General features: G+C 35.1%; 52 protein-coding genes and 1 other RNA gene (2 of these 53 cut by a window edge). 29 read left to right on the top strand and 24 right to left on the bottom strand.

What is annotated here, in order from left to right; genetic code table 11:
* On the bottom strand, positions 1-133 hold the start of the coding sequence (locus tag H033_RS0113695; RefSeq protein WP_026838825.1) for a T9SS type A sorting domain-containing protein. The gene continues 1625 nt to the left of window position 1, outside the view; 133 of the gene's 1758 nt are visible here — the first part of the coding sequence; it begins with the start codon at positions 131-133; its stop codon lies off the left edge, out of view.
* A 180-nt stretch (positions 134-313) separates the two neighbouring features.
* On the opposite strand from H033_RS0113695, the gene H033_RS0113690 reads away from it, so the two are divergent.
* Entirely contained in the window at positions 314-520 is a 207-nt protein-coding gene (locus H033_RS0113690; protein WP_026838824.1) for a hypothetical protein, read from the top strand.
* A 2-nt stretch (positions 521-522) separates the two neighbouring features.
* Positions 523-1074 carry a Smr/MutS family protein gene (locus tag H033_RS0113685; protein WP_026838823.1) on the top strand — a complete coding sequence of 184 codons (552 nt, stop codon included), beginning with the start codon at positions 523-525 and terminating at the stop codon, positions 1072-1074.
* A 3-nt stretch (positions 1075-1077) separates the two neighbouring features.
* Here the strand turns inward: H033_RS0113685 and H033_RS0113680 are convergent, their stop codons facing one another.
* Complete coding sequence (locus H033_RS0113680) at positions 1078-2019, bottom strand: hypothetical protein (RefSeq protein WP_026838822.1); 942 nt, start codon at positions 2017-2019, stop codon at positions 1078-1080.
* Positions 2020-2106: 87 nt separating this feature from the next.
* Between H033_RS0113680 and H033_RS0113675 the strand changes: the two genes are divergently transcribed.
* On the top strand, positions 2107-3255 hold the full coding sequence (locus tag H033_RS0113675; protein WP_026838821.1) for a cysteine desulfurase family protein: 1149 nt from the start codon (positions 2107-2109) through the stop codon (positions 3253-3255).
* Positions 3256-3315: 60 nt separating this feature from the next.
* Here H033_RS0113675 and H033_RS0113670 read toward each other — a convergent pair whose 3' ends face one another.
* On the bottom strand, positions 3316-5010 hold the full coding sequence (locus H033_RS0113670) for a M23 family metallopeptidase (RefSeq protein ID WP_081661854.1): 1695 nt from the start codon (positions 5008-5010) through the stop codon (positions 3316-3318).
* A gap of 175 nt (positions 5011-5185) precedes the next feature.
* On the opposite strand from H033_RS0113670, the gene H033_RS0113665 reads away from it, so the two are divergent.
* The 4 genes from H033_RS0113665 (at position 5186) to rny (ending at position 7557) form a co-directional block, all read left to right on the top strand.
* The gene (locus H033_RS0113665) at positions 5186-5476 is read left to right on the top strand and encodes a hypothetical protein (RefSeq protein ID WP_026838819.1); all 291 of its coding nucleotides are present in this window, start codon (positions 5186-5188) and stop codon (positions 5474-5476) included.
* A gap of 9 nt (positions 5477-5485) precedes the next feature.
* The gene (locus H033_RS0113660) at positions 5486-5779 is read left to right on the top strand and encodes a cell division protein ZapA (RefSeq protein ID WP_026838818.1); all 294 of its coding nucleotides are present in this window, start codon (positions 5486-5488) and stop codon (positions 5777-5779) included.
* A 55-nt stretch (positions 5780-5834) separates the two neighbouring features.
* Positions 5835-5941: non-coding RNA, 6S RNA (gene ssrS, locus H033_RS21395), on the top strand.
* A gap of 50 nt (positions 5942-5991) precedes the next feature.
* The gene (rny, locus tag H033_RS0113655) at positions 5992-7557 is read left to right on the top strand and encodes a ribonuclease Y (protein WP_026838817.1); all 1566 of its coding nucleotides are present in this window, start codon (positions 5992-5994) and stop codon (positions 7555-7557) included.
* 199 nt (positions 7558-7756) lie between these two features.
* Here the strand turns inward: rny and H033_RS0113650 are convergent, their stop codons facing one another.
* Entirely contained in the window at positions 7757-8707 is a 951-nt protein-coding gene (locus H033_RS0113650) for an aldo/keto reductase (RefSeq protein WP_026838816.1), read from the bottom strand.
* 72 nt (positions 8708-8779) lie between these two features.
* Complete coding sequence (gene xerD / locus H033_RS0113645; protein WP_026838815.1) at positions 8780-9682, bottom strand: site-specific tyrosine recombinase XerD; 903 nt, start codon at positions 9680-9682, stop codon at positions 8780-8782.
* A gap of 113 nt (positions 9683-9795) precedes the next feature.
* On the opposite strand from xerD, the gene H033_RS0113640 reads away from it, so the two are divergent.
* The 4 genes from H033_RS0113640 (at position 9796) to H033_RS0113625 (ending at position 12397) form a co-directional block, all read left to right on the top strand.
* Positions 9796-10407 (top strand): porin family protein, encoded by a 612-nt coding sequence (locus H033_RS0113640; RefSeq protein WP_026838814.1) that lies wholly within the window; start codon positions 9796-9798, stop codon positions 10405-10407.
* A gap of 86 nt (positions 10408-10493) precedes the next feature.
* A complete protein-coding gene (locus H033_RS0113635) occupies positions 10494-11090 on the top strand; it encodes an outer membrane beta-barrel protein (RefSeq protein WP_026838813.1) in 597 nt (198 codons plus the stop codon).
* Between the two features lie 159 nt (positions 11091-11249).
* A complete protein-coding gene (gene aroQ, locus H033_RS0113630; protein ID WP_026838812.1) occupies positions 11250-11669 on the top strand; it encodes a type II 3-dehydroquinate dehydratase in 420 nt (139 codons plus the stop codon).
* A gap of 5 nt (positions 11670-11674) precedes the next feature.
* Positions 11675-12397 (top strand): diphthine--ammonia ligase, encoded by a 723-nt coding sequence (locus tag H033_RS0113625; RefSeq protein WP_026838811.1) that lies wholly within the window; start codon positions 11675-11677, stop codon positions 12395-12397.
* Positions 12398-12657: 260 nt separating this feature from the next.
* Here the strand turns inward: H033_RS0113625 and lpdA are convergent, their stop codons facing one another.
* The 5 genes from lpdA to H033_RS0113600 form a co-directional block, all read right to left on the bottom strand.
* Positions 12658-14049, bottom strand: coding sequence for a dihydrolipoyl dehydrogenase (gene lpdA / locus H033_RS0113620; RefSeq protein ID WP_026838810.1), 1392 nt, complete (start codon positions 14047-14049; stop codon positions 12658-12660).
* A 161-nt stretch (positions 14050-14210) separates the two neighbouring features.
* A complete protein-coding gene (locus tag H033_RS0113615; RefSeq protein ID WP_026838809.1) occupies positions 14211-14783 on the bottom strand; it encodes a hypothetical protein in 573 nt (190 codons plus the stop codon).
* 16 nt (positions 14784-14799) lie between these two features.
* Positions 14800-15198 carry a peptide-methionine (R)-S-oxide reductase MsrB gene (gene msrB / locus H033_RS0113610; RefSeq protein WP_026838808.1) on the bottom strand — a complete coding sequence of 133 codons (399 nt, stop codon included), beginning with the start codon at positions 15196-15198 and terminating at the stop codon, positions 14800-14802.
* Between the two features lie 10 nt (positions 15199-15208).
* Positions 15209-15709, bottom strand: a complete 501-nt coding sequence (msrB, locus tag H033_RS0113605; protein WP_026838807.1) for a peptide-methionine (R)-S-oxide reductase MsrB — start codon at positions 15707-15709, stop codon at positions 15209-15211.
* Between the two features lie 25 nt (positions 15710-15734).
* Positions 15735-16595 carry an alpha/beta hydrolase gene (locus H033_RS0113600; protein WP_026838806.1) on the bottom strand — a complete coding sequence of 287 codons (861 nt, stop codon included), beginning with the start codon at positions 16593-16595 and terminating at the stop codon, positions 15735-15737.
* 186 nt (positions 16596-16781) lie between these two features.
* On the opposite strand from H033_RS0113600, the gene H033_RS0113595 reads away from it, so the two are divergent.
* Together H033_RS0113595 and H033_RS0113590 are read left to right on the top strand one after the other, a co-directional pair.
* A complete protein-coding gene (locus H033_RS0113595) occupies positions 16782-17603 on the top strand; it encodes a M48 family metallopeptidase (protein WP_026838805.1) in 822 nt (273 codons plus the stop codon).
* Positions 17604-17667: 64 nt separating this feature from the next.
* Positions 17668-18984, top strand: a complete 1317-nt coding sequence (locus H033_RS0113590; protein ID WP_026838804.1) for an MFS transporter — start codon at positions 17668-17670, stop codon at positions 18982-18984.
* A gap of 416 nt (positions 18985-19400) precedes the next feature.
* Here H033_RS0113590 and H033_RS0113585 read toward each other — a convergent pair whose 3' ends face one another.
* Positions 19401-19793 (bottom strand): DoxX family protein, encoded by a 393-nt coding sequence (locus H033_RS0113585; protein ID WP_026838803.1) that lies wholly within the window; start codon positions 19791-19793, stop codon positions 19401-19403.
* Between the two features lie 276 nt (positions 19794-20069).
* On the opposite strand from H033_RS0113585, the gene H033_RS0113580 reads away from it, so the two are divergent.
* Entirely contained in the window at positions 20070-20894 is an 825-nt protein-coding gene (locus tag H033_RS0113580; protein WP_026838802.1) for a redoxin domain-containing protein, read from the top strand.
* A gap of 158 nt (positions 20895-21052) precedes the next feature.
* Here H033_RS0113580 and H033_RS0113575 read toward each other — a convergent pair whose 3' ends face one another.
* Genes H033_RS0113575 through H033_RS0113560 form a run of 4 tightly spaced genes read right to left on the bottom strand, consistent with a single transcriptional unit; the run spans position 21053 to position 24015 of the window.
* A complete protein-coding gene (locus tag H033_RS0113575; RefSeq protein WP_026838801.1) occupies positions 21053-21784 on the bottom strand; it encodes a head GIN domain-containing protein in 732 nt (243 codons plus the stop codon).
* 24 nt (positions 21785-21808) lie between these two features.
* The gene (locus H033_RS0113570; protein ID WP_026838800.1) at positions 21809-22915 is read right to left on the bottom strand and encodes a hypothetical protein; all 1107 of its coding nucleotides are present in this window, start codon (positions 22913-22915) and stop codon (positions 21809-21811) included.
* Positions 22896-23462, bottom strand: coding sequence for a hypothetical protein (locus H033_RS0113565; RefSeq protein ID WP_026838799.1), 567 nt, complete (start codon positions 23460-23462; stop codon positions 22896-22898). Before H033_RS0113565 ends, H033_RS0113570 begins: the two co-directional genes overlap by 20 nt.
* The gene (locus H033_RS0113560; RefSeq protein ID WP_026838798.1) at positions 23452-24015 is read right to left on the bottom strand and encodes an RNA polymerase sigma factor; all 564 of its coding nucleotides are present in this window, start codon (positions 24013-24015) and stop codon (positions 23452-23454) included. Before H033_RS0113560 ends, H033_RS0113565 begins: the two co-directional genes overlap by 11 nt.
* A gap of 217 nt (positions 24016-24232) precedes the next feature.
* Between H033_RS0113560 and lon the strand changes: the two genes are divergently transcribed.
* From lon to rpsA, 4 genes are all read left to right on the top strand, one after another.
* The gene (lon, locus tag H033_RS0113555) at positions 24233-26683 is read left to right on the top strand and encodes an endopeptidase La (RefSeq protein ID WP_026838797.1); all 2451 of its coding nucleotides are present in this window, start codon (positions 24233-24235) and stop codon (positions 26681-26683) included.
* Positions 26684-26795: 112 nt separating this feature from the next.
* Positions 26796-27497: a (d)CMP kinase gene (gene cmk / locus H033_RS0113550; protein WP_026838796.1), complete on the top strand. Its 702-nt coding sequence runs from the start codon at positions 26796-26798 to the stop codon at positions 27495-27497.
* Positions 27498-27513: 16 nt separating this feature from the next.
* The gene (locus H033_RS0113545) at positions 27514-28680 is read left to right on the top strand and encodes an MFS transporter (protein WP_026838795.1); all 1167 of its coding nucleotides are present in this window, start codon (positions 27514-27516) and stop codon (positions 28678-28680) included.
* Positions 28681-28851: 171 nt separating this feature from the next.
* Positions 28852-30678, top strand: a complete 1827-nt coding sequence (gene rpsA, locus H033_RS0113535) for a 30S ribosomal protein S1 (RefSeq protein ID WP_026838793.1) — start codon at positions 28852-28854, stop codon at positions 30676-30678.
* 456 nt (positions 30679-31134) lie between these two features.
* Here the strand turns inward: rpsA and amrB are convergent, their stop codons facing one another.
* The 3 genes from amrB to H033_RS0113515 all read right to left on the bottom strand — a co-directional run bounded on the left by amrB (position 31135) and on the right by H033_RS0113515 (position 34045).
* A complete protein-coding gene (gene amrB / locus H033_RS0113525; RefSeq protein ID WP_026838792.1) occupies positions 31135-32229 on the bottom strand; it encodes an AmmeMemoRadiSam system protein B in 1095 nt (364 codons plus the stop codon).
* 5 nt (positions 32230-32234) lie between these two features.
* Complete coding sequence (locus H033_RS0113520; RefSeq protein WP_026838791.1) at positions 32235-32711, bottom strand: hypothetical protein; 477 nt, start codon at positions 32709-32711, stop codon at positions 32235-32237.
* 158 nt (positions 32712-32869) lie between these two features.
* Complete coding sequence (locus H033_RS0113515) at positions 32870-34045, bottom strand: MFS transporter (RefSeq protein WP_026838790.1); 1176 nt, start codon at positions 34043-34045, stop codon at positions 32870-32872.
* A gap of 336 nt (positions 34046-34381) precedes the next feature.
* Between H033_RS0113515 and H033_RS0113510 the strand changes: the two genes are divergently transcribed.
* The 7 genes from H033_RS0113510 to H033_RS0113475 all read left to right on the top strand — a co-directional run bounded on the left by H033_RS0113510 (position 34382) and on the right by H033_RS0113475 (position 39948).
* On the top strand, positions 34382-35167 hold the full coding sequence (locus H033_RS0113510) for a ferritin-like domain-containing protein (RefSeq protein WP_026838789.1): 786 nt from the start codon (positions 34382-34384) through the stop codon (positions 35165-35167).
* A 29-nt stretch (positions 35168-35196) separates the two neighbouring features.
* Positions 35197-36018 carry a ferritin-like domain-containing protein gene (locus H033_RS0113505; protein WP_026838788.1) on the top strand — a complete coding sequence of 274 codons (822 nt, stop codon included), beginning with the start codon at positions 35197-35199 and terminating at the stop codon, positions 36016-36018.
* Between the two features lie 178 nt (positions 36019-36196).
* Entirely contained in the window at positions 36197-36781 is a 585-nt protein-coding gene (gene pyrR / locus H033_RS0113495; RefSeq protein WP_026838787.1) for a bifunctional pyr operon transcriptional regulator/uracil phosphoribosyltransferase PyrR, read from the top strand.
* Positions 36778-37707, top strand: a complete 930-nt coding sequence (locus tag H033_RS0113490; protein ID WP_026838786.1) for an aspartate carbamoyltransferase catalytic subunit — start codon at positions 36778-36780, stop codon at positions 37705-37707. The genes pyrR and H033_RS0113490 overlap by 4 nt, the downstream gene beginning before the upstream one ends.
* A gap of 26 nt (positions 37708-37733) precedes the next feature.
* Positions 37734-38066, top strand: coding sequence for a hypothetical protein (locus tag H033_RS0113485; protein ID WP_026838785.1), 333 nt, complete (start codon positions 37734-37736; stop codon positions 38064-38066).
* A 296-nt stretch (positions 38067-38362) separates the two neighbouring features.
* On the top strand, positions 38363-39268 hold the full coding sequence (locus tag H033_RS0113480; protein ID WP_026838784.1) for a ribonuclease Z: 906 nt from the start codon (positions 38363-38365) through the stop codon (positions 39266-39268).
* A 173-nt stretch (positions 39269-39441) separates the two neighbouring features.
* Complete coding sequence (locus tag H033_RS0113475; RefSeq protein ID WP_026838783.1) at positions 39442-39948, top strand: CAP domain-containing protein; 507 nt, start codon at positions 39442-39444, stop codon at positions 39946-39948.
* A gap of 470 nt (positions 39949-40418) precedes the next feature.
* Here H033_RS0113475 and H033_RS0113470 read toward each other — a convergent pair whose 3' ends face one another.
* From H033_RS0113470 to H033_RS0113455, 4 genes are all read right to left on the bottom strand, one after another.
* The gene (locus H033_RS0113470) at positions 40419-42305 is read right to left on the bottom strand and encodes an OmpA family protein (protein ID WP_026838782.1); all 1887 of its coding nucleotides are present in this window, start codon (positions 42303-42305) and stop codon (positions 40419-40421) included.
* Between the two features lie 16 nt (positions 42306-42321).
* A complete protein-coding gene (locus H033_RS0113465) occupies positions 42322-43236 on the bottom strand; it encodes a type IX secretion system membrane protein PorP/SprF (protein ID WP_026838781.1) in 915 nt (304 codons plus the stop codon).
* A gap of 10 nt (positions 43237-43246) precedes the next feature.
* Positions 43247-50503, bottom strand: a complete 7257-nt coding sequence (locus H033_RS20270; protein ID WP_034886222.1) for an Ig-like domain-containing protein — start codon at positions 50501-50503, stop codon at positions 43247-43249.
* A gap of 491 nt (positions 50504-50994) precedes the next feature.
* Positions 50995-51495: a hypothetical protein gene (locus H033_RS0113455; RefSeq protein WP_026838780.1), complete on the bottom strand. Its 501-nt coding sequence runs from the start codon at positions 51493-51495 to the stop codon at positions 50995-50997.
* 322 nt (positions 51496-51817) lie between these two features.
* Between H033_RS0113455 and pdxH the strand changes: the two genes are divergently transcribed.
* From pdxH to H033_RS0113435, 4 genes are read left to right on the top strand one after another with little or no spacing between them, the layout of a single operon-like run.
* A complete protein-coding gene (gene pdxH / locus H033_RS0113450) occupies positions 51818-52462 on the top strand; it encodes a pyridoxamine 5'-phosphate oxidase (protein ID WP_026838779.1) in 645 nt (214 codons plus the stop codon).
* Between the two features lie 2 nt (positions 52463-52464).
* Complete coding sequence (locus H033_RS0113445; protein ID WP_026838778.1) at positions 52465-52950, top strand: SixA phosphatase family protein; 486 nt, start codon at positions 52465-52467, stop codon at positions 52948-52950.
* Between the two features lie 5 nt (positions 52951-52955).
* Positions 52956-55058, top strand: a complete 2103-nt coding sequence (gene ppk1, locus H033_RS0113440; protein ID WP_026838777.1) for a polyphosphate kinase 1 — start codon at positions 52956-52958, stop codon at positions 55056-55058.
* Complete coding sequence (locus tag H033_RS0113435) at positions 55055-55945, top strand: Ppx/GppA phosphatase family protein (protein WP_026838776.1); 891 nt, start codon at positions 55055-55057, stop codon at positions 55943-55945. Before ppk1 ends, H033_RS0113435 begins: the two co-directional genes overlap by 4 nt.
* A 122-nt stretch (positions 55946-56067) precedes the next feature.
* On the opposite strand, the gene H033_RS0113430 is transcribed toward H033_RS0113435, so the two are convergent.
* Both H033_RS0113430 and H033_RS0113425 read right to left on the bottom strand, forming a co-directional pair.
* A complete protein-coding gene (locus H033_RS0113430; protein ID WP_026838775.1) occupies positions 56068-56649 on the bottom strand; it encodes a tRNA-(ms[2]io[6]A)-hydroxylase in 582 nt (193 codons plus the stop codon).
* Positions 56650-56651: 2 nt separating this feature from the next.
* Positions 56652-57671: the 3' portion of a DNA polymerase III subunit gamma/tau gene (locus tag H033_RS0113425; RefSeq protein ID WP_026838774.1), read on the bottom strand. It continues 840 nt past the right edge of the window; only the last 1020 of its 1860 coding nucleotides appear in the window; the start codon falls outside the window, past its right edge; the stop codon is at positions 56652-56654.

Genomic DNA, 57671 nt, shown 5'->3' with positions numbered 1-57671 from the left:
TTCCTTGTTCTACATACACCAGCGCACCTTCAGAATACAAGTAGGTATCTAAATCTTGATTTGGTTTTATGTTTAATTGACAATGTGCGTAGAATGGTACAATAAATAGTACTAAAATGTATATTTGCCTCATCGCCTTAAGATTTTAATTAAAAATAGCGCTTTAATCCCTCATTGAGGGTTTGATTACCCGAGGCCTGCCTCGATTATTTAAAAGAATTTTCGGATTCCATACCTTGTGTGCTTGCCCCGAAGTTCTTATTTTAAGTGAATATAGTTATTTAAGTCTTTAAGTGTTAATTATCAGTATATTATGAATAAAAAATACGGTCAACTCATCAATACAATCCTTATCGTAATTGGGGGCGCAATAATAATTTATACTATTTCTGAAGAGGATAGAAACCAATATTTACAGGTCTTAGGTTTGGTCATCATTATGTTTGGATTGTACCGAGCTACAAATTTTTGGATTGAAACAAAGGATGATGAGGATGAAAACAATGAAGAAAAATCTTAATTATGAAGTTTGAAGTTAATGATAGAGTAGAGGTATTGGATGATGCTTTAAAAGGAAAAGTTATTAATATAGATGGGGAAACTATTTATGTTGAAACGTCTGAAGGCTTTTTAATGGAATTTTATGCTTCAGAATTAGTTAAGATTGAAGAGGAGCAGAGTAGAATGATAGCTTCAGAGAATATCTCTATTTCAGATATAATTAAGGAAAAGCAACCTACAAAACGGGCCAAAACTCTAAAAGTAAAACCTAAAGAGCGCAACGCTCCACCTATGGAAGTGGATCTGCATATCGAGAAATTGGTGAATTCCTATAGAGGAATGAGCAATTTCGATATCTTAAACAATCAGCTGGAAACAGCCAAACGACAGATTAATTTTGCTATTAGTAAGCGTATCCCAAAGATCGTATTTATACACGGAGTGGGAGAGGGAGTTCTAAAAGCTGAACTAGATTATCTATTAGGGCGATATGATAACCTTAAATTTTACGACGCGAATTTCCAGAAGTATGGCTTAGGCGCTACCGAAGTTTATATTTATCAGAATTCTTAAATTCTAATTGTCCTCTGTAGCCGGAGTTGGTGGTATAGTTATTTCAATATTCGTTGATATAAACTCCCCAAAATTGTAAGCCTCAAATGCAATTTCTTCTGCACTGCCATCCTGATTTTGAAGTTTCAATCTTTCTATAGTAATAATAGATCTATATTTCACCGATATTTCATTCGGTAATGTATTTATATCTCCAGTAAATTTATCTGAAATAAAAGGATTCAAATAATGTGCAAGATCCGCATCATTTGCATTTGCGGGATTATTTGGAAAGAGATCTCCTGCAGTAACTTCTTCTCTGGTTAATATTTCATCTCCATCGTCGTCATTATCTAAGTAATTTGGAATGCCATCGTCATCGGTATCTCTTAATCCATTAACTAAAGGGTCGTCGTTAGCAGTAGTTGTTTCTCTAGATGTAGCTACATTATCACCATCATCATCGATGTCTAAAACATTCATTATTCCATCTCCATCGGTATCTTCGGTTAATTCATCTACGTCATCAATTCCATCTCCATCACTATCCTCCTTATCAATATATTCCTCTTCAGTAGTAATTACAACTGTTCCACCTACACTTATAAATTCTTGAACTACTTTGGGATTGCTTGGGGGTAACGTATTACAAAAATAATCGTTGGTTACAGTTCCATCGTAAAGGCGATAATTTATTTTATTGTTATTATCAAGACTAAAGCTAATAGGATCTGTAGTTGTAGAAATAATATTTTTTAAGTTACTAACATCCGCATTATTAATAACTAGTGATATAGATTCAAAAACATCCTCTGTGTTTATTTTGAAGAAGACTTTCGGCTTGCCATCCTTAGCGCAACTTTTAATAGTGGTATCGCCAAAATCAAAGTTGTTTATTATAATATCACCGTCATCACAAGAAGTAAATCCAATGAATAAAAAGGCTATATAAAAGTACTTGCGCATAGTTTTCGTTTTCAACAAAAATAAAGCATTAGGATTTTATAGCAGAGCATCCCTAAAATAATTTTATTTCTTTTATTTTTGCACTCGATGAGAAAAGTATATTTAGATAGTGCCGCAACCACGCAAATGCGTGATGAAGTTATAGATAGAATGACGACCACAATGAAAGATTTTTACGGAAATCCTTCTTCTATACATAGTTACGGTAGGTCATCTAAATCTTTAATTGAGAACGCTAGAAAGACGATAGCTAATATATTAAATGTAACTGCTGCTGAAATAATCTTTACATCAGGGGGAACCGAAGCCGATAATCTGGCTTTAAATTCTGCCGTGCGAGATCTTGGTGTGAAAAGAATTATCACTTCTAAAATAGAACATCACGCAGTTTTGTATACTGTAGACCAGCTTAAGGAGAGCTATGAGATAGAGGTAGATTATGTAAACATAGATCCTACCGGTAATGTAGACCTTGTTCATTTAGAAGAATTACTAGCCAATACTGAAGTAAAAACTTTGGTGAGTTTAATGCATGTAAATAACGAAATAGGGAATTTACTGGATGTTCAAAAAGTAGGAACATTATGCAAAGACCATAAAGCCCTGTTCCACTGTGATGCTGTGCAATCTATAGGGCATTATAATATGGATCTCAAGGAAATCCCCATCGACTTTACAGCCGTGAGCGCTCATAAATTTCACGGTCCAAAAGGTGTTGGATTTGCATTTATTCGTAAAAACAGCGGACTTAAACCTTTAATATTTGGAGGAGAACAGGAACGTGGGCAGCGTGCCGGGACAGAGAGTGTGCATAATATTGTTGGCTTGGAAGAAGCTTTTAAACTGGCTTATGCGAATCTAGAAGAAGAGCAAGCCTATGTGAGTTCTTTAAAAACTTATTTTATAGAGCAATTAGAAGAAAATATTCCTGGAGTTAAATTCAATGGGAACTGCAAGGATTTTTCTAAAAGCACTTATACTTTAGTGAATATTTGCCTACCAATTCCACCTGAAAAAGCCTTGATGTTATTGTTTCAATTAGATCTTAAAGGAATTGCTTGCTCTAAAGGTTCTGCTTGCCAGAGTGGAAGCGACAAAGGTTCTCATGTATTAAGTGCTTTTCTTTCCGAAGAAGATATGAGAAAACCTTCTCTAAGGTTTTCATTCTCAAGATTCAACACTAAAGATGAATTGGATTATGTGATCTCTGTACTCAAAGAATTTATGGAAGGTTAAACCCTCATCGAGGGTTTATTATAACCAGCCTATTTCAATATTTAGAAAATATTTTTTACTCTATTTCCTAAAGAAAGTAGCTTCGTAAGTATTGCTGTTACCTACATTATCTATAACGATCAGCTTCAATTTGTTTTCGGTTTCAGTAAGTATAGCATCACTAAAATCATGTGTTAAAGTGTTATTCTTATACTCGTATTCCATCAAAATGAACTTTCCATTAACAGTTGCTCGATAACTTTTTATTCCTGTAAGATCGTCGGTTATTCTAACTTTTATATTTTCATTACTGGAGATCCATTGCCCATCTTTAAAGTTTACAGGAGATATGGAAGGTGGTTTGACATCTGAAGCCAAAGTATAATCTCCAAAAGTGCGGACACCGGTAGTGAATCTATTCTCTTTTTTATAGGTAGTAGAATAGCTGGGTCTTCCTCGATATCCTAATCTGGCAATAAACATCTTTTCCTTACTTTCTTCAGAATACTCGCTTACATCAAAACCAATAGTGATATTGCTGTGGATGGGAATATTGTCCTCGTGAAAATGAATGGTATCTCCAGTGAAAGAAATATCCAGAAAAGTATCTTCATACAAACTTCCTTTTGGGATATATACATCAATCCCGTTTTCTTCCACAGAAAATGCTTCATTTGCTTTTACCAGATAATCGGTCTCTTTGGTTTTCTTGGTTATCGTATTGGTGGGTTGCTGCCCTTTAATAGGCACTCGAATTACTCGCTCATTCCCGGCAAAATCAAGGATAGTAATATTATACAAATAGGTTAAACTATCTTGAATATTAATAGTCCCTTGATCCACGACATTCTTATAAACACTTAACGGATTGTTAGGTTGAACATATAATCTAGTAATCCTGCTTTTATTGTTACTGAAATATTCATAATCTATTAACTGATTAAGATGTCTGGTTTCAGAAAAGGAAAATCGATCGAAATTTAGCTGAAAAATGTTATCTCCATTCAGATTTGTGTCTATCTGATATATTCCATTGTTATTTGGAGCTCCGTCCAGTTTATCTGTAGTATTCACTCCAAAAGCAATTTCTCCACAAGCATTAATGCTTTCAGCTTTAAAAGAACCATCTTTTAGCGGGGTAAGTTTTACTCGCTGTCTCTCTCCAGAACCATTTACATGAGCATTCTCTCCTAAGGGATATACCCACAAGCTATTTACCGTTGGAGCTTGTGTATCTTTGATCTCAATTCCGAATAAGTTAGGATTCATTGGTCGTTGTTGCCCATCCCTTATTTCAAAATGCAAATGCGGACCACCGCTTCCACCAGTATTTCCACTCATAGCAACTAACTCACTGGCAGAAACTTTTAGTTCGTCTGCTTTTGGGAAAAGCTCAATTTCATAGGTTTCTTTCGCGTATTGCTGCTTTTTGATATAGGCTTCTATTGCTGGAGAAAATTTCTGAAGATGTCCATAAACAGTAGTATATCCGTTTGGATGTTGAATATAAAGAGCCTTACCGTAGCCGTAGTGCTGGATATTAATTCTGCTTACGTAGCCATCTCCTGCGGCCAATACTTGCAGTCCTTCACGTTGTTGTGTCTTTATATCCATCCCAGAGTGAAAGTGATTGGAACGCAATTCTCCAAAAGTACCAGAGAGCACTAAGTCTACAGCTAAGGGATTTTTAAAGAAATCTGCAGGTATTTTGGATTGAGCTTGAATAGTAGCATTAAAAAGTAATAATGTTAGGGCTAGGGTCTTCTTCATAGTCATATAAAACAGCATTTTTATGGGGGGATAAATATAATTAAACTTTTAGAGATAATTAAAGCTTTGGTTTAATGTAACTTAGATTAAATTTCCCCTATTTTGAAAATAGCTATAAAAGTATTGGGAAATTTCAAGCGGTATGTTAACTTTGTGAATATTAGTAGCGCGTTAAGCTTTTATGAGTGATCTAACCGAAATAGTTGATAGTCTTGAAAATAGAATTAGCAAGTTGCTTCATAAGTATGAAGCTACAAAGCAGTCACAACATTCAATTCAGGAAGAATTAGCAATTTTGAAAGTTGAAAATGAACGTTTATCTGAAGAAGTGAAAAATTCAGAAAAACGAATTCATACACTAAAAGCCGCCAACGCGATGCTAGGCAGTAACGATTATAAGAAAGAGACCAAGCTCAAAATAAACGGTTTAATAAGGGAAATTGATCAATGTATTGTTCAACTTTCAGAATAAAAAGAATTAATGTCCGACAAGCTTAAAATTAAATTATCTATTGCAGATCGCGTGTATCCTCTCACCATTCAGGCTGAACAGGAAGAAGGCTTACGTATAGCTGCAAAGAAGATAGAAGCGATGATTAAGCAATTTGAGCAAAGTTATGCCGTAAGGGATAAGCAAGATGTTTTGGCTATGTGTGCCTTACAGTTTGCGGCCCAGACCGAGCAAAAATCTATAGATAATTCTAGCGAAGTGAAACTGATGGAAGAAAAATTGAGGTCACTCAATAATCTTCTTCAGGAACAATTAGCTACCTAGTTCTTTTAAATAGCATTAAGGTTTACTGCCTGTATTAGTGATATATATTTGATAAACTCAACACGAATTCTTTAAAAAGGGTGAGTTTAAGTTGTAAAAGCGAGCCGTCTTAGAGCGGATACTTGATCAGCTTGTTAACCCTATACTTATTTTACGGAGTTTATACAAAATTTGATCTAGTACAGGCTTTTTTATACAATTAAATTAAATATATGGAATCAATAATTATTATGATAGTTGTGGGGATAGTTGGTTTAGCAATTGGATTTGCAGTAGCTAAGTATCTAGAGAAAAATAACGCTTCAAAAATCACTAAAGGTGCTAAAAAGTCTGCAGCCGCCATTTTAAGAGAAGCAAAAGCTGATGCCGAGAACATTAAAAAAGATAAAATTCTTCAAGCTAAAGAGAAGTTTATAGAATTAAAGTCTGAGCATGAAAAAGTGATCCTTTCCCGAGATAAAAAGATCCAAGAATCTGAAAAAAGAACTCGTGATAAGGAGTCTCAAGTATCTAGTGAACTTGCTAAAAACAAAAATCTAAATAAAGAGATAGAAGACAAGATCAAAGACTACGATCACAGAAACGACTATTTAGAGAAGAAGAAAGAGGATATAGATAAATTGCACCACAGTCAAATCCAGCAATTGGAAGTGATATCTGGATTATCTGCTGAAGATGCGAAGTCTCAGCTTACAGAAACTTTGAGAGATACAGCAAAGGCAGATGCAATGGCGCTTATTCAAGAAACTATTGAAGAGGCTAAACTAACCGCACAGCAAGAAGCTAAGAAGATTATTATAAATACCATTCAAAGAATTGGTACTGAAGAAGCTATTGAGAATTGTGTTTCTGTATTCAATTTGGAGAGCGATGATGTTAAAGGTCGAATTATTGGTAGAGAAGGTAGAAACATTAGAGCGATAGAAGCAGCTACCGGAGTAGAGATCATTGTAGATGATACTCCTGAAGCAATTATTCTTTCTTGTTTTGATAGTGTACGAAGAGAGGTTGCAAGATTGTCACTTCATAAATTGGTTACAGATGGTAGAATACACCCTGCCAGAATTGAAGAAGTGGTTAAGAAAACCAGAAAGCAGATAGACGAAGAAATTATAGACATAGGAAAACGTACTGTTATTGATCTTGGTATCCATGGATTACATCCTGAATTGATCAAAGTAGTAGGTAGAATGAAATATCGTTCTTCTTATGGTCAGAATTTATTACATCACTCAAGAGAAGTAGCTAAGCTATGTGGAGTGATGGCAGCAGAACTTGGTTTGAATCCTAAATTGGCAAAACGTGCAGGACTTTTACATGATATAGGAAAAGTACCAGATACCGAAACAGAAGTACCACATGCGGTGCTTGGAATGCAATGGGCAGAGAAATATGGAGAAAAGCCAGAGGTATGTAATGCAATTGGTGCTCACCATGATGAAATAGAGATGACTTCTTTATTATCTCCTATTATTCAGGTATGTGATGCGATAAGCGGAGCAAGACCTGGAGCAAGAAGACAAGTATTGGATTCTTATATCCAAAGACTTAAAGATCTTGAGGAGATCGCATTTGGATTTGGCGGTGTTAAGAAAGCTTACGCTATCCAGGCAGGTAGAGAGTTGAGAGTTATTGTGGAGAGTGAAAGAGTAACAGATGATAAGGCTGCAAATTTATCTTTTGAGATCTCTCAAAAGATCCAAACAGATATGACGTATCCTGGACAGGTTAAAGTTACTGTGATTAGAGAAACCAGAGCAGTAAATATTGCGAAGTAAATTTAGTGTCAAATAATAAAAAAATCCCGCAATTTGCGGGATTTTTTGGTTTATACAAATTATGTAACTGCGTTTCCGTAATATTAAAAATTTTCCTAACCGTCATTCTGAACTTGTTTCAGAATCTAATAATACTATAAATGAGCAAAATAAATGAGACCCTGAAATATCCCGACCATTCGGGACGGGTGACGCAATATTATTGTTCGTCGTAAATATCACTATAGCTATTTCCTTTAGTTACAAAGAATTCTCCAGTAACATATCTAAAGTGTTCATCCAAAGAAGCGATTTGTTTAAGATCTTCTTCATCTAAATTCACTCCCGTACTTTCCATATTCTCTATTATTCTCCCTTCATTAGTGGACTTCGGGATTACGGCAGTTCCACGTAAAGTGTTCCAATTAATTAAAACTTGAGCAAGGGAAGCTCCATGTTTATTCGCGATTTTTTGGATGACCTTATTTTCTAAAAGAGAAGGCTCATCTGCTGCTTTCATAGCGTCCACTCTGTCTCCACTTCCTAATGGAGAATAAGCGGTTAAGTGAATACCATTTTTACTACAAAATTCTATAAGGGAGTTTTGTTGTAGGTAGGGATGCAATTCTACTTGATTTACTTCCGGTCCATCCTCGGTTTTAGATAAGAGATCCTTTAATTTGGTTGCGCTAAAATTAGAAACTCCCACATGTCTTGTAAGACCTTCTTTTTTGGCCTCCAGCATCTTGTTCCATGTTTCTATGATAGGTGCCTCCTCGAGCGATAAAAAGTCCTCATCCTTTTCCGGGTTAGCCACATCTGGTTTAAAGGCAACTGGCCAGTGTATAAGATATAGATCCAAGTAGTCTAATTGAAGATCTTTTAAGGTTTGCTTAAGTGCAGGAATTACATCTTCAGACTTATGGGCGTTATTCCAAAGTTTCGAGGTGATCCAAAGATCTTCCCGCTTTATGATTCCTTCTTTCAGGACTTCAGAAAGTGCTTCCCCAATTTCAGCTTCATTCCCGTAAACAGCTGCACAATCTATATGTCTGTAACCATTTTTTATAGCAATTTTTACCGCCTTTCCTACTTCTCCTTTATCAGATTTCCAAGTGCCTAGTCCAATGGAAGGCATTTTATTTCCGTTTTTAAAATTTAAATACTTCATTTTTCTTAATTTTTATTCAATTTACTCAGGAAGAAGCTCAATAAAAAATTAATAAGAAGGTTTAGCAAAACATTAATAATTGCTTCTGGGATGAAAACTATGTATCACTTGTTTTAAATGGCTTTTATCCACGTGCATATAAATTTCTGTAGTTGTAATGCTTTCGTGTCCCAGCATAAGCTGTATGGCTCTTAAATCGGCTCCATTTTCCAATAAATGGGTAGCAAAGGAATGTCTAAAGGTGTGCGGACTTATTTTCTTCTGAATTCCAGCTTGTTTTGCAAGATTCCGAACGATGGTAAAGATCATCGCTCTGGTAAGAGAATTGCCCCTTCTATTTAAAAATATGATATCTGAAGCTTTTGGTTGGATAGTATTATTATTTCTGGAATTTTGAAGATATTCTGTAATATAATTCTCTGTGATGGAACTCACTGGAACAAAGCGTTGCTTGTCTCCCTTACCGGTAACTTTTATAAATCCTTCTTTAAAGAATAGATCTGAAATTTTAAGATCTAATAATTCAGATACCCGAAGACCACATCCGTATAAAGTTTCTATAATCGCTCTGTTTCGTTCTCCTTGAGGATTACCTAGATCGATATGCTCTATCATTTTATCAATTTCAGCAATTGAAAGTACATCTGGGAGTTTCCTTCCAATCTTTGGAGATTCAATAATTTCCATGGGATTATGTTCTCTATATCCTTCAAAGATCAAATAATCAAAAAAACTTTTTAAGCCAGAAATAACTCTGGATTGTGATCTGGGATTTAAAGATTTAGCTATTTCAAAAATAAATTGCTGGAGTATTTCCGCAGAGATCTTTATAGGAGAGATCGAGATCTTATTAGTCTCCAGATGGTTAATAAGCTTATGAATGTCTAAAGAATAGTTAGCCACAGAATTATCTGATAGCCCCCGTTCTATTAGCATATAATTCTTATAATCTAGTAAAGCTTGTGCCCAAGTCATATTTCTGATTATTAACAAAAGCGGATTTTACAATTGGCAATACTTTAAGTTTGAATAACACTTCCTTAACAAATGTAGGACTAATTTTGCTCGTGAACTTAAAATATAAACAAATGAAAAAGTCAATTTTATTAATAGGAATAGCTTTGTTAAGTATGGGTGGTTTAAGCGCTCAGGAATATGTAATGTTTGGGGTTAAAGGAGGCATTAACTCCAGTACCTTTAGTGGAGATGGATTTGGAGATTTTGATAATCCCAATTCCAGAACATCTTTTAATTTAGGTCTTTTGGCAGAGATCCCTGTTTCAGACAAATTTTCTGTACAACCAGAGGTCCTTTATTCTGGACAAGGATATGACATTGCCAGTAGAAATGACGCCAATGATATAGAATATCAGTTAGATTATATCAATGTGCCGATATTAGCTAAGTATTATTTAATAGAGGGACTTTCTATAGAAGCAGGGCCTCAGATAGGATTTTTAGTGAATAGTGAAATAGATACTAATCCAAGTGAAGATAGTGGAGATATTCCCTTAGATGAAGATCAGTTTAATAAAGTGGATATTAGTTTAGGACTTGGAGCTTCCTATAAATTTAGAGGTGGATTTTTTGTGAATGCACGTTATAATTATGGTCTTTCTGATGTTTACGATGATTCCTTTTTCAGTAACAGTGATGTAAAACATTCTGTATTGCAGGGAGGGATAGGATTTATGTTCTAGAAAATAAATTTAAAATATTTTAAATGCGGAAGATTCTCTTCCGCATTTTTTTTGCTCTCATTTTATTAGGTACAAAATTGATATTTATGGTACTTTTATTTTTTAAAAATAAGGATATGCCAAGAATCGCTTTATTGATTTTTATAATTTTAACTTCAACCTCAATTTTAAATGCACAAAATAGAAGGTCTAAAGACACCAAAGTTGGATTTATTGGGGGCTATGTGTATGCCGAAGTAAATGGGAAAAAAGAGAATGCAAATTGGAACGATTACGGCTCAGGAGGATATGCTGGTGCATTTGTAGATATTTATATTAACGAAAAATTCCATTTACAACCTGCTGTAAATTTTGCACACGTAAATGACTTTAATATTATTTATTTACCACTTATGCTTAAATATCAAATTGGGCAGAAAGGTTTTAATGTACAGGCAGGAACTCAAGTAACTTATTTATTGGGGGGTGAGGATGAAATTGGGACTAAAGATCAATTTGGTTGGGAGCTAGGGGCAGGATTGGGTATGGATATTACCAAATCTATATTTATTCAAGGAAGATATACCTATGAGGTGAGTAGAAGAAAAGTAGATGATTTTTTAGGATTGCCCTCTCAAGATTTTAAATTCAATAATATAATGATCGGTATTGGTTATAGGTTAAGTCCTGTAGACAGACTATAATAGAATAATCAAGAACCTCAGGGCAAGCCCACGAGGTATGAATTAGAAAATACTTTCAAAAATTCGAGGCAAGCCCGCCTGAATGTTTCGGGCAAGCCTCGGGGAATTAAACCCTCAATGAGGGATTAAATAGCCTCACTTTATCACTAAGTTAATCCTATGAAATTAATTATAATAAACGGTCCTAATCTAAATCTTTTGGGAACTCGAGAACCAGATACTTACGGAAATCAAAATTTCGAAGATTATTTCTCCAAACTTCAATTTCAATTTAGAGATGCCGAGTTGTCTCATTTCCAGAGTAACATAGAAGGAGAGTTAATTGATGAGCTCCAAAAAGCAGATAAAGAATTTGATGGTATCATATTGAATGCTGCAGCTTACACTCATACTTCTATAGGAATAGGAGATGCGGTTAAAGCTATCTCTACTCCAGTGGTAGAAGTCCATATTTCCAATACGTTCTCCAGAGAAAAGTTCCGCCATAAATCTTATATTTCTCCTAATGCTAAAGGGGTCATCCTCGGTTTTGGATTACAAAGCTACGATCTGGCGATCTCAAGTTTTATAAAAGGATAAGGCACATGTACAAAACCTATTTAAATTGGAGTAGTGGAAAGGATGCAGCCTTGGCATTATACAAGCTTCAAAAGACCAAGAAATATCAGGTAGAAAAACTCGTCACTACTGTTAATTCTGAAGTAGATAGAGTTTCAATGCATGGCCTAAGAACCGAGTTACTAGTCAAACAGGCAGAAAGTATTGGTGTGCCCTTGAAACTAATAGAGCTAAAAGGTACTGTTTCAATGGACACGTATAATACTATTATGAATGAAGCTGTTATGAACTTGAAATCCGAGGATTATACCCATAGTGTTTTCGGAGATATTTTTTTAGAAGATCTCAAAAAGTATCGTGAGGAGCAGTTGGATAAAATTGGAATTGAGGCTGTTTTCCCTCTTTGGAAAAATGATACAAAGGAGTTAATCACCGAATTTATTAATCTTGGATTTAAAGCGATTACGCTTTGTGTAAATGCGAAAGTATTAGATAAGTCTTTTTGCGGGAGAGAAATAGATCTGGAATTTATAAATAGCTTACCGGCAAATGTGGATCCTTGTGGAGAGAATGGTGAATTTCATACTTTTGTTTATGACGGCCCTAACTTTAAAGAGCCTATAAAATTTGAAGTTGGAGAGATTGTTGAAAAAAAATATTCGCCTTCTAAAACTGATGACGACTGCTTTAAAGACAACACCCGATCTTGGGATACCGCTTTCTGGTATTGTGATCTCCTCCCGAAATAATAACAATAAAAAAAGCTCCGAGATTTCTCGGAGCTTTTTTTATTGTATTACATTCTTAGTCGGTAAAGTACAGCTAATACTGAATTATCCTGCAAGTACAAGAATGTTTAAGAATCTTGAGCCTACGCCCTTGATTTTAAAAATTTCAAAATTCAGTAAATTTCCTAATTTTGAAAGCTTAATAATTTACAAACCACTGATTATAAATAATTAGAAATTTGATCTATTGTCTTATGTCTAGAAGCAGAGCGGTCTTACATCTATAAGTGGATCACCTCATCATAAGCTGCAGCAACAGCTTCCATCACCGCCTCACTCATCGTTGGGTGTGGGTGAATTGTTTTTAAAACTTCATGTCCTGTAGTTTCTAACTTTCTTCCAAGCACCGCTTCTGCGATCATATCTGTTACCCCAGCACCAATCATATGGCAACCTAACCATTCGCCATATTTAGCATCAAAAATAACTTTTACGAAACCATCCGGAGTTCCAGCAGCTTTTGCTTTTCCAGATGCAGAGAAAGGAAATTTACCAATTTTAAGTTCGTAACCAGCCTCTTTAGCTTGCTTTTCTGTCATTCCAACCGATGCAATTTCTGGAGAGGCGTAAGTACATCCAGGGATGTTTCCGTAGTCTATTGCTTCAACATGAACTCCTGCAATCTTTTCTACACAAGTAATACCTTCCGCAGAAGCTACGTGAGCTAAGGCAGGACCATCTGTCACATCTCCAATTGCATAAATGCCGGCAACGTTGGTTTGGTACCATTCATTAACAACAATCTTATCTTTATCTGTTTTTATACCAAGTTCTTCTAAACCGATGTTTTCTATATTGGTTTTTATACCAACTGCAGAAAGTACGATCTCTGCTTCAAGAGTTTCTTCCCCTTTTTTGGTCTTAACTTTAGCTTTTATTAATTTTCCTGAAGTGTCTACACTCTCTACAGAAGAATTAGTCATTACTTTAATTCCGGCTTTTTTCACACTTCTTTCAAACTGCTTGGAAACTTCTTCGTCCTCCAAAGGAACAAGATTTGGTAGAAATTCTACTATGGTAACATCTGTTCCCATGGCATTGTAAAAATGGGCAAACTCCACTCCAATTGCTCCAGAACCAACAACGATCATAGATTTTGGTTGTGTCTTTAAAGTCATTGCTTCACGGTACCCAATTACCTTTTTACCATCTTGTTTAAGATTTGGCAATTCTCTAGATCTTGCTCCGGTTGCAACAATTATATGATCTGCTTCAACATCTTTTGTCTTATTATCCTTATCTGTAACCTGAACTTTCTTGCCGCCTTTAAGTTTACCAAAACCTTCAATAACGTCTATCTTGTTCTTTTTCATTAAGAACTGAACTCCCTTGCTCATTCCATCTGCTACATCTCTACTTCGCTTTACAACAGCTCCAAAATCTTTATCTGGTTTTTGAAGAGTAAGACCATAGTCTTCGGCATGTTTTAAATAATCGAATACCTGAGCACTTTTAAGTAAGGCTTTGGTTGGGATACAACCCCAATTAAGACATACACCACCAAGTTTTTCCTTTTCGATGATTGCGGTTTTAAAACCAAGTTGTGAAGCGCGAATTGCGGTTACGTAACCTCCCGGACCACTTCCTAGAACAATGATATCGTATTTACTCATATTTCGAAATTTTTATGACATTTTTAGAAGTTGCGAATTTAAGGAATATAAGCCTAAACTGAAAGAATTAGAATTAGTGATATTTCTAGAATGATCATTAAATTAAAAATGGCTCTCCCTTTTGGGAAGAGCCATTGAAAAAATAATTTATTTTGATCTAGTTATTGTTTGATCACATCTGCTTCTCTAATATTCAACTCCTTCATTACAGTATTCATATTAGTGCGATCTAATTGTTGTCTATTCTCAGCAAAAGCTGCTGGTAGAACAATAACTCTAAATTTTTGATTCAACCTGAATTCTGCATCTAAAGCAGCGAAATCTAAAAGTGTTCCATTAGAATTAACTCCATCTAAAAAGATAAAAACATCTTCGAACGTAAAGTCGAAATTATACTGAATAGTTTTATCTCCTTGAAAATAGGTTTGCGGTAATGCTCTAAATATTTCAATAGGATTTCCGTCAGCGTCGTCTTGTCCATCGCCAACTTTTACATAAACTAATACAGCATCCGATTCGAATACTTCTAGGTTTATATCATCAAAAAATAAGGATAGAGTATAAGAGTTATCTGCAGTGAAATCTCCAGTTACATCTATTGCAGTTCCAATAAATCCACCTACTCCAGTAGGCCCTTCTGGTCCCTGAGGTCCGGGAGGTCCTTGTACACTATCTGAGGTACAAGATGCTAGTGCGAAAAAAGCACATATTATAAGAGTGGATATTTTTTTCATAATTTAATTTTAAGTTTTAAGAATTTTTATTGAAAGCTATACTTGCCGAATTTACACAAAATCTTTGACCCGTAGAGGTTGGGCCATCATCAAATACATGACCTAAATGGCTGCCACAATTGGCACAAAGAATCTCAGTTCTCATCATTCCAAAAGTTTTGTCCTGTACATATTCTACGGTTCCTTCTATTGCATCATCAAAGCTTGGCCAGCCACATCCGCTTTCAAATTTGCTATTGCTTTCAAAGAGTTTTGATTTACAAGCTGCACATTGGTATTCTCCATTATCAAAATGAAGATTGTATTTCCCGGAATTTGGAGCTTCAGTACCTTTCTGCCTTAGAACCTTAAATTGTTCTTCAGAAAGTTCTTGTTTCCATTCCTCTTCGGTCTTCTCTACATTATATTTTTTCATATCTAATAACTTATTTAGTATCTGGAATAAACTTCATGGCATCTCCATTTATACAATGTCTTTTTCCAGTTGTTTCACGAGGTCCATCATTAAATAAATGGCCTAAATGCCCACCACAGGTACCACAATGAATTTCATCTCTGGTATATCCTAATTTTGAATCGGATCCCATTTCTATACCGCCTTCAATTGCTCTATCAAAACTTGGCCATCCTGTTCCGCTCATAAATTTGTGTTCTGTTTTATAGAGGTCAGTTTCACAGGCAGCACAAACAAAAGTTCCTGGTTCCTTAACATTGTTCAGTTCGCTAGAAAAAGGTCTTTCTGTTCCAGCCTCTATAAGAATATGATATTCTGCGGGGGTTAAAATCGCTTTCCACTCCGCATCTGTTTTTGAGACTTCATATTTAGAAGCTACTTCCTTAGAATTTGTTTCAGTATCACTTTTTTGAGCGCTGCTATTACAACTAACAGCAACAACCGCTAAAAATGCAAAAAATAAATTTTTCATGTTTTTTATTTTAAAACTACAAAGATTATACCGTGATGAATGTTGTTATTTTGTTAATTACTTCAAAATCTCCTAAGATCTTTCTGTGTCCAAGACCTTCGGTTATAAATAACTGGCTGTCATGTAGATTTTTGGAAATTTCGTAAGCAGAACTCACATGTACATCTACATCATCTTCATCGTGTATAACCAAGGTAGGAGTTTTAACTGCTTCCGCAGAAAATGCTCCGGAGTAATTATCCATATCTTCTCCAAACTTTGAATCAAAATAGGATTTCATCTTTTTAGCAACCTTATCATTTAGTTGCATATTTTGTGCAAAGTCCTTTGTAATATGGGTTACGCTATTGGCTGTTCCAATAACCACCAGTTTGTTCAAGGCAAGACCATCTTTTACTGCCTTTAGTATAGACATACCTCCTAAAGAATGTCCTATAGCCGCGTGAAATGGACCAAACATTTTTTCCAAATGATGGATAGATTCAATGAAAAATGGCATCATACTAATTTTACCGGGTGCTTTTCCATGACCTGGCGCATCAAAACTGATTACTTCAAAACCCTTTTCCACAAGTTTCTTTGCAATAAGTGCCATTTGAGTCCCGGTACCACTCCAACCATGAATTAGCAATACTTTATGATTAGCCTTGCCATAGTGATAAACTACAATTTCTCTATTTATCGAAGGGACATGAATAGATTCTTGAATAGAATTAGTGTCCATCTCTTTTTCTCTCTCCGGAATTTTATATTTAAACGGAGTTAAAAAGAGTCTTGCTGCAAATCTGCTTGCAATAAATGGTGAGATTGCAGTTAAAATTTTGCCTGTTCTAAGTATATATTTAGGAGCAAGTAAGACTTGAACTGGTTTCTTTTTATCAGTCATTTGAATCATAAAATGATTTAGAAGCGCCAAGTTAGATAAAATTTCAAGAGAATAGGATTAAGAAGTATAGTAAAGAAATTATAATATTGGTATCATTTTTGAAAAACGTTAATTGTTAAAGCAAGCATAAACCTTCATTACTGAGGGGCGTTGTTTTGTATTTTTATCAACCTAAAACCAAAAATCATGAGAATTAGAAATTTATTTATAGCAGTTTTTGCTGTGTTTGTTATGCTTGGTTGTAAAACCAATCCCTTTACTGGAGAGAAAAATTTGAATTTTGTGTCTAACGATCAAATATTTCCTGCAGCATTTGCTCAGTACGATCAGTTTTTATCTGAAAATAAAGTGGTAACGGGTACTACTGAAGCGAGAATGGTGAAAAATGTGGGACAGAAAATAGTTACAGCTTCTGAAAGATATCTGAATGCGAATGGATACCAAGGATATTTAAAAGATTTCGCTTGGGAGTTTAATTTAGTAGATGATGAAGCGGTGAATGCTTGGGCTATGCCAGGAGGAAAGGTAGTAGCTTACACTGGTATTTTGCCAGTTGCTAGAGATGAAACCGGATTAGCTGTAGTTATGGCTCATGAGGTTGCCCACGCTTTGGCCGATCATGGTGCACAACGTATGAGTGCTGCACAACTACAACAATTAGGAGCTGTTGCAGGTTCTGTTGCTTTAAGTGGTAAAAGTGACCAGACTCAACAGATCTTTGCTCAAGCTTACGGATTAGGTTCCCAATTAGGAGTAATGCTTCCTTTTAGCAGAAGTCATGAAACTGAAGCAGATAGAATTGGATTAACTTTAATGGCTATTGCGGGATATGACCCTGCTGAAGCGGCAGATCTTTGGAGAAGAATGGCAGAACAAAGCGGGGGACAAGCACCACCAGAATTCTTAAGTACTCACCCTTCTTCTCAAACTAGAATTAATAATCTTACCCAATGGGCTCCGGCAGCTAAAGCTGAAGCAGCTAAATATGGTGTGACTTCCTTCAAATAAAGGGTTCATTATAAATTTTTTAAAGCCGTTCTTATAGAGCGGCTTTTTTTGTTATTTTTAAAAAATGAAATATCCCCCTAAAGGAAGCAAGAAATTATTAAATGCATGGGCTTTTTATGATTGGGCCAACTCAGTTTACAGTTTGGTGATCGCTTCAGCAATCTTCCCGATTTTTTATGGTGCTATTACAATTGTAAAAGATAGCGATGGTAAAATTATAGATGATACCATAAATTTTATGGGGTTTAATTTTAATAACGACTCTTTAGTTAGTTATGTTACCGCCTTAGCATTCCTGGTAGTTTCTATTTTCAGTCCTTTTTTGTCTGGGATCTCAGATTATGTTGGGAATAAGAAATCGTTTTTAAAATTCTTTTGCTATTTGGGAGCCATTTCTTGCATCGGCCTTTTTTGGTTTAGTCTAGATTTTCTGTGGTTCGGTTTGTTATGCTATTTCTTTGCACTTATAGGCTTCTGGTCTAGTTTAGTTTTTTATAATTCTTATTTACCAGATATTGCTTTTCCAGAGCAACAAGATAAAATTAGTGCGAAAGGTTTTTCTTTAGGATATATTGGAAGTGTAATTCTACTTATCATTTGTTTGATCATGATCATGAAATATAAATGGTTTGGGTTTGAAAGTGAAGATTTACCAACAAGATTGTCTTTTGTTTTAACAGGAATTTGGTGGATTGGATTTAGCCAATACACATACAAGTATTTACCAAAAGGGAATAAGAAGGAAAAGCTTACTAGGAATGTTCTTTTTAATGGATTTAAAGAAATAAGGAAAATTTGGTTTGCCCTTAAGGATCAGGTGATGCTTAGTAGATATTTAATGGCTTTTTTTACATACAGCATGGCCGTGCAAACCATTATGCTTATTGCTACCTATTTTGGAATAGAGGAATTGGACTGGGGAGAGCAAGATGCTACAACAGGTTTAATTGTAAGTATTTTACTGATTCAGTTAGTTGCAGTTTTAGGTGCAACTTTAACTTCTAGAATAGCCTTGAAAATAGGAAATATTAGAACTCTTATATATTTGAATATTTTCTGGATTCTAATATGCATCTATGCTTATTACATAATAACCCCACAAGAGTTTTATGTAGCTGCGGCAGCAGTAGGTTTAGTAATGGGTGGGATTCAGGCTTTATCTCGTTCTACTTATTCTAAAATGATTCCTGAGAACACTTTGGATACGGCAAGTTACTTTAGTTTTTATGATGTTTCTGAAAAGATTGGAATTGTTATCGGGATGTCTATGTATGGGATAGTTGCTCAATTAACAGGAAGTGTCCGGAATGCTATTTTATTTTTGGTGATATTTTTTATTGCTGGAGTGCTGCTGCTGCTAAGGGTTCCTCAGAAAAGCTAAAAATCTGTTTGAGAATAGATTATAATAATCTAGCACCTGCGGGCGGGTAAGCCCTTGACCTTTGAAAGGCAAAAATAATTTTGAGTCCTTTCTGAACGTTTTATTTATGAAAAAATGACAATTTTAATCGTCAGTTCAATAAATTGACAAGGTTTAAGTTAACTAATATTGATTCAAGGTCTTCGATTTTGTCCAGAACTCTTTTGGGCTTTCTAGATTTAGCATAAGTACTGTCCATAAGACAATCGCTTTTTGGTAAAAACTCATTTTTATTAGAAGTAGGATATTTATATTAGATAGGTAAAAACTCCAAAGTACCGTACAAATCAAAATGCATTTTATCTTACAAAAATTATAGAACGATAAAGTTCCGTTCAGGGAACGGAACTTTTCTAAAGATTGTTAATGTAGCGATTTTATAACCTATTAGGCTTGTTATTTATGGCGAGTCCAGCCAGAGTGCACACTAAAGCAATGTGAATCATAATATTGATCCATTTTCCTGAGGGTATGTGTACCAAAACCAACGCCATAATCATGACAAATGCCAAAAATGCGTACGCATAGAAAAGTTGTTTTCCGAGCAGCACTAAAATACCTGCCACAAGCTCCGATAGGGCTAGAATGGCGCCTAGCACATATGTACCCGTATCTCCCAAAAAGGCGAGACCACTTCCTTTGAGCATATCAGCCATAGCCTGAAGACCGACACCGCCCAAAAATCCTTCGATAAACTTTTCTAATCCGCCCCAAACGAACAATAAGCCAATACCTATCCTGATAATCAAATTTCCTGTAGTGGTATTCATTTTATAAATGTTTTTAGATTTATTGTAAGATATCCAAAATTATTTAACCTTTAACTATAGATTGTTCCTGTTTTATTGTAATTTAATCATTGCTTGATAATTTGTTTTGTTTATTTACAGAATAAAATTGGAATCTAGGGAAACTTTGAGGGACCGTTCTTTTTCTACTAGCCTATTTAACTGTATATCTTAGAAGACCATTTCCGGTTCGTTAAACCCAAACATTGTATCCAAACTGGTTCTGACGATTATGAACTACTTAAAAACATAGGACTGATGCCGAACAAACTAAAAATAAAAGACATATTTCCCGATTTTGAACTTCCCGACCACAGTGGTAAGCTTAGAAAGCTATCCTCGTTTACTCGACAAGGTGAGGTGGACAAAAGGTATGGATTCGAGGACGGTTACCCCGTTATCGTCACTTTTTCACGAGGGTTTTTCTGTCCGAGAGACCAACAACAGTTTCGGATGCTTGTTGAATTTCAGGACGAACTTAATGTCAATTTCTGCAACCTAGTTTCCATCAGTGCAGATGAGCCACAAGTTTCTGCTGCATTCCGTGCAGGCCTTGGTGCCAGCTGGACATTTTTATCGGACTCAGAACGGAAGATTATAAAACAATTGGACATTTTAGATGAAACCGAAGGTGAATATGCTTATCGTTCCTTGCCTTACACCTTTATATTAAAACCAAATCTAGAAGTCTTTAAAATATATAATGGTTGGTACTTTGTAGGAAGGCCCACCGTGGAGGAACTTCGGCAGGATCTGAGGACGATTATGCAGAAAATGGATTATTACAATTATGAAGAGTACAATACGGAACACGTCAAAAAAATTAGGATTCCACAGCAAACATGGCTTCAGGAAAACTATGACAATCCAAAACTACCGAAATATGAAGGCATCGTTTCGTCATTCGATATCAAGTCGGGAAACGGGTATATCCAAACAGCGGATTTGGATGAACCCATTTTTTTTAATTTCACAGCCATCCCCGGAGAAGGATACCGCACGATACGGCAAGATACCAAAATAACCTTCGAACTGGTAGAGACCCATACGGGACTTTCAGCAAGGAATGTCCAACAGCAATAATTAGGTTATCTTCTAACAAGTTATAAGGCCTTCCTAAAATACAAATAATGAACTTCTATGAAGGCCCCAAGATCTATAGTTCAGAAAAATTATATTTAATTTTCTAAACATCCGTAGCTAATGTTAGGCAGTTTTAAACTCTCAATGAAGGAATTAATTTATCTTGATGAAACAGATCCAGAACCAGAGGTTTTAAAATCCTGTTTTTCTGGATTTCCTTTATAACCTATATCCCCAGAACCAGAAACATGAGCTTTTAATGATCGTGATGCGGAAACCTGAATATCTCCAGATCCTAAAACTGTAGCTTCTACATTTTCAGCATTTAGGCTGTAGGCCATAAAATCTCCAGATCCGGTTACTTTGCAGTTGAATTCTCGTGCTTTTCCTTTTAATTTAATATCACCAGAACCTGTAATAGATCCCCATAATTCTTTTGCTTCAACACTAAGATTTATATCTCCAGAACCAGTAACTCCTACTTTCAGCTCATTAGCCTTTATTACACCAGTGTTGGAAACATCTCCAGATCCGGTTACATAAAGACTACTAATAGTCTCTACAGGAACAGTCACTCGGATACTCATATTTCGGGATGGATTTAAAGACACATCCTTTTCAACAGAAATTTTGAGCTGTCCGTCTTTAACTTCCGTAAGAATATATTCCTGTAAATTACTTTCTGCTACTACTTTAATTTTCCCCTCGGTGCCAGAAATAATTTGAACATCTAAAGAACCCACTAAGGCAATTCCGTCGTAATTGGAAGTGCTGCGGGTATCCGTTACCATATTGCCATTTCCATTTACTTTTTTATTTCCCCACCATTGGGCATTCATAGTGGTAGACCCCATAAGTACAAGAGCTAATAAAAGAATTACTTTTTTCATGATTGATTTGTTTTAGTTATTGGTTTATTTTTTTTGAAATGTGATACTTGCGTAGTTGCTTCTTACCACAATGTTACTCGAGTTTCCAGATTTTAGATAATACCCAGAATAACTTTTTTTATTTGATTCATCATTTTTCTTTTGAACATCTAATCCATCCATCCCATCAATTCCTCCATAAGTGGATACGATATCAAAATCGAAAGCTTGATCCATTGCATAGCCAATTTTTACTCCAGCGTAATTGGATTTAATTTTAATGTCTCTAGCTCCCTTCATAATTTTATTTATTTCGAGACTTCCATAGTCTAGATCAAGATCTAAAGATTGATAAACTTGTCCAATTTTAGTGCTTACATAATCTGCGTTTCCATCAAGTTTTCTAAGCTTGTCTATATTTAAACTCCCATAATCTCCATTGTATTTTAGATACTCTACTTTTCTTATTTTGCTTTTAGAATAATCTGCATTGATATCTAGCGTTTTTGCGTCCTCTATTTCAAATTCAGAATAATCTGCATTTATTACTGCATTTTTAACAACTCTTATATGGCTGTTTCTCGAATACTCAATATTAATTTGATTACTATTTCCTAACAGTTCTCCGATATCGATGCTTCCATAATCACAATTTATTTTTGCGTTCCCAGTTAATTTATCCAAATAGATATTTCCGTAGGCATTAATAAGATGGACATTATTTGTAATGGGGGCCTTAATAATATAATTTATCTCCATATTCAAATTATTATTTTCTCCAAAGATCATATTCCACCAGGATCTATTTTCTTCTTCAAAATAGGTTATAGCACTTACCCCTTCAGAAGATTGATCAAATTTCACGAAGATCTCTTCTAGCTTTTCTTTTACTTTTTGTTCGTCATTTCCATTTACTTTAATGACTACTTCAATATGAACTTTATTCTGGTTCCAAGTAGAGACATCTATATTTCCATAGCTATTGTCAATCTTCAGTAGGGCATCTCCAGCTACATCATAAGATTTGGAAATCTTTTTCTCTTTAGTATGTTTGCCAGAAACTTTATCTAAAGTTGTATCGTTCCAAACGGAATTTGCAACTGCAGGATACGTTACTGCAAGGAATAATATATTAAATAACAGTGTTTTCATTTTTATAGTTTTTTAGTTCTTTAATTTCTTCAATTTGGGTTAAAACGTCATTTAGGAGATCTATACGTTGTTGCAAGTTGGAAACCATTGCAAATACTACTCGCTTATCCTTCCCACTCTTAGAAAGGTCTACTTTAAGTTTTTTATATTCTTTATCTAAACGTTCCAGTTGCACTAAGGCATCGTCGATTATAATTTTTGTTTCAGGAGATTTAGAAGCATTTACCTCTTCCAGTTCTGCTCTTATAGCATTTACATAAAAATCTTGCGTTTCTTTCATTTCCGGAGAAATAGCAGCAAGATCTTCAGGCTTCGACAGAATGTTTGAGCTTAAAAAGCTACCAGCAATAAGTATTATAAAAACAATACTCGCAGCAATGGCTATCCAGGATTTCCATAGAGGTTTAACTAGACTTTTACTTTTTGAGCTTTTTAACTTTCGGGACTCCTTTAATTTATATAGAAAACGTTCTTCATGACCAATTTCTGGTTCTTCCAGATCGCAGTCTTCGTTTATAAAGAGTTTATATAATTCTTCATCTTTCATTTTCTGATACTATTTTTCTTAATTGATCTTTAGCTCTAGAGATGGTAGTTCTACAATTGGTAGGACTTAGTATTAGGATCTCACAAATTTCCTCATAATCATAGCCATCAATTAAATGAAGTGTAAGGATGACTCTATAATTTTCTTTTAGTAATTCGAACTTTTTTAAAATATGCTGAATTCTACATTTGTTTTCCTCTTCTTCAGTTATGCCTATTTCTTCTCCTTCATCTATTTCATTCTTAAACTCATCATTATAAGAAACCTGTGCATATTTTATCCTCTTGTTATAAGCATTGATACTAAGGTTTACTACAATTTTCTTGATCCAAGCTCCAAAAGTCGATTTTCCTTCAAACGTATGAATTTTAGAAAAAGCCTTGATAAACCCTTCTTGCATAATATCTTCAGCTTCCGCAGAATCCTTTACAATTCTAAGAGCAGTATTATACATCGCTTTGTAATATTTCTTATATACTTCTAATTGTGCTCGCTGCTCCTGTTTTTGGCAACGTACAATCAAATCTTCTGTGTAAGTAATACTTGGTGTCAAGAAATTTCTATTAGGCTTCTACTATAAAGATACCTATGTTTTTAAATTGTTACAGTTTCTGAAAAAAAAGTTGAATTCTTTTTGGTGGCATAACAATTGAAATAACAGATTAAAATAATACCCGCTACGTGCAGAGGCAGTAGGATTAAACCCTAGCAGAAGATTGTACGTAGATATAAATAATAAACTGTAATGACAGTTTGACCTAAATAAAGATATGGCTAAATCTAAATTATTAAATATTGACAGTTTGTCATTTCAAGGAATCGATGAAGATGCAGAGTTAATTCCTTTGATGACCCCAGAAGATGAAGAGGAGATAAATAAAGAAGAACTCCCCGAAATTTTACCAATACTACCCTTAAGAAATACTGTTTTATTTCCAGGTGTTGTAATTCCAATTACCGCCGGGAGAGATACCTCTATAAAGCTTATTAACGATGCGAATAGTGGAAATAAGGTAATAGGTGTGGTAGCACAAAAGGACGAGGATGTAGAAAATCCAGGAGTAGATGATATTTATAAAACCGGAGTAGTAGCAAGAATTTTAAGAGTTCTTAAAATGCCCGATGGAAATACTACGGTGATCATCCAAGGGAAAAAGCGATTCAAAATAAAAGAGGTAATTTCTGAAAAACCTTACTTGACTGCTTCTGTAGATGAAGTGGCGGAAGTTAGACCAGATTTAAAGAATGCTGAATTTGGAGCAATTATAGAATCTATTAAAGATCTTGCGCTTCAAATCATCAAGGGAAGTCCGAATATCCCGTCGGAAGCTTCTTTTGCTATAAAAAATATTGAAAGTCCTTCTTTCTTGATAAATTTTGTGTCTTCTAACATGAATTTGAGCGTAGATGAAAAGCAAAAATTATTGAAGACCAATAATTTGAAGAACAGAGCGCTGGATACTTTAAAATTCATGAACGTTGAGAATCAGAAACTGGAATTGAAGAATGTGATCCAGAGTAAGGTTCAAAGTGACATGAGCCAGCAGCAGCGTGAGTATTTCCTACATCAGCAATTGAAGACCATCCAAGAGGAACTTGGTGGGGCTTCTAATGAGGATGAGATGGAAGAAATGCGCGTTCGTGCTAAAGATAAAAAATGGGACGAAAAAGTTGAAAAGCACTTTACTAAAGAGCTTGCTAAAATGCAGAGAATGAATCCTCAGGTTGCTGAGTATTCAATCCAAAGAAATTATTTAGATCTTTTTCTGGATCTTCCTTGGGATGAATTTAGTAAAGATAAATTCGATTTAAAACGAGCTAAAAAGATCTTGGATAGAGATCATTATGGTTTAGATGATGTAAAGGAACGAATCATTGAATATCTAGCAGTTTTGAAGCTAAGAAATGATATGAAATCTCCTATTCTTTGTCTATATGGACCTCCGGGAGTTGGTAAAACATCTTTAGGGAAATCTGTTGCAGAAGCTTTGGGAAGAGAATATGTTAGAATTTCTTTAGGTGGGCTAAGAGATGAAGCAGAAATAAGAGGTCATAGAAAGACCTATATTGGCGCGATGCCAGGAAGAATTATTCAGAGTCTTAAGAAGGCTGGAACAAGTAACCCAGTTTTCGTACTAGATGAAATAGATAAACTTAATAGTGGTCATAATGGAGATCCGTCTTCAGCATTATTAGAGGTTTTGGATCCAGAACAAAATAGTGAGTTTCATGATAATTTCTTAGAAATGGGATATGATCTTTCTAAGGTGATGTTCATTGCAACCGCAAATAGTTTGAGTACCGTTCAACCTGCTCTTAGAGATAGAATGGAGATCATTAATGTTACGGGATATACTATAGAAGAAAAGGTAGAGATCGCTAAGCAGCACTTATTACCTAAGCAACTTAAGGAGCATGGACTTACTAAAGAACACATCAAGATTGGTAAAGCTCAATTAGAAAAAATTGTTGAAGGTTATACCAGAGAATCTGGAGTGCGTGGTCTAGAAAAGCAAATTGCAAAGATGGTGCGTTATGCAGCCAAGAATATTGCGATGGATGAAGAATATGTTAAAAAGATCGCTAATGAAGATGTGATAAAGATTCTGGGAAGTCCTAGAATGGAACGTGATAAATATGAAAATAACGATGTTGCCGGAGTAGTTACAGGATTGGCCTGGACGAGTGTTGGTGGAGATATCTTATTTATTGAATCTATCTTGTCTAAGGGTAAAGGGAATTTAAATATTACCGGAAACCTTGGAAAAGTGATGAAAGAGTCAGCAACCATTGCAATGGAATATCTTAAGTCTAATGCAGAAATGTTGGATTTAGATCCTGAAGTATTCGAGAAATATAATGTACATATTCACGTCCCAGAAGGAGCAACTCCAAAAGATGGTCCTAGTGCGGGAATTACTATGCTAACATCTTTGGTTTCATTATTTTCTCAGCGTAAGATCAAAAAGAGTCTTGCAATGACAGGGGAGATCACTTTGAGAGGAAAAGTATTGCCTGTTGGGGGAATCAAGGAGAAAATTCTTGCAGCCAAAAGAGCAAGAATAAAGGAAATTATTCTTTGTGAAGAGAACAGAAGAGATATAGATGAGATTAAAGCTGAGTATGTGAAAGGTCTTACTTTTCATTATGTTAGTGAAATGAAGGATGTTATTGAACTTGCTCTTACCAATGAGAAAGTAAATAATCCTAAAGAATTATAGGATCATAAACCCTGAAGCAATTCAGGGTTTATTTTTTTGTTCCAATTAAAATCTGGTTTATTTATCTTTGAACTTGAAAAGTAAACAGGATTAATCCATTAAATCTAATAGCTTGACAGATCATAAAATTACCATAGCAATAGACGGTTTTTCTTCCACAGGAAAAAGTACGGTTGCAAAACAATTAGCCAAAGAATTAAGTTATGTCTATGTAGATACAGGCGCTATGTATAGAGCTATTACGCTTTATGCAATGCGAAAAAAATATATTACGAAGGATTCCTTTGATGAAGAAAGTCTAATTAAAGACTTGCCATCTTTACTTTTGAAATTTGTTTTTGAGGCTTCTCGAGGTTTCGCTGCAATATATTTGAATGAAGAAAATATAGAAGATGAAATTCGAACAATGCAAGTTTCTCAGTACGTTAGTAGAATATCGGCTCTATCAGAAGTTCGTGAAAAACTAGTTTCTCAGCAACAACAAATGGGACTTGAGAAAGGAGTGGTAATGGATGGTAGAGATATAGGAACTGTAGTTTTTCCAAAAGCAGAGTTAAAGATCTTTATGACCGCCACTGCAGAAGAAAGAGCTGGGCGCAGGTTTAAAGAGATGAAAGAACAGGGGCAGGCTGTGAATTATGAAGAAGTCTTAAAAAATGTAACAGATAGAGATCATCTGGATACAACTCGTGAAGATTCCCCATTGATGAAGGCAGAAGATGCTATAGAAATAGATAATTCCTCACTAAGCTTAGATGAGCAGTTCAATACCTTGCTCAATATTGCTAATGATGTTATAGCCAAGCACAACTAAGAGTTGCCGAAGATGAATGACTGAGGCCAAACTTCCTAATTCTTTATTATACCTTATGGCCGTTGGAGCAGGATTGGTTGTGGCCAATAACTACTACAATCAGCCCCTTCTAAATCTTATTGCAGAAACTTATCAGGTAAAGGAAACAGCTGTAAGTAATATTCCCTTATTTACCCAAATAGGATATGCATTAGGATTATTATTTATAATTCCGCTTGGAGATAAATTTCCCAGAAAGAAACTTATTCTCATAGATTTTATAGCAATTGTCGTCAGTCTACTTGCAGCTGCATTAGCACCTTCTTTACTAATTCTTACTATTGCCAGTTTCTTTATTGGATTTTCTTCAGTAGTTCCCCAACTCTTTGTTCCAATGGCTGCCCAGTTGGCTTCAGAAGAGAGAAAAGGAAGAGCTATAGGAATTGTGATGAGCGGTCTGCTTATAGGAATCTTAGGAAGTAGATTTATAAGCGGAATGGTAGGTGAGTATCTTGGTTGGAGAGCCATGTATTATATTGCCACGGGAATTATGTTGATCTACTGGGTATTATTAAAATATAAATTACCAGAACTAGCTTCAGACTTTAAAGGGACTTATGCCCAACTCATGAAATCTATTCTGCATTACTTTAGATCTGAAAGTTCAGTAAGATTAGCTGCAGTAAGAGGAGGATTAGGATTTGCAGGATTTAGTGCATTTTGGACCACCTTGGTTTTTTTAATGGAGGATTCATTTAATTATGGAAGCGGTGTTACTGGCGCTTTTGGAATTCTGGGAATTGGAGGAGCACTTGCAGCTACAGTTATGGGAAAACTTAGTGATAAGATGAATAAAAACAGACTTATCACCATATCTACCATGCTAATGATTGTGGCTTGGGGAGTATTCGTATTTTCAGGTAGTTCAATTATCGGTTTGGTTATAGGAGTGATCTTCGTTGATATGGGATTACAGTCTCTACATATTACTAATCAAAACATCATTTTCTCAAAAAATCAGGATGCTCGAAATAGGATCAATACAATCTACATGGTTGGGTATTTTATTGGAGGTGCTTTGGGTACCATTTCTGGTGCTTATGCGTGGCAGGAATTTGGTTGGACAGGAGTCGCTACACTTGGAATGATCTACTCTGTGTTAATTTTGATCTTTCATTTTTTATTCAAAAATTCAGTTTCTTAAAACTGAGTTCTCAAATATTTGAATATAACAAAATAAGTTGTATTTTTGCACTCCTTTTTAGATAAAGAAATGGAAATAGAAAAGGGCTGAAAATCAAATATATAATCACTTCTGTGTTTAATTATCTGAAATTTCCATAAAGAACTCAGAATACAAATATTACAATCAGCAATGGCTGAAGAAACCAAAAATCCAGAAGTTGAAGAGTCTAACTCTGAAGTTTCAAATCACGCAGCACCGTCTGCACAACAGGAAAACCCTGAGCAATTCTTAAAAGACTTTAACTGGCACAACTACGAAGAAGGAATAGATCCTGTAGATGATACTAAGTTAGTGGAATTTGAGAAGTTAGTAGCTGAAAATTTTGTAGATACTTTAGATGATGAAGTAACTACAGGTAGAGTTATTAATATCACAGATCGTGATGCAATTATTGACATTAACGCGAAAAGTGAAGGAGTTATCTCTTTAAACGAATTCCGTTACAATCCAGATCTTAAAGTTGGAGATGAGGTTGAAGTATTAATTGATGTACGTGAAGACGCTACAGGTCAATTGATCCTTTCTCACCGTAAAGCTAGAGTGATCATGGCTTGGGATCGTGTGAACAAAGCACATGATGAAGCATTAATCGTAAACGGTTTTGTTAAATGTCGTACTAAAGGTGGTATGATCGTAGATGTATTTGGAATTGAGGCATTCTTGCCAGGTTCTCAAATCGACGTGAAGCCAATTAGAGATTACGATGCTTATGTAGGAAAAACAATGGAATTCAAAGTTGTGAAAATCAACCACGAATTCAAGAATGTTGTTGTATCTCACAAAGCGCTTATCGAAGCGGATATCGAAGAGCAGAAAAAAGAAATTATTGGTCAACTAGAAAAAGGTCAAGTATTAGAAGGTACTGTTAAGAATATTACTTCTTACGGTGTATTCGTAGATCTTGGTGGAGTTGATGGATTGGTTCACATTACAGATCTTTCTTGGTCTCGTATTAACCATCCAAACGAAATAGTTGAATTAGATCAGAAATTGAATGTTGTTATTCTTGACTTCGATGAAGCTAAGACTAGAATTCAATTAGGTTTAAAACAATTACACAAACATCCATGGGAAGCTTTAGATGAAAACCTTAAAGTTGGAGACAACGTTAAAGGAAAAGTAGTTGTAATTGCAGATTACGGAGCATTTATTGAAGTTGCTGAAGGAGTTGAAGGACTTATTCACGTTTCTGAAATGTCTTGGAGTACGCATTTACGTTCAGCTCAGGATTTCGTAAAAGTAGGGGATGAGATTGAAGCTCAAATCTTAACTTTAGATCGTGATGATCGTAAAATGTCTCTTGGTATTAAGCAATTAAGCGCAGATCCATGGACAGATATTACTTCTAAGTATCCAGTTAGTTCTAAGCACACAGGGATTGTACGTAACTTTACAAACTTTGGTGTATTCGTAGAATTGGAAGAAGGAATTGACGGACTTATTTATATTTCTGACCTTTCTTGGACTAAGAAGATCAAACATCCATCTGAATTTACAAACGTAGGTGATAAGTTGGAAGTTGTTGTATTAGAATTAGATGTTGAAGGACGTAAATTAAGTTTAGGTCACAAACAAACTGAGTCTAACCCTTGGGATAAATATGAAACTGAATTCGCTGTAGGTACCAAACATACTGCGGAAATAGCTGAAATAGTAGACAAAGGCGCAACTATAGAGTTTAATGAGGATATTACTGCATTCGTTCCTACCCGTCACCTTGAAAAAGAAGATGGTAAGAAACTAAATGCTGGTGAGTCTGCGGAGTTCCAAATTATTGAATTCAACAAAGAATTCAAGAGAGTGGTAGCTTCACATATGGCTATACATAAAGAAGAAGAGCAAAAAATCGTGAAACAAGCTGCTAAGAAATCAGCTCAAAACACTGAAAAAACCACTATTGGTGATGTAAATGCAGATCTTCAAGCATTAAAAGATAAAATGGAAGGGAAAAAATAGTCTTTCCAACCATAAGTTTTTTAGCTTAAAAGAAAAAGCCTCCTTAATTTAAGGAGGCTTTTTTTATTACTGTTTTTTAAAAGTTGCTTATTCTATAATTTCAATTAGAAGTCTCTAAAGAGTTTTAGGAAGGATAATGGGCTTTACAATTTTGTGTCTATACTCCTTAGACTTTAATGCCTCTGCAGGATTTAAAGTAGATGTAAGATGTGAATAGAACTTTTTATCAGTCTTGATTTTCGTGAATGCATCTAAGAAATGCCACCCATACATTATGGGCTTAAATAACCTCTTCCTTGAAGCATTTAGAATGGAATTTTAAACATACTCCGGGAATTTCTCTTTTATAATTCCCTTAACTCCGTCTGCAAATAAGGGCTTGTTTAGGATCCCAGAAATTTGGGGAATGCGCTTTGCCTTATCCCTTTCATCTGGATTAAGAGCTGAACTGTATATTTATCGGTACTTAATTCCAGCATATCCTACCCAATGTGTATTTTTCGCTGGTGCAGTTGTACCCATTCCAAGATCATCTACCCGAATATGTTTATTGTGAATACTTGATCTATAATCTACTAGAGAACCTTGTAATGGTTCTCTGTGAAGCAGGAGATTTAGTTTATTAGCCATTAAAACGCCGAATGGAATAGAATACCTTCCGCACCAAGTCCAGTTATATTCCATATAGTTTTCTTCTTTCACCGTGATTTTATTGAAGTTGCTAATTCCTTCTTTGCTGATCTCTTCGGTCAAAAAGTTCTTAATGATATCTAGATCTTTTTCATAGGCTTGGGCGGTGCCAAGACTATCCACTCCAAAAGGAGCTAAATTAGAACTTCCCCATCCTTCATTTCCATAATGTATAGCATCGCTAGAAATTACAACAGCTAGATCCTCGCCGTAATTCATGTTTGTCTCCTTCATAAGATCTGCAAGAGCTAGAGCTATTACTTCTGAAAAAGTGTCCATATCTTCAAATGAGTTATAAGGTACTAGTATTGGAATGATCTCTACCGATTTGTTTTTTTGCTGAAGGAAAGGAGTAATGGCTTCCAAAGAGTGCTCTAATTGCATCATTTCATTATGAACGATATAAGTGCTGTCTGGAATTAATGAAAGCATCCTGTCCCTTAAGGGCGAGATTTTGATGGTACCATAGGGCGTTTGCCATTCTTTAAAAGAACCAAATATTATTTTGTCTTTGAGCTCGAAATTCCTTGCTCTATGGGCAACCCCTACAAGTACAATGGTTTTTGCTTTTATACTTGAAAGTGTCTTTTTATAAAGTCCAGCCGCATATGCATAATCATCATGTGGGCAGATCACTGCTTTACTTATTTCAGAAGTAGAGACTTTATCTTCCGCAGCAATTCTAGACAAGATGCTATCCATTTGCCATTTATATTGAGGGAAGCCAATAGTGTCTTCTAAATGCCTTATTTTAATATTTGAGTCAGTAGAATTCTCATTATCTTTCTGTTGCCCAAAACAGAGCGCACTCATTATAACAAAGCTCAAAGTGAGTATATATTGAATTTTAATTGTTTTCATTTCTATTATAGTGTGATTTCTTGAAGTTCCAGCTCATAATCATACTGGAGGTCTTCATGTAAGAGTGTAATTCCTTTTTTTACAAGGAGTAACTGTCTATTATACAAGTTCAACATGGTAGTGTTCCTTTTAATTGAAGGTGAAAAATCAGATAACTGAGCACAAAAGAATAACAAGAGTTCAACTTCAGTTTCTTTCTTTTTGGAATATCTTATATACTTCTTTATCATTTTTAAAATCTTCCTCACACTTTTCTTAATGAGATAAAAATTCTTCTTATTAATAAGGCCGAATTGTATTTCTACTTCCTGTTTTATTTGTGCTATGAACTCTTCTTCATCTATAGAATCAAATAAGACATAGGTGAGTAGTTCTTTATTCTCCTTTTTAAATTTAGAAAGATGTAAACAATAATCTAATAGATCTTCTTTAGATCTATGGCCAAGCTCATCTTTAAGCTCCTTTATACTGGCAACCTTCATGTTTAATATGTTTTTATTTATTCAAAAATAAGCTAGCAGGAAACCCGAAATTCATCTTCTAAGCCAAACATACTATTTACTGAAGCCGTAATAGCCAAACTTCATTAGAAATTCCAATCTTTTTCTTCACATCTATTTGCTTCCAATTATTTTTTAAGTCAATGGGTTTCTTTTTTCTGAATTAATGTAAATACTCCTATAATGGGGCCAATTGCCAATATTAAATATAAGAATTTAGGATCTATATAATTACTTAGCAGTGAAATGGTTTGGAGACTCACAATGGTAATTGCAAAACCGATGCTATTCACTAAAGTTAAAGCTGTAGCTCTATGCTCTGCTGGAGCATTTTGCGCTACCAAAGTAGAAAGTAGCGGAGAATCTGCTACCACTGTCATTCCCCAAAAAAATAAGAATGCAAGAAAAATAGGAGTAGAATCTGTGTAAAAGATAAGCGGAGATAATAAACAACAACATCCAGACAATAATAGTGCAGTTCTGGCCACTTTTTTTTCTCCAAAAGCACTGGAGAGATAACCTCCAATTACGCATGAAAACCCACCAATTCCAATTATAAGAAAGGAAAGTAGCGGGATGTTTATTTCAGCTAAAGGGTGAAGATTTAAATAGGTGGCTAAGATCACCGGCACAAAGGCCCAAAAAGTATATAGTTCCCACATATGTCCAAAATAGCCGAAAGCTGCAGTTCTCAATTTGATATCCTTAAAAATAACTTTTCCCGTATTGAGAGCTGGTTTATAATTTCTCTTCCTATATGGACCGTTTGGAACAAATAGTAGGATTAATAGCCCCCCAATACAGGCAATACAAGAAGTTGCTAGGATTACATTTTCCCAGGACACTTTAAAAAACGCACTATTTAATAAATGTGGAAAAGCGGTTCCAACTACCAAAGCACCCACTAAAAAGCCTAAAGCTTTTCCAAGACCTTTGTTGCTATAATCTGAAGCAATCTTCATCCCAACAGGATAGATCCCCGCTAAGAAAAATCCGGTTGCAAACCGAACGCATAATAAGCTTATAAAAGTATTGCTTTCCAGAATTGTGGAAAGATTTATAACTGCTACAGAAATGGCACACGCAAAAAATACTTGAGAAGGAGAAAAACGATCTGCTATTGCCAAAAGAGCGAATAACAATGTTCCTAGAATAAAACCAAATTGTACCGCAGAGGTTAAGTGTTCTAGTGCGTTTTCATTTAATCCAAAATTTCTTATAAGATCTGATAGCACAGCATTGGATGCGAACCAAACAGAAGTACAGCAAAACTGGGCAATTACAATAATGAAAATTATTAAACGGGTATTTTTCATTATTAAAAAAGTCTATGGGATGTTTTTATTTTTTTTCTATTTCAGAAGAAATACACTTTCAAAAATACAATAACAATCGGGTTTTTAGTTTCAATATGTTAAACATTTCATATTATCTTATAAATACCTGTTAATTAACGAATTATTAAAAACCAACAAGGTTATTACTGCGTAAATTAACTGTATCCCCCCGAGATATTAGTTTATTAGAACTCTCCCCATTTAAATATATTAATTTTTTATTGTTCACAAATATATTATTGCTTTTACCCAAATTGCCTGAATAAAGATTACCTACTTATCGTGGTTTAACATTAATAATTAAAAATATTAGTTATGAAAAAACCAATGATTAATGTCGAGTCATTCCATGACGGACGCGAAGGAAAAATGAATTCGAGAAGAAAATTTCTTAAAATTGGAGGCTTAGCTGTAGTTGGCTCGAGTTTGTTCCTCTATTCTTGTGAGGAAGATGGAATCACCGATGAAGAAATTAATGCGCTAGATGCAAAAGGTGTAAACAACAAAAAAGTTTTTAATCTAGGAAAAGGAGATTTAGCGATTCTAAATTATGCTTATATTTTAGAGCAACTTGAAGCTGCATTTTATACAGAAGTAGTTAATGGATCCTATTATGAAGGCATATCGGATGCCAAAGAAAAACAAATTATTACAGATCTCTGGTACCATGAGGTAATTCATAGAGATTTCTTTAAAATAGTTTTAAATTCTATAGCAGCACCTGGGAGAGTGGCACCCGATTTAAATTTTGATTTTAGTGGGGTAGATTTTGGAAGTCGGGAAAATGTGTTAACGGTATCTCGAATATTAGAAGATACAGGGGTTTCCGCCTATAATGGTGCCGGAAAATTACTTGAAAGTACAGAGTATTTGCTGATTGCAGGAAAAATAGTTTCTGTAGAAGCGAGACACGCCTCTGCAATTAGAGATCTTCTTGAACCTGGAACAACCAATTTTGCGTCAGATGAGATCTTAGTAGATCTTGGAGGAACAGGTGAAGCTTACGATGAAGCCACTTCTCCACAGGATGTTTTGGCTGCAGTTGCTGCGACAGGTTTTCTTGAAACCAAGATCATCGCCAATAACATACCAACTGCTTAATTAATAACTAATCTTAAAAACTAAAAATTATGAATATTATAAAATTCTTAGACGATATTTCTAATAAGGAACTATTAGAAACCAAGGGATCAAGAAGAGATTCCTTTAATCAAATGAAAAATGTAGGCAAAAATTTTGCTTTAGCATCTATTCCATTTGCACTGGCAGCAACGAGCAAAAAAACTTCTGCCGCCACGATGTCAATGTCATCGGCGATGTTCCAAGCGGACACTACAGCTATTTTAAATTTTGCTCTTACTTTAGAATATTTAGAGCGTAATTTTTATCAAATAGCTCTTGGAACAGATGGATTAATTCCAGAGGAAGACAAAGATATATTCGGACTAATTGCTGAGCATGAAACTTCTCACGTGGAGTTTTTCAAAGCAGCTTTAGGCGATGCGGCTATTGATGAACCGACTTTTGATTTTACAGGTGGAGATCTAGGATTAGATACTTTCAGTAATTATCAAACATTTCTTGCATTGTCGCAAGGTTTTGAGGATACTGGAGTAAGAGCATTTAAGGGTCAGGCTGGAGCATTAGCAAATAATGATGATTTACTGACATTTGCTTTGCAAATTCACTCTGTAGAAGCAAGACACGCATCACAGGTGCGTAGGATGAGAAATCAAAAAGGTTGGGTAACGGGTGGTACAGCTGCGAGTAATGGCATTCCATCAGTATTTGACGCAATATATGCAGGGGAAGCAAACACAGTACAAGGTGGTGTAGAGCTTGCCGGACTATTTGGTTCTTTTGGAGGGCCTCAAGCCGTTCAGGAAGCCTTCGATGAGCCATTAACAATGGCCGAAGTACTTGCTATAGGTGGAATATTTATTGTGAGTTAGGGATTAAAATCACCTTGAAAAGAAAAAATCATGCTTAAAGAAATTATTCTTTTAGCATGATTTTTGTTTTCTTCTATTTCAATGAAATATAAGAACCTTTTAAATACCAAACAAAATCCTATTAGTCTAAATCAAAAAAAATCTTACTTTTGTCTTCCAAACATCATCAGTTTCTATTATGAGTCAAAAAGTGTTGCTTAATTCTAAAGAGATCAACATTATTCTTCGTCGTTTGGCTTGCCAGTTGGTAGAAAATCATCCTAATTTTGAAAATACCGTAATTATAGGAATTCAACCTCGTGGGGTATTTCTCGCCAATAGAATTCTTCAGTTATTAGAAGAAGAATATGGTATTACCAATGTGGAGTATGGACAATTGGACATCACTTTTTACCGAGATGACTTCAGAAGAAGTATAAAACCCTTAGAAGCGAACAAAACCAAGATCGATTTTATTGTTGAAGATAAACAAGTAATCTTTATAGATGATGTTCTCTATACTGGACGAAGTATACGTTCAGCCTTAACTGCAATTCAGTCCTTTGGAAGACCTAAAGAAATAGAATTGCTTACTCTTATTGATAGAAGATTCAGCAGGCATTTGCCTATACAGCCAGATTATAATGGCAGGCAGGTAGATGCAATAAATGATGAGCAGGTAAAAGTGCATTGGCAAGAAATACATGGGGAAGATGCAGTTTATCTTTTACCATTTGAAAAAACAGAACAGGAAGTGATTCCACAGAAAAAAGATACTAAATGAGCGAATTAAGTGTAAATCACTTATTGGGAATTAAATATCTTAAAAAAGAAGATATCGACCTGATCTTTAAAACTGCCGATCATTTTAAGGAAGTGATCAATAGACCAATTAAAAAGGTTCCTTCTTTACGAGATATTACCATCGCCAATTTATTTTTTGAAAATAGTACCAGGACAAGACTTTCTTTTGAACTGGCCGAAAAAAGGTTAAGTGCAGACGTTATTAACTTCTCAGCTGCTTCTTCTTCAGTAAAAAAAGGCGAAACCTTAATAGACACAGTAAATAATATCCTTGCAATGAAAGTGGATATGGTGGTAATGAGACATCCAAATCCAGGTGCAGGAATTTTTCTTTCCAAGCATGTAGACGCAAGTATTATAAATGCAGGAGATGGAACGCATGAACACCCAACCCAAGCTTTATTGGATAGTTATTCCATACGTGAAAAACTTGGGGAAGTAAAAGGCAAAAAAGTTTTAATAGTAGGAGATATCAAGCACAGCAGAGTTGCACTTTCTAATATTTTCGCATTAAAACTGCAAGGAGCAGAGGTGAAGGTATGTGGTCCTAAGACTTTAATTCCAAAGTATATAGAATCTTTAGGGGTGAGTGTTGAAACCAATCTTATAAAAGCTTTAGAGTGGTGTGATGTTGCCAATATGCTTAGAGTTCAGAATGAACGGATGGAAATTAGTTATTTCCCGACAACAAGAGAATATACCCAACAGTTTGGATTAAATAAGGAGATCTTAAATTCTCTTAATAAAGAGATCGTTGTGATGCATCCAGGGCCTATAAATAGGGGAGTGGAGATAACCAGTGATGTAGCAGATTCTAAACAAGCTATTATATTAGACCAGGTGCAAAATGGGGTTGCAGTAAGAATGGCTGTTATTTACCTTTTAGCTTCAAAAATAAATCGATAAGTTTATAGTAGATTAAAAGTTTGAAAATGAAAATTACACGAAAAGAAGAATTCATTGTTTTAAAGGATAATAAGAATAATCTTGTAGATTTTGCAGAGAGGATCACTGAAAACTATTCAGATTATAGAAATGATAATGTGATTGTAGATCTTCTAAATTACGAAAACTTTGATATAAAAGATGCGCTTCTTTTTTTAGAAATTTCTAATATTCACCGTGCAGAGAAAAAATCCTTTGTAATTGTAAACTCAAACATCTCTATAGATGTTATTCCAGATGAATTAATTGTAGTTCCAAGTCTGCTAGAAGCAGGCGATATCATTAAAATGGAAGACTTGGAGAGAGAACTCGGGTTTTAATTACTCATTGAGGTTTTAATTCTCCGAGGCTTGCCCGAAACATTCAGGCGGGCTTGCCTCGAATTTTTAAAAGTATTTTCCTCCCGAACCATCGGGACATACCTCGTGGGCTTGCCCCGAGGTTCTTGATTGAGGTTTTAATTCTCCGTCCCAATAGTTGTCGGGATGTTTCGAAATTTTAAAAATTATTACTCCCGAGATATTGGAATATATATGTTAAGCTTGGCCCGAGATTCTTGTTTAAAATTTAAATTTATAGCCATTATTTGTTTTCGCAAGATAATAAAAACATAAGTATGAAATTAACAATACTAGGTTGTTATGCAGCGACCCCAAGAACGTTTACAAACCCCACGTCTCAAGTTCTTGAAATAAACAATCACTTATTTCTTATAGATTGTGGAGAAGGCACTCAAGTTGAATTACGTAGAAACAAGATCAAATTTTCACGGATCAAGCACATCTTCATATCACATTTACATGGAGATCATTGCTTTGGACTGGTAGGACTTATCTCGACCTTTAGATTATTAAATAGGGAATCTGAACTCCATGTTTATGGACCCAAGGGGATAAAGGAAATAATTACATTACAGCTTAAGTTGTCTAAATCCTGGACAAATTATCCTTTATTTTTTCATGAATTAAATAGTAAAGAACCAGAATTATTATTTGAAGATGAAAAAGTTACAGTGGAAACAATTCCTCTAAATCACAGGATATATACCAATGGTTTTTTATTTAAAGAGAAACCGGGGCCTAGAAAACTGTTGATCAATGAGATCATGAAATATAACATTGATGTTTCACTATACCAGAGTCTAAAGATGGGTAAAGATGTAGAATCCAATGATGGAGAAATAATTCCGAATCATTTGGTAACTGGTCCTCCAGAGAAACCTATGAGTTATGCTTTTTGTAGTGATACAGCGTATTATCCAGAAATAATTGCTCAGATTTCGAATACAACAGTACTTTATCATGAATCTACCTTCCTCGAAGCCAATAAGGAATTAGCAGCACCTACAAAACATTCTACAGCTATACAGGCTGCTCAAATAGCCAAGGATGCAAAAGTCGAAAAATTGATTCTTGGTCACTTTTCTACAAGATATCCAAGTATTCAATTATTTAAGGAAGAGGCACTTACCACATTCCCAAATGTAGAATTAGCCGATGATGGTAAAATATTTACCTTTTAACGGATAATTTTCAATTTTCTTACACGCTTATTTTAAAAACAGGAGCTTAAAGTAGGATTTAGCGTACAAAATATGTTAAAATTACCATAAAATCGATTAAGTACATGTCTCAGAGTGTATTTAGTCGATTTTATTTGTATTTTGGCTAGACCAAATCGCTTAACCTACTTATTATGTTGAACTATACAAAACAATTTTGTCTTGTTTTTGCTTGTATTCTTACGTTTGCATCATGCTCTAAAGACAATGCTATTCCAGAAAATGAGGCACAACTTAAAACTGCCAATTTATCAAATTCTATCGCTTATACCTCATTGGAATCTGAGATTCTAAATGGTGTGAATAAGTACAGAGAAAGTATAGGTATGAAAGCACTTGCAAGAGTAGATGAGGTAACTTATCAAGCAGATGATCATACAGTTTATATGACGAGCAACGAAGTCGTAAATCATGATAATTTTAATGTGCGTTATAGCAATTTAGTTTCTGAGGTAGGAGCAAAAGCAGTAGCGGAAAATGTAGCTTTTGGATACGGAAATGCAGATGCGGTTGTAAAGGCTTGGATTGCTAGTGAAGGTCACCGTGTTAATATTGAAGGTGATTTTACACATTTTGGAATTTCAGTAGATAAGGATAAAAACGGTAAGAACTATTTTACCAACATCTTTATGAGAAGATAATAAATAAGATTTAGTTTACCCCGATCAGTATTAATTATAGCAGAAAGTTTAATTAGCCTTCATGTAATCAAAAGACCCACATTCAAAATAATTGAATGTGGTTCTTTTAGTTGTATAAATCATCAGAGACTCAAGACCCAAGACTCCAGATTCAATAGTATTGGCTCTGGTTAGCCTTCAGTCACAAAAGCACCATCTATATCATAAGTATATGATTCAATTAAATACCTAAGGTTTTCCCATTTCAATAGTTTAATAGTCAGGTCTTGAGGAATCTTTCTGCTTTCGCTAAGAGCAGACTAATGTTTAGTGGTTGGTAACTCCTAGATCACAAATGGATTTAGGACATTCGATGTGATAACAGAAAATTATTCAGTTAAGAACAGGGGATAATTCATTGAAAGTTATACCAACGAAAACGCCCAGATAATAAAATACTATCTGGGCGTTATATTTTTTATTAATGAGATCTACTTCATTTTTACAACACTAAACATAGATCTTCTATTTAACTGATGTTCTTCCTTACTACATAAATCACATGCTATTGCCGGTTCTCTTTCACCAAAACCTTCATGTGCATTTATACGCTCTGCAGCAATTCCACTAGCTACTAAATAATCGTAGGTAGATTGCGCTCTTCTTTCAGCTAAACCTACATTATATTGATCAGATCCTCGCTTATCTGTATGAGAACCGATCTTAATCACTAAGTCCGGGTATTTGTTGGACATTAAATTAACCAACTTGTCTAGCTCCTTAGCTGCATCTGGTCTAATATTGGATTTATCAAAATCGAAATAGATGTTATTGATCTCAGCTAAATATTCTACATCTTCAATAGGATCTAATTGTATGTTATAGATAAGTTCTTCAACATCATCTGTATTATTAGAATCTACGGTGCCAGTCATTTCTTTATATTGAATGTGCTTAGCTTCAATAGGATATTTCATGTTTCTATTGATCTCCTGCTCATAGTTCCCATCGGTATCAGTTTCAAGGAAAGCAAGTTGTTTATTGTCTGGTGTGAATAAACGCACTGTAGCATTTGGAATTGGTTCTCCATTCACTTTGTCCGTTACTTGTCCTTTTAGAATCAATGTCTTTAGTAGATTGAATCCGTAGATATCATCACTTCCTACTCCACCAGCTCTGTTAGAAGCAAAGTAACCTAAATTGCTTTCCTCTTTTTGAAAATATGCGAAATCGTCTAGGTTGCTATTTATAGGTTCTCCAATATTAGTTACTTCTGAAGTTTCTTTAGAAAGATCTACTTTAAAGATATCCATCAAGCCGAAGCCAGGATGTCCATTTGAAGAAAAGTATAGAATTGAATCTTTAGCCATAAAAGGGAAAGATTCGTCCAGACTAGTATTGATCTTATTTCCAAGATTCACAGGATTCCCGAACATATTGTTCTCCATGATCTCAACTTTATATAGATCTGCACCACCAAAACCATTTGGCATATCAGAAACAAAATATAAGGTTTTTCCATCCGAAGATAAACTTGGGTTCCCAACAGAATAGCCATTGTCGTTAAATGGAAGTTCTATAATGTCATCCCAAGAATTGTTATTGTTGGTAGCTCTATATAACTTTAGATTATTAGTTTCATCCTTAAGTTTTTTACCCTCTTTATTATTTAGGTAATTATTTCTAGTAAAATACATGTATTTTCCATCCTTAGCAATAGTAAGTGGACCTTCATGCAAAACTGTATTGATATCTCCAGCTACAGAAGATACTGTTTCAGAATTAGCAGCTAACTGATAAACATCCAAAAATGGTTCTCCATTCCAGGAATATACCTTATTCTTTTTGGACATTCCGCCATCTCTTGCAGAAACTAAATAAGTAACGCCATTATGCTCATAAGCTCCAAAATCACTATATCCAGAGTTGAAAGCAACTTTATCTAAAGTGTAATTGTCCTTTATTTTAAAGTCGGCTATATCTTTAGAAAGCAATTCATCTACTTCAGCTTTGTTCTTTCCGGCGGTACTATATTTCTTTAGCCATTCTTTAGATTCGTCATATCGTTTAACTCCTCTTAAGGCTTGTGCATACTTAAAATAATACTCTGGAGAAATACTGGTATCTTTAACAGCTTCAGCATAATAAAAAACCGCATTTTCTGGGCTGCTTAATTTTAGATAGCTATCTCCAAGTTTACTTTGATTGTAAGTGGTGTTATAATCCTTTTCTATAAGTTCCTTGTAAACATCTACAGCTTCAATATAAGCAAGATCATTATATAGACGATCGGCTTTTTTTTGCTTTCCGCTTTGTGCGGAAGCCATAAAACTATTTCCAATGAATAGTAGGAGTATTAAGTAGTTGAAATTCTTCATAATAGTTTTATTTATGTTAGAAAAATCTTGGAGATTTATATTTGGTATTCTTAGATCTCAATTCGAAAATCAAAAGAATTTCATGAGATCCAGAAGTATAAGGCCTAAGATCTGAAATTGAATATTCGTAAGCATAACCTATTCTTAAGGACGGTAAGATCTGGAAATCTGCAAATGCACCCACAGCGTCATCCAATCTATAGGTACCTCCTAAATATAATTTTTCGTCATAAATAACCGTTCCAGACATATCAAAAGATAGAGGAGCTCCGTTAGTAGCTTTAACAAGTGCAGTTGGACGAAGTTTCCATGTTTCATTAAGATCAAAAACATAACCTCCAGTAAGGTAATAGTGTACTTGCTCTAAAGCTACATAATCACTAAAATCGTTATTGTTGTTATTTATCAATTTAGGAGCAGAAAGGCCTAAGTACCAATCTTGTGCAGATAGATACACCCCCGCACCAAAATTAGGTGTCCATTTGTTGAATTGATCGTTGAAAAACGGATCGCTAAGTACAGATGGTTCTACAAATAGATCTTCATCCAGATCATAATAACTAGCACCTCCCTTTAAACCAAATGCAAGTGTAGTATTATCGCTTACATTTATGGTATAAGAGAAATCGGCATATAAATACGTGTATTTTTCATAACCAGCTTTATCATTGATCACAGAAAAACCTAGACCAACTTTCTCATTATTCAGAGGTGTATGAATAGACAAGGTCTGAGTTACAGGACCACCACTTAAGCCAGCCCATTGGTTTCTATTCAATGCGGTTAATGAAAACCCATCTCTGCTTCCTGCGTAGGCCGGATTTATAGATATAGTGTTATACATATATTGCGTGAACTGTGGTAGTTGTTGAGCATTTGTGGTTAAAAGGCCAACAAAAAATATCGATATTAGGATATAGAAGTTTTTCATGTTTATAGCTTTATTTAGTTCCTAAGAAGATGTATCCTTGAATTGGTTCAAAAGCACCTCCGTTAATTTCTAAAATGTAATAGTAGGTACCAGATGGTAATTGATTTGAGTTAGTGAATGATTTATTTGAGAATCCATCCCAGTTGTTTTGATAATTTCTCATAGAATATACTTCAGCACCCCATCTATTAAAGATTTGAACATTATAGGTGAATCCACATTCTAGATCAAGGTCTACATGGAAGAAGTCATTAAAGCCATCTCCATTTGGTGTTACTGCTTTAGATATAGTATCTCTAATATCGTCTATGCTACAAACTAATACGATACAAGTAGCATCTATTGTTAATTGAACCTCTGTTGCAGAAGGACAGTTCCCTGCAATAATATAATTGAAGGTATAAGTACCTAAATCATTTTCAAATGATCTCAAGTCTAAAATACTACCATCTAAGCTTCCTTCTGCATTTGGGTTTTCCCAAGTTCCTGTGCGATCAAAATCTCCAACTAATAAGTCGAATAAGTTATAAGAACCATTATCATAACATTGTGATACACTAGTTCTTGTTTCAATTGCTATAGCTACTGGTGCAATAAGAATCACCTCAGTTATTTCAGAATCTTGTTCAAATCCATCTTGCGCAATTACAGAATAGGTACCAGGCTCAAGATCTGCAAAAACTCCGCTTTCTTGGTAATCTACACCATTAAGACTATATGTTAATCCTTCTATAGTTTGTACTGTGATAGTACCAGTTGGATTTTCACAAGTTGGTTGAGTTACCGATACCGTTGGCGGGGCAGGAGGAGCATCGTCTACTGGATTTACAGTTATTGTAACTGTAGCAGTATCTGTTCCACCATTTCCGTCGGAAATTGTGTATTCAAATGAATCTGTTCCGTTGAAATCTGGATTAGGAGTGTAAGTAATAGTTCCATTTTCATTGATCACTACTGTGCCATTAGATGGAGTAGAAACCGCAGTTACAGTTAAACCATTCCCATCTACATCGCTGTCGTTATCCAGTACTGAAACTGTTACTGCATTATCTTCATCTGTTGTAGCTTCGTCATCTACAGCAACTGGCGCATCGTTTACAGCATTTACCGTAATAGTTACTGTAGCAGTATCTGTTCCACCGTTACCATCAGATATTGTGTATTCAAAAGAATCACTTCCGTTGAAATTATCGTTAGGAGTGTAGGTGATAGTTCCATTTTCGTTGATCACTACAGTTCCGTTTGAAGGAGAAGTTGTACTTACTACTGTAAGATCATCACCATCTACATCAGAGTCATTATCTAGAACTGATATAGTTACTGGTGTATCTTCATTTACAGAAGCTGAATCATCCACAGCAATTGGTGCATCATTTATTGGATTCACCGTAATGCTTACTGTAGCTGTATCAAAACCTTCATTAGCATCTGTGATAGTATAGGTAAATGAATCTGGACCGTTATAGTTTGCATTAGGCGTATAAGTGAAGGTTCCATTTTCGTTAAGTACTAAGGTTCCGTTACTTGGATCTGTATTACTTACTATTGTAAGTTGGTCTCCATCAGGATCTGAATCGTTATCTAGAACTGAAATTACTACTGAAGTATCTTCGTTAGTACTTACAGCATCATCTACAGCTACTGGAGTTCCTTTTACAAGAACTGTAAAGCTACATTCTGTAGTGTTTCCAGAAGCATCAGTTGCAACATAGGTTACTACTGTGGTCCCAATTGGGAATTGTTCTCCAGATGCCAATCCAGTTGTTCTTTCTACAGTTACTCCACAATTATCTGTTGCAGTGATCTCGGTATAAGTAACAACTGCAAAATCCTGACCTACAACATTCGTAGTTATAATATTACCAGGACAAGCTATTGTTGGATCTTGGTTATCTGTTACAATCACATCAAAGGATACTGTTGAAGTATTTCCAGCTGCATCTGTTGCAGTGTGAGTAACACTTGTAGTTCCCACAGGGAATTCACTTCCAGAAGCTAAGCTTCCTTCGTTAAGAGTTACCTCAGTTCCATCACAATTATCTGTAGCAGTGGGAGCAGAGAAAGTAACAACTGCACCACAAGCGTCAGCATCTGTGTCTACTTCCATATCTGATACAGTTCCAAATGTTGGATCTTCAGTATCATTCACAGTTACATCAAAGCTACATGAAGCTTGATTACCAGCTGCATCTGTTGCAGTGAAGGTTACAGTTGTAGTTCCTACCGGGAATACTTCCCCTGAAGTAGGACCTGCAGTTTGAGTAACAGTCACTTCAAGATCAGAATTATCTGTTGCTACAGGAGTTTCAAAAGAAACTACAGCTCCACAAACTCCTTGATCTACATCCATATCTATATTAGAAGGACACACAATTGTAGTTGGTTCTTCATCAGTAATAGTTATCGTAAAGTTACAAGTAGTTGTATTTCCAGAAGCATCAGTTGCAGTAAATTCTACAGTTGATACTCCAATTGGAAACTCGCTTCCAGATACAAGACCTGAAGTTTGTTCTACAGTTACATCACAATTATCTAAGGCTTTTGCATTTTCAAAATTTACGATTCCAAAACTTTCACCAATCTCTGTAGTTTGAGTCACAGCTATTGGACAAGATATTGTTGGATCTTGGTTATCTGTTACGATCACTTCAAAGGATACGGTTGAAGTATTTCCAGCAGCATCTGTTGCAGTGTAAGTAACACTTGTAGTTCCCACAGGGAATACACTTCCAGAAGCCAGGCTTCCTTCGTTAAGTGTAACTTCTGTTCCATCGCAATTATCTGTAGCGGTAGGATCAGAGAAAGAAACAACTGCACCACAAACATTAGGATCTGTGTCTATAACAATATCTTCCATTTCTGAAAGTTCTGGATCATCTGTGTCAGGAATTGCAATTATTTCAACTTCTGTTGAAGATGAGATACATTCTCCATCTATAAATCTTGCAGTAATAGAGTAAATATTAGGAGTTAAGTTATTGAGATCACCATTTGTTTGATAATTATCTCCGTCTATACTGTATTCAACTCCCTCAGTTATTACTAATGAAATTGAACCATTATTAAGGCTGCAAGTTGTGTTTGTTTTAGAAGCAATAACTGGTACTCCTGGAGTTGGATTAATCGTTAAATTAAGTGTTGCAACATTTGTGCAACCTGCTTCATTTTCACTCTCGAATGTATAAGTTCCAGATTCGGTATACGTTTCTCCATTCCAAGTGAAGCTATCACAAGCAGTTTCGGTTTGTGTAGAAGTCGTACTCTTAGTGATGGTTAAATTAAGCGTTGCAACATTTGTACAACCTGCTTCATTTTCACTCTCGAATGTATAAGTGCCAGATTCGGTATACGTTTCTCCATTCCAAGTGAAGCTATCACAAGCAGTTTCGGTTTGTGTAGAAGTCGTACTCTTAGTGATGGTTAAATTAAGTGTTGCAACATTTGTGCAACCTGCTTCATTTTCACTCTCGAATGTATAAGTTCCAGATTCAGTATACGTTTCTCCATTCCAAGTGAAGCTATCACAAGCAGTTTCGGTTTGTGTAGAAGTCGTACTCTTAGTGATGGTTAAATTAAGCGTTGCAACATTTGTACAACCTGCTTCATTTTCACTCTCGAATGTATAAGTTCCAGATTCGGTATACGTTTCTCCATTCCAAGAGTAGCTATCACAAGCAGTTTCGGTTTGTGTAGAAGTCGTACTCTTAGTGATGGTTAAATTAAGCGTTGCAACATTTGTGCAACCTGCTTCATTTTCACTCTCGAATGTATAAGTTCCAGATTCAGTATACGTTTCTCCATTCCAAGAGTAGCTATCACAAGCTGTTTCGGTTTGTGTAGAAGTCGTACTCTTAGTGATGGTTAAATTAAGTGTTGCAACATTTGTACAACCTGCTTCATTTTCACTCTCGAATGTATAAGTTCCAGATTCGGTATACGTTTCTCCATTCCAAGTGAAGCTATCACAAGCAGTTTCAGTTTGTGTAGAAGTAGTGCTCTTAGTGATGGTTAAATTAAGCGTTGCAACATTTGTACAACCTGCTTCATTTTCACTCTCGAATGTATAAGTTCCAGATTCGGTATACGTTTCTCCATTCCAAGTGAAGCTATCACAAGCAGTTTCAGTTTGTGTAGAAGTAGTGCTCTTAGTGATGGTTAAATTAAGTGTTGCAACATTTGTACAACCTGCTTCATTTTCACTCTCGAATGTATAAGTTCCAGATTCGGTATACGTTTCTCCATTCCAAGTGAAGCTATCACAAGCAGTTTCGGTTTGTGTAGAAGTCGTACTCTTAGTGATGGTTAAATTAAGCGTTGCGACATTTGTACAACCTGCTTCATTTTCACTCTCGAATGTATAAGTGCCAGATTCAGTATACGTTTCTCCATTCCAAGTGAAGCTATCACATGCAGTTTCAGTTTGTGTAGAAGTCGTACTCTTAGTGATGGTTAAATTAAGCGTTGCGACATTTGTACAACCTGCTTCATTTTCACTCTCGAATGTATAAGTGCCAGATTCAGTATACGTTTCTCCATTCCAAGTGAAGCTATCACATGCAGTTTCAGTTTGTGTAGAAGTCGTACTCTTAGTGATGGTTAAATTAAGCGTTGCAACATTTGTACAACCTGCTTCATTTTCACTCTCGAATGTATAAGTTCCAGATTCAGTATACGTTTCTCCATTCCAAGAGTAGCTATCACAAGCTGTTTCAGTTTGTGTAGAAGTCGTACTCTTAGTGATGGTTAAATTAAGTGTTGCAACATTTGTACAACCTGCTTCATTTTCACTCTCGAATGTATAAGTTCCAGATTCGGTATACGTTTCTCCATTCCAAGTGAAGCTATCACAAGCAGTTTCAGTTTGTGTAGAAGTAGTGCTCTTAGTGATGGTTAAATTAAGCGTTGCAACATTTGTACAACCTGCTTCATTTTCACTCTCGAATGTATAAGTTCCAGATTCAGTATACGTTTCTCCATTCCAAGAGTAGCTATCACAAGCAGTTTCAGTTTGTGTAGAAGTAGTGCTCTTAGTGATGGTTAAATTAAGCGTTGCAACATTTGTACAACCTGCTTCATTTTCACTCTCGAATGTATAAGTTCCAGATTCGGTATACGTTTCTCCATTCCAAGTGAAGCTATCACAAGCAGTTTCGGTTTGTGTAGAAGTCGTACTCTTAGTGATGGTTAAATTAAGCGTTGCGACATTTGTACAACCTGCTTCATTTTCACTCTCGAATGTATAAGTGCCAGATTCAGTATACGTTTCTCCATTCCAAGTGAAGCTATCACAAGCAGTTTCAGTTTGTGTAGAAGTCGTACTCTTAGTGATGGTTAAATTAAGCGTTGCAACATTTGTGCAACCTGCTTCATTTTCACTCTCGAATGTATAAGTTCCAGATTCAGTATACGTTTCTCCATTCCAAGTGAAGCTATCACAAGCAGTCACTCTCTCTTCAGAAGTAGTACTATTGTTAATGGTCAAATTGAGCGTAGCAGTATTAATACAACCCGCTTCATTCTCACTTTCAAAAGTATAGACTCCAGATTCGGTGTATTCAGTTCCATTCCAGGAGTAGCTATCACAAGCTGTCTGAGTTTCTTCAGAAGTAGTACTGTTATTGATTGTTAAATTAAGCGTTGCAGTATTAGTACAACCGGCTTCATTTTCACTTTCAAAAGTGTAGACTCCAGATTCAGTATAAGCAGTACCATTCCAGGAGTAGCTATCACAAGCTGTCTGAGTTTCTTCAGAAGTGGTACTATTGTTGATCGTTAAATTAAGCGTTGCAGTATTAGTACAACCGGCTTCATTTTCACTTTCAAAAGTGTAGACTCCAGATTCAGTATAAGCAGTACCATTCCAGGAGTAGCTATCACAAGCTGTCTGAGTTTCTTCAGAAGTAGTACTGTTGTTGATCGTTAAATTAAGAGTATTAGTATTAGTACAACCTGCTTCATTTACACTTTCAAAAGTATAGACTCCAGATTCGGTGTATTCAGTTCCATTCCAGGAGTAGCTATCACAAGCTGTTTGAGTTTCTTCAGAAGAAGTACTGTTATTGATGGTTAGATTAATAGTACTTGTATTTGTACAAGTCCCTGCATTTTCTGTTGAATATGTTATGGTATAAGAACCAGATGTTGAAGCATCTAAATCAATAACCCCTGTTGAAGAATTTATAATTAATCCGGAATTAGAACTAAATGAACCACCAATAACACCCGTAACCGTCGGCGTTGGGTCATTATCATCACTACAATAAGAAGAAGCTGAATAAATAAAAGTAGCATTATCCAAAGTATTTATCGTAATAGTAGCACTTCCTGTTTCAACTGTTTTATCAGGACAATTTGAATTCAAAATTATCGCTCGATAACTAGTTGTAACGTTAACATTAGAAGCTACATAGGTAGTAGTAGTGTTAGCTATATCAACCCATCCTGCACCTTCATCTTTTTGCCATTTCTCAACCGCGCCAAAATTACCTGTAAGAGTTAAAGTTGTGGAATTAGGGCTACCTGAACAATATGTAGCCTCCCCAGAAATAGTTCCACTAACATTAATGTCTAAATCAATGCTCTCACCACCACATGGTGCAGAATTTAAATTACCACCCTTGAAAGATAAATAGGAACCAAGGTTAATAACACCGCCTTCAGCCAGATCACATAAATCAATCACCGATCCACTACCAGATAAAGGCACCTTTATTTCAATAAATTTACCATCATTTGGAGCAAAATCTCCTACTTCTGCTATAAGGCCGCTCGCATTATTTAAAACTAAATTTGTCCCATTCCATTTATAAAACAATGTTGAAGAATCATTTGCATCAATCTGTAAAACAACATCAGCTCCTGGAAAAGGATAAACTTTCGATTTATATGTTTCAGAAACTAAGTCCAGACTAGGGTCAGTATCTAAATAATATCTGAAGATCGAACTACCATTATTTCCATTGAAAAGACCAAGTAATAAGTAAGGCCCATTAGTGTCAGATTTAACAACTGCATACACTTGCTGAACATCGCAAGTGTTATTGGACCCAAGCTTAATATCTTTCACTTGACCTGCTGCATATTCTGAAGCAGTATAATCACCATCAGGTACAAATACCTGTGAATAAGTAGTAGAAAAATTAAAAAAGCATCCAGAGAAAATTAATAGGACGATTAGAGTTTTAGAAAATGGAAGCGAAATGGAAGATAGTCCTCGAAAGGATCTTTTTGCATTTTCAAATTTTGGTGAAGTAGTTTTCCAAATCATAATGTACACTTTTGAATTAGTACTAAAATTTTATATGAATCCCCATAATCCAATTAAGAAATGGTTCATCAATAAATGATTAATTTAAATTTTGTAACTATAGAAGTGATTTTGCTTGGGGCTTAACCACAATTTGTCATCTTTAGGGGAGTAACAAATTATATTGAATACAGAAGATTTCGTGGGGGAGAATCTTTTACAAATCGATTTGAGACAATTTGATATGCGCATTAATATGAAGTAAATTTATTATAATAGGTTGTTAAAAAAAGGATTCTGCAATATTTTAGATTAAATACCATTTATACGGGATTAAATACATTAAATGATTACATAAAATACTAGTTTTCACCCATTTCTGAAGACAAAACCTTTCATTTTGAAAGGGAAAATAAAATATACAATAAGGGATTTACCCCATTTTTGAGATTATTTAATCAAAAAATGCTAACCTTTTAGATTAGCATTTAAATTATATAGTCTTTGTAAGACTACTTTCTTTCATACATCAATAAGCGATGCATATTACCCTCAACTAATGGGAATTTCTCAAGATCTATCTCGTAAATCCATCCTTCTTCAACAGTATTGAAAACATCATACTCAGAATCTTCAGTATATCCCAATTGTTGTCTTGCATAATTTAACCAGGTCTGATAAGTTGGAACGTCCATTAGCTTGTCATTGGCCTGAACAATTAAAAAATCAGCTTCTAATGTAATTTGAAATTTTGCATCTGGATTATTTTTGATCTTACCCATATCTGCCCAATCCCCTTCATTCATTTCATATAAGCTAATACTATTAAGGTCTTTTGGGTTGAAATCTACAGCATAAACATTATGATTTCTACCGTAATTATCTGAATCTAGCATGCCAGGAACAGAGCAACTGCTTAAAGAAAAGATAGAGATGACAATTAGTGTGAATTTGACAAGAGAAAGATTGGCTAATTTAGTTGGGGCTAAATTAGCAGCGCTAAGTTTAAACATGTGGGGCTACTTTAAATTAATTGATTAACAAATAGTTTATTGTAGGTTAAAGAGCAAAATCCTTTGGGGAAAATCTTGATCCTCGTCAAACATAAAGGAAGCAATGCTTACAAAATATTAATGAGCAATTTTTTAGACATAATCAATGGAAAAATAGATGAAAAACACTTTGTTAACAAGGAGTTAAGCTAGGTTTTAGTTATCAAAAGGTTATTAACAATCTGTTTTTTTTGTAAGTGATTAATTAAACTTTTTTTTAAACTTTTAATAGGAGTCTAATGTATTATCTGCAAAACTTGTAAATTGCGTAAAAGCGAAATGAATGAGTAAAAATTTAGCCGATTACCGTAAAAATTATGAAAAGGGAGAATTGTTGGAAGAGCATATAGCTATCAATCCTTTTGTACAATTCAAAGTTTGGTTTGAAGAAATGGAGAATGCAGAAACTTCTTCAGAAGTTAATGCTATGAATATCTCTAGTATTGGATTGGATGGGTTTCCTAAGAATAGAATTGTTCTTTTAAAGGAATATAATGAAGAAGGCTTTATTTTTTATACCAACTATGGGTCAGAAAAGGCTCAATCATTATTAGCTAATCCATATACCTGCTTGTCATTTTTTTGGCCAGAACTAGAGCGGCAAGTGATAATAAAAGGCATAGCAGAGAAGGATTCCGAAGAAAAAGCAATCGCATACTTTAATTCTAGACCAAGGGAAAGCCAGTTGGGAGCATGGGCATCTCATCAAAGCTCAGAAATTTCTTCAAGAGAAGTTTTAGATAAGACGCTGAGAGAATTAACTTTAGAATTTCAAGGTAAACCGGTTCCTAAACCCGAGTTTTGGGGTGGTTTTCTAGTGAAGCCTATAAGTTTTGAATTTTGGCAGGGAAGACCAAATAGATTACACGACCGGATAGTGTATACTAAAGAAAGAAAAAATTGGAGTTTTAAACGCTTAGCACCATAATTATGAAAAGGCTAATACTTGTAAGACACGGAAAATCATCTTGGAAACATAATTTGCCAGATGATAAAAGACCTCTTAAGAAAAGAGGCGAAAGAGATGGTTTGCTTGTAGCGAAGTCTTTTTTATCATTTTTTCAGAAACCAGTAACTGTTTGGTCTAGCCCGGCAGTTAGAGCATTGTCTACTGCGAACATCTTTAAAAGTGAATTAGCTATTGAAGATAAATATTTCAATATTATAACTTCACTCTACACTTTTGATAGTGGAGATTTATACTCTCAAATAAAGAATTGTGAGCCAGGAATAGATAAATTAATGGTCTTCGGACATAATCCTGCAATGACAAATCTGGTAAATAAGCTTGGAGATTCTTACGTAGATAATGTGCCTACAACAGGATTAACAGTAATAGATTTTGAAACTAATAGTTGGGAAAACCTCAAAAACGGAAAAACTATTCTAAGTTTATTTCCTAAAAATTTACGCTAAAATTAATGGGTAACAACCAGTACATCAATAGAGAGCTTAGCTGGCTTCAGTTTAACGCGCGTGTTCTTCAAGAAGCAGAAGATGAGTCTGTTCCACTTATTGAAAGACTCAGATTCTTAGGAATTTTTTCTAACAACTTAGATGAATTCTTTAAAGTAAGATACGCAACTATAAAACGGATAGATCTTGCAGGTAAAAGCGCCAAAAGTGTTTTGGGAGGGATCAAAGCCAGTAAACTTTTGGAAGAGATCACCCAAATTGTTATAGAACAACAATCAGAAAGCTTACAGGTGCTTCACAGTATTCAGGAAAAACTTAAGGATCATGATATTTATATCATCAACGAAAAACAAGTTTCAGAATCACAAGAAGCTTTTATAAAGAACTATTTTCTATCAAAAGTAAGCCCTGCATTAGTTACTATTATATTAAATGATCTGGTAGATATACCAAGCTTGAAGGATAGTGCTGCATATTTAGCGGTGAAAATGGTGATGAAGGAGGAGATTCCTCAACAAGGAATTTCGAAATTATTGAATCGGCATATCCATGATAAGAAATACGTTTTAATTGAAATCCCTAGAAGTATAGATAGGTTTGTTGTACTTCCGATGGAAGATGGAAAACAATATATTATTCTGTTAGACGATCTTATAAGATTTAATCTTAAAACCATCTTTAACATTTTTGAATATGAAAGTGTTACTGCTCATATGATAAAGATTACTAGAGACGCCGAATTGGATATAGATAGCGACTTAAGTAAGAGTTTTATAGAAAAGATTACTTCAAGCGTACAAGACAGATTAAAAGGAGATCCCGTTAGGTTTGTTTATGATATGAATATTGGAGAAGACACCCTCGCATTTTTAATGGGAAAAATGGGTATAGACTCTACAGATAGCATTATTCCTGGAGGTAGATACCATAACAGAAGGGATTATATGAACTTTCCAAATATTGGCGACGATAAATTGCTTTATACTCCTATAGATCCACTTCCAATAAAAGGTTTAGTGCTTCAAGGCAGTTTATTGGGAATGATCGCAAAAAAGGATTACCTCCTATATGCACCTTACCAAACCTTTGCTTATGTCGTAAAATTTTTGCGAGAAGCTGCTTTGGATCCTAAAGTGAGAACTATTAAAATAACTATTTATAGACTTGCCAAGATCTCGCATATTGCAAGTTCCCTTATAAATGCTGTGAAGAATGGTAAAAAAGTAACTGTACAAATAGAGCTAAGAGCGAGATTTGATGAAGTAGCAAATATTAAATACGCCGAGCAAATGCAGAAGGAAGGGGTGAAATTGATATTTGGGGTTACTGGTTTAAAAGTTCATTGTAAAACTTGTATAATAGAACGAGAAGAAAATGGTAAACTTCATAAATACGGCTTTATAAGTACAGGGAATTTTAATGAGTCTACTTCCAGGATTTATACAGATTATACCTTGTTTACAGGAAATCAGGAAGTATTAAAAGAGATAAATAAGGTTTTTGATTTCTTTGAGATCAATTATAAGGTGAGCAGGTATAAGCATTTATTGGTATCTCCGCATTATACTAAAATGGCTTTGATCAAACTTATTACAACAGAGATCGAAAATGCTCAAAGTGGTAAAAAATCGGGAATTAAATTGAAACTTAATAGCTTGTCTGATTATACACTTATAGATAAGCTATATGAAGCCAGCAGTGCAGGGGTTAAAATCCAATTGATTATACGTGGAATCTGTTCCTTAATTCCCGGTGTTCCTGGAATGAGCGATAATATTGAAGCAATTAGTATTATAGATAAATTCTTAGAGCATCCAAGGGTTTTTATTTTTGAGAACAACGGCAAACCGAAGGTTTATATTTCATCTGCCGACTGGATGTCTAGAAACATGGATTATCGGGTAGAAGTCTCTTGTCCTATATACGATGAGGACATAAAAAATGAAATCTTGGAGACTTTTATGATAAGTTGGAATGATAATGTAAAGGCTCGTGTTTTGAGTGCAAATCAGGATAATGCCTACAGGGAGAAGAAATTTCCCGCAGTGCGTTCCCAATATGCACTCTACGAGTATTATGAACAAAAATTAGAAGAGGTAAAAGTTTGATCACACAACATAAATATGCAGCAATAGATATAGGTTCCAATGCGGTACGCTTATTAATTTCAACAATAACAGAGCAGGAGGATAAAGAGCCTATATTTAAAAAAACATCATTAGTAAGGGTGCCAATAAGGTTGGGAGCAGATGTTTTCATGACTAAAATGATCTCTGAAGAAAATAAGGTGAGAATGATAGATACCATGAAGGCTTTCCAATTATTAATGAAATCTCATAAGATAGAAAGGTATAAAGCATGTGCAACTTCAGCAATGAGAGAAGCAGAAAATGGGGTTCATGTTGCTAATGAAGTTTTAGAAAAAACTGGAATAGAAATTGAAATTATAGATGGTACCCATGAGGCAGCTATTATTGCTACCACAGATCTTAATCTTCTTATTCAGACAGATAAGACCTATCTCTATGTAGATGTTGGGGGTGGTAGTACAGAATTCACCTTATATTCTAATGGGGAGGCCATTACCTCAAGATCTTTTAAATTGGGGACGGTTAGGTTGCTTAAAAATATTACTGAGCCTAATATTTGGGAAGAGGTGGAAACATGGGTCAAAGCCGTTACTAAAGATTATCATAGAATAGATCTGGTAGGATCTGGTGGTAACATCAATAATATTTTTAAAAGTAGTGGGAAGGCAATTGGTAAACCACTTAGTTTTTTATATCTAAGTTCTTATTATCAGCTCTTAAATTCCTTTACTTACGAAGAACGAATTACAGAATTGAATTTAAATGATGACCGTGCAGATGTTATTATACCTGCAACACGAATCTATCTTTCTGCTATGAAATGGACCAAAGCCAGAAGGATTTACGTACCAAAAATAGGATTGGCAGATGGGATCATAAAATCACTTTATCAGGAAAAGATTTAATCCATCATTCCGGGTCTAATTTCTCGTATTGGTAGCTATCGGGACGCCTCGAATTTTATAGATATTTCCCTCCCGAATGATCGGCACATAGTACGCGGGCTTGCCCCTGAGATCTTGATTTGCTAACCGTGGATACTTTGAGTTTTGCTTAAGCTCCTCATGACTTCGGCTTCAAATTCTAGTAAATCATTCCATTTTTGATCAACTTCTTTTCGGTCTCCATATTGTCTGGCAAAGTTGAGAAAAAGTGTATAGTGATTGGCTTCACTTACCATTAAGTTCCTGTAAAAATCCCTTAACTCTTCTTCTTGTAATTTTTCTGAAAGCAATCTAAAACGTTCACAACTTCTAGCTTCAATAAGGGCAGCTATTAACAATCTGTGGACCAACTGTGTAACACGAGAACCTCCTTTAGGGAAGAATTTGAGCAACTGGAGCACATATTCATCTTTACGATCCCGACCCATGATATAGCCTCTTTTCAGCAATTTATCATGAACCATTTTAAAATGGCCCATCTCTTCTCTTGCTAAAGCTGTCATTTCTGAAACCAGATCGGAATATTCAGGAAAGGAAACGATTAGGGAGATTGCCGTAGAGGCAGCTTTTTGTTCGCAATAAGCATGATCTGTTAGAATTTCTTCTAAATTTTTCTCTGCAATAGAAGCCCAACGTGGGTCTGTAGGTAGTTTTAAGCCAAGCATAATTATATATCTAGATCAAAAGTTTTACGGAGTTTCTCCAATAACGGATTTTGCTCTTTCAACTTATTAAATTTTTCCATGTCTGTAAAGGCATACTTCTTTGCTACCTGTTCGTTCACCTGAATGTCCAGGGTGATCAAAGTGTTTTGAAGTTTCTTTTTTAGAAAGCTCATCAAAGGATTAGTATGTCTTTCTAATTCATTTTTCATAGTATCTGCCGGTAATTCTATAGAAACCACCTTATCGGTTAACTTTGGCATATCTGTTTCCATTATAGAAGCCAGAATTTTTTCACCTTTATGCTTTAGTCTTTGTATGTATTCATCCCAAGCGGCATGTAATTGCGTTTCATTTATGGCTTCATCCAGCACCTCAGCTGTAACAACCTTTTCTCCATGCTTTTTGGCAAGGATCTCTTTTTTTTGTTTGATACTTTTTATAGATAAGCCCGAAACTTTTTTAGGCATTACCTGGGCAGAAATTGGCTTCACTTCTGCTGAAGATCGATCTTCCTGAGTTTTCTCCTTTGTGCTTGGTGTCTCTGAAGTAATTTGATTAGAAGCAGTATCTAGTTTTGGTTCTTCTTCAGATTCACTGGTAGGTTTAGAAGTATCTATTGATTCTGTATGCGCTATATTTTCTTCCGAAGGAATAGTTGCAGAAGCCGTTGCGGTTTCTGCAATTTCAGAAAATTCATTTTCGGTGATTACTTTTTTTGCTTCCGTAGGAATTGAAACAGAAGCAACTTTCGCATTTTTAAAATGCTCTGGAGAAATTATGAATGGTTCAGACTTTTTTTTTTCTCCATCAAAATTGATAGAGGCAAGCTGCATAAGGCATAATTCAACTAATAACCTCTGATTTCGACTTGCTTTGTATTTAAGATCACAATCGTTAGCCATTTCTATTCCCTTCAATAAAAAGGAGTGGGAAGTTTGCTGAGATTGTTTAAAATAATTAGTCTTAGCAGTTTCTCCAACTTCTAGAAGATCAATAGTTTTTTGGTCCTTACAAACCATGAG

The organism is Gillisia sp. JM1, from assembly GCF_000424645.1.
In the GTDB taxonomy this organism is placed as follows: Bacteria; Bacteroidota; Bacteroidia; order Flavobacteriales; family Flavobacteriaceae; genus Gillisia.
Note: the sequence above shows the minus strand (reverse complement) of the source record. Positions and strands in the feature narration are given on the sequence as shown.

Coding starts and splice junctions, on each gene's coding strand:
- H033_RS0113690 (WP_026838824.1), top strand. CDS start 314: ATGAATAAAAAATACGGTCAACTCATCAATACAATCCTTATCGTAATT.
- H033_RS0113685 (WP_026838823.1), top strand. CDS start 523: ATGAAGTTTGAAGTTAATGATAGAGTAGAGGTATTGGATGATGCTTTA.
- H033_RS0113680 (WP_026838822.1), bottom strand. CDS start 2,019: ATGCGCAAGTACTTTTATATAGCCTTTTTATTCATTGGATTTACTTCT.
- H033_RS0113675 (WP_026838821.1), top strand. CDS start 2,107: ATGAGAAAAGTATATTTAGATAGTGCCGCAACCACGCAAATGCGTGAT.
- H033_RS0113670 (WP_081661854.1), bottom strand. CDS start 5,010: ATGACTATGAAGAAGACCCTAGCCCTAACATTATTACTTTTTAATGCT.
- H033_RS0113665 (WP_026838819.1), top strand. CDS start 5,186: ATGAGTGATCTAACCGAAATAGTTGATAGTCTTGAAAATAGAATTAGC.
- H033_RS0113660 (WP_026838818.1), top strand. CDS start 5,486: ATGTCCGACAAGCTTAAAATTAAATTATCTATTGCAGATCGCGTGTAT.
- rny (WP_026838817.1), top strand. CDS start 5,992: ATGGAATCAATAATTATTATGATAGTTGTGGGGATAGTTGGTTTAGCA.
- H033_RS0113650 (WP_026838816.1), bottom strand. CDS start 8,707: ATGAAGTATTTAAATTTTAAAAACGGAAATAAAATGCCTTCCATTGGA.
- xerD (WP_026838815.1), bottom strand. CDS start 9,682: ATGACTTGGGCACAAGCTTTACTAGATTATAAGAATTATATGCTAATA.
- H033_RS0113640 (WP_026838814.1), top strand. CDS start 9,796: ATGAAAAAGTCAATTTTATTAATAGGAATAGCTTTGTTAAGTATGGGT.
- H033_RS0113635 (WP_026838813.1), top strand. CDS start 10,494: ATGGTACTTTTATTTTTTAAAAATAAGGATATGCCAAGAATCGCTTTA.
- aroQ (WP_026838812.1), top strand. CDS start 11,250: ATGAAATTAATTATAATAAACGGTCCTAATCTAAATCTTTTGGGAACT.
- H033_RS0113625 (WP_026838811.1), top strand. CDS start 11,675: ATGTACAAAACCTATTTAAATTGGAGTAGTGGAAAGGATGCAGCCTTG.
- lpdA (WP_026838810.1), bottom strand. CDS start 14,049: ATGAGTAAATACGATATCATTGTTCTAGGAAGTGGTCCGGGAGGTTAC.
- H033_RS0113615 (WP_026838809.1), bottom strand. CDS start 14,783: ATGAAAAAAATATCCACTCTTATAATATGTGCTTTTTTCGCACTAGCA.
- msrB (WP_026838808.1), bottom strand. CDS start 15,198: ATGAAAAAATATAATGTAGAGAAGACCGAAGAGGAATGGAAACAAGAA.
- msrB (WP_026838807.1), bottom strand. CDS start 15,709: ATGAAAAATTTATTTTTTGCATTTTTAGCGGTTGTTGCTGTTAGTTGT.
- H033_RS0113600 (WP_026838806.1), bottom strand. CDS start 16,595: ATGACTGATAAAAAGAAACCAGTTCAAGTCTTACTTGCTCCTAAATAT.
- H033_RS0113595 (WP_026838805.1), top strand. CDS start 16,782: ATGAGAATTAGAAATTTATTTATAGCAGTTTTTGCTGTGTTTGTTATG.
- H033_RS0113590 (WP_026838804.1), top strand. CDS start 17,668: ATGAAATATCCCCCTAAAGGAAGCAAGAAATTATTAAATGCATGGGCT.
- H033_RS0113585 (WP_026838803.1), bottom strand. CDS start 19,793: ATGAATACCACTACAGGAAATTTGATTATCAGGATAGGTATTGGCTTA.
- H033_RS0113580 (WP_026838802.1), top strand. CDS start 20,070: ATGCCGAACAAACTAAAAATAAAAGACATATTTCCCGATTTTGAACTT.
- H033_RS0113575 (WP_026838801.1), bottom strand. CDS start 21,784: ATGAAAAAAGTAATTCTTTTATTAGCTCTTGTACTTATGGGGTCTACC.
- H033_RS0113570 (WP_026838800.1), bottom strand. CDS start 22,915: ATGAAAACACTGTTATTTAATATATTATTCCTTGCAGTAACGTATCCT.
- H033_RS0113565 (WP_026838799.1), bottom strand. CDS start 23,462: ATGAAAGATGAAGAATTATATAAACTCTTTATAAACGAAGACTGCGAT.
- lon (WP_026838797.1), top strand. CDS start 24,233: ATGGCTAAATCTAAATTATTAAATATTGACAGTTTGTCATTTCAAGGA.
- H033_RS0113545 (WP_026838795.1), top strand. CDS start 27,514: ATGACTGAGGCCAAACTTCCTAATTCTTTATTATACCTTATGGCCGTT.
- rpsA (WP_026838793.1), top strand. CDS start 28,852: ATGGCTGAAGAAACCAAAAATCCAGAAGTTGAAGAGTCTAACTCTGAA.
- amrB (WP_026838792.1), bottom strand. CDS start 32,229: ATGAAAACAATTAAAATTCAATATATACTCACTTTGAGCTTTGTTATA.
- H033_RS0113520 (WP_026838791.1), bottom strand. CDS start 32,711: ATGAAGGTTGCCAGTATAAAGGAGCTTAAAGATGAGCTTGGCCATAGA.
- H033_RS0113515 (WP_026838790.1), bottom strand. CDS start 34,045: ATGAAAAATACCCGTTTAATAATTTTCATTATTGTAATTGCCCAGTTT.
- H033_RS0113510 (WP_026838789.1), top strand. CDS start 34,382: ATGAAAAAACCAATGATTAATGTCGAGTCATTCCATGACGGACGCGAA.
- H033_RS0113505 (WP_026838788.1), top strand. CDS start 35,197: ATGAATATTATAAAATTCTTAGACGATATTTCTAATAAGGAACTATTA.
- pyrR (WP_026838787.1), top strand. CDS start 36,197: ATGAGTCAAAAAGTGTTGCTTAATTCTAAAGAGATCAACATTATTCTT.
- H033_RS0113490 (WP_026838786.1), top strand. CDS start 36,778: ATGAGCGAATTAAGTGTAAATCACTTATTGGGAATTAAATATCTTAAA.
- H033_RS0113485 (WP_026838785.1), top strand. CDS start 37,734: ATGAAAATTACACGAAAAGAAGAATTCATTGTTTTAAAGGATAATAAG.
- H033_RS0113480 (WP_026838784.1), top strand. CDS start 38,363: ATGAAATTAACAATACTAGGTTGTTATGCAGCGACCCCAAGAACGTTT.
- H033_RS0113475 (WP_026838783.1), top strand. CDS start 39,442: ATGTTGAACTATACAAAACAATTTTGTCTTGTTTTTGCTTGTATTCTT.
- H033_RS0113470 (WP_026838782.1), bottom strand. CDS start 42,305: ATGAAGAATTTCAACTACTTAATACTCCTACTATTCATTGGAAATAGT.
- H033_RS0113465 (WP_026838781.1), bottom strand. CDS start 43,236: ATGAAAAACTTCTATATCCTAATATCGATATTTTTTGTTGGCCTTTTA.
- H033_RS20270 (WP_034886222.1), bottom strand. CDS start 50,503: ATGATTTGGAAAACTACTTCACCAAAATTTGAAAATGCAAAAAGATCC.
- H033_RS0113455 (WP_026838780.1), bottom strand. CDS start 51,495: ATGTTTAAACTTAGCGCTGCTAATTTAGCCCCAACTAAATTAGCCAAT.
- pdxH (WP_026838779.1), top strand. CDS start 51,818: ATGAGTAAAAATTTAGCCGATTACCGTAAAAATTATGAAAAGGGAGAA.
- H033_RS0113445 (WP_026838778.1), top strand. CDS start 52,465: ATGAAAAGGCTAATACTTGTAAGACACGGAAAATCATCTTGGAAACAT.
- ppk1 (WP_026838777.1), top strand. CDS start 52,956: ATGGGTAACAACCAGTACATCAATAGAGAGCTTAGCTGGCTTCAGTTT.
- H033_RS0113430 (WP_026838775.1), bottom strand. CDS start 56,649: ATGCTTGGCTTAAAACTACCTACAGACCCACGTTGGGCTTCTATTGCA.